The 54,446-nt window shown below is 69.0% G+C and carries 55 protein-coding genes and 6 pseudogenes (1 of these 61 cut by a window edge); 39 read left to right on the forward strand and 22 right to left on the reverse strand.

Going from position 1 to position 54,446, the window contains the following annotated elements:
- Both IG84_RS0120070 and IG84_RS38980 read right to left on the reverse strand, forming a co-directional pair.
- On the reverse strand, positions 1-782 hold the beginning of the coding sequence (locus IG84_RS0120070; protein ID WP_031059006.1) for an aconitate hydratase. Its footprint begins 1,270 nt before the window's first position; the window shows 782 of its 2,052 coding nt (coding positions 1-782); the start codon lies at positions 780-782; the stop codon falls past the left edge of the window.
- 156 nt (positions 783-938) lie between these two features.
- Positions 939-1,403, reverse strand: coding sequence for a hypothetical protein (locus IG84_RS38980; RefSeq protein WP_051862046.1), 465 nt, complete (start codon positions 1,401-1,403; stop codon positions 939-941).
- A 292-nt stretch (positions 1,404-1,695) separates the two neighbouring features.
- On the opposite strand from IG84_RS38980, the gene IG84_RS0120080 reads away from it, so the two are divergent.
- From IG84_RS0120080 to IG84_RS0120100, 5 genes are all read left to right on the forward strand, one after another.
- Positions 1,696-2,010 (forward strand): DMT family transporter, encoded by a 315-nt coding sequence (locus tag IG84_RS0120080; protein ID WP_031059009.1) that lies wholly within the window; start codon positions 1,696-1,698, stop codon positions 2,008-2,010.
- Between the two features lie 213 nt (positions 2,011-2,223).
- Positions 2,224-2,781 carry a DinB family protein gene (locus IG84_RS0120085; protein WP_031059011.1) on the forward strand — a complete coding sequence of 186 codons (558 nt, stop codon included), beginning with the start codon at positions 2,224-2,226 and terminating at the stop codon, positions 2,779-2,781.
- A 129-nt stretch (positions 2,782-2,910) separates the two neighbouring features.
- Positions 2,911-3,564 (forward strand): ATP-dependent endonuclease, encoded by a 654-nt coding sequence (locus IG84_RS0120090; protein WP_031059014.1) that lies wholly within the window; start codon positions 2,911-2,913, stop codon positions 3,562-3,564.
- Between the two features lie 226 nt (positions 3,565-3,790).
- Positions 3,791-5,143, forward strand: coding sequence for a hypothetical protein (locus IG84_RS38985; RefSeq protein WP_051862048.1), 1,353 nt, complete (start codon positions 3,791-3,793; stop codon positions 5,141-5,143).
- Positions 5,144-5,208: 65 nt separating this feature from the next.
- Positions 5,209-6,624, forward strand: coding sequence for an SUKH-3 domain-containing protein (locus tag IG84_RS0120100; RefSeq protein ID WP_078649080.1), 1,416 nt, complete (start codon positions 5,209-5,211; stop codon positions 6,622-6,624).
- A gap of 466 nt (positions 6,625-7,090) precedes the next feature.
- Here the strand turns inward: IG84_RS0120100 and IG84_RS0120105 are convergent, their stop codons facing one another.
- The 4 genes from IG84_RS0120105 to ggt all read right to left on the reverse strand — a co-directional run bounded on the left by IG84_RS0120105 (position 7,091) and on the right by ggt (position 13,138).
- A complete protein-coding gene (locus IG84_RS0120105; protein ID WP_037800625.1) occupies positions 7,091-8,077 on the reverse strand; it encodes a quinone oxidoreductase family protein in 987 nt (328 codons plus the stop codon).
- 44 nt (positions 8,078-8,121) lie between these two features.
- Positions 8,122-8,988 carry a helix-turn-helix transcriptional regulator gene (locus IG84_RS0120110; RefSeq protein WP_031059024.1) on the reverse strand — a complete coding sequence of 289 codons (867 nt, stop codon included), beginning with the start codon at positions 8,986-8,988 and terminating at the stop codon, positions 8,122-8,124.
- A gap of 199 nt (positions 8,989-9,187) precedes the next feature.
- Positions 9,188-10,843 carry an NAD-dependent malic enzyme gene (locus tag IG84_RS0120115; RefSeq protein ID WP_107053927.1) on the reverse strand — a complete coding sequence of 552 codons (1,656 nt, stop codon included), beginning with the start codon at positions 10,841-10,843 and terminating at the stop codon, positions 9,188-9,190.
- A 414-nt stretch (positions 10,844-11,257) separates the two neighbouring features.
- Complete coding sequence (ggt, locus tag IG84_RS0120120) at positions 11,258-13,138, reverse strand: gamma-glutamyltransferase (protein WP_031059028.1); 1,881 nt, start codon at positions 13,136-13,138, stop codon at positions 11,258-11,260.
- Between the two features lie 627 nt (positions 13,139-13,765).
- Here ggt and IG84_RS0120125 point away from each other — a divergent pair.
- The 4 genes from IG84_RS0120125 (at position 13,766) to IG84_RS42640 (ending at position 15,316) form a co-directional block, all read left to right on the forward strand.
- The gene (locus IG84_RS0120125; RefSeq protein ID WP_031059033.1) at positions 13,766-13,972 is read left to right on the forward strand and encodes a hypothetical protein; all 207 of its coding nucleotides are present in this window, start codon (positions 13,766-13,768) and stop codon (positions 13,970-13,972) included.
- Positions 13,973-14,103: 131 nt separating this feature from the next.
- Complete coding sequence (locus IG84_RS0120130; RefSeq protein ID WP_031059036.1) at positions 14,104-14,535, forward strand: hypothetical protein; 432 nt, start codon at positions 14,104-14,106, stop codon at positions 14,533-14,535.
- Positions 14,496-14,942 (forward strand): DUF6098 family protein, encoded by a 447-nt coding sequence (locus tag IG84_RS0120135; protein WP_031059039.1) that lies wholly within the window; start codon positions 14,496-14,498, stop codon positions 14,940-14,942. Before IG84_RS0120130 ends, IG84_RS0120135 begins: the two co-directional genes overlap by 40 nt.
- Positions 14,943-15,082: 140 nt before the next feature.
- Complete coding sequence (locus tag IG84_RS42640) at positions 15,083-15,316, forward strand: con-10 family general stress protein (RefSeq protein WP_078649082.1); 234 nt, start codon at positions 15,083-15,085, stop codon at positions 15,314-15,316.
- A gap of 423 nt (positions 15,317-15,739) precedes the next feature.
- Here IG84_RS42640 and IG84_RS0120145 read toward each other — a convergent pair whose 3' ends face one another.
- Together IG84_RS0120145 and IG84_RS0120150 are read right to left on the reverse strand one after the other, a co-directional pair.
- Positions 15,740-16,387, reverse strand: coding sequence for a response regulator transcription factor (locus tag IG84_RS0120145; RefSeq protein WP_031059044.1), 648 nt, complete (start codon positions 16,385-16,387; stop codon positions 15,740-15,742).
- The gene (locus IG84_RS0120150; RefSeq protein WP_031059047.1) at positions 16,372-17,631 is read right to left on the reverse strand and encodes a sensor histidine kinase; all 1,260 of its coding nucleotides are present in this window, start codon (positions 17,629-17,631) and stop codon (positions 16,372-16,374) included. The genes IG84_RS0120145 and IG84_RS0120150 overlap by 16 nt, the downstream gene beginning before the upstream one ends.
- Positions 17,632-17,781: 150 nt before the next feature.
- On the opposite strand from IG84_RS0120150, the gene IG84_RS0120155 reads away from it, so the two are divergent.
- From IG84_RS0120155 to IG84_RS0120165, 4 genes are read left to right on the forward strand one after another with little or no spacing between them, the layout of a single operon-like run.
- Positions 17,782-18,222, forward strand: coding sequence for a hypothetical protein (locus IG84_RS0120155; RefSeq protein ID WP_031059050.1), 441 nt, complete (start codon positions 17,782-17,784; stop codon positions 18,220-18,222).
- Positions 18,120-18,614: a TnsA-like heteromeric transposase endonuclease subunit gene (locus tag IG84_RS0120160; RefSeq protein WP_245659427.1), complete on the forward strand. Its 495-nt coding sequence runs from the start codon at positions 18,120-18,122 to the stop codon at positions 18,612-18,614. The genes IG84_RS0120155 and IG84_RS0120160 overlap by 103 nt, the downstream gene beginning before the upstream one ends.
- On the forward strand, positions 18,611-19,192 hold the full coding sequence (locus IG84_RS41215; RefSeq protein ID WP_157848917.1) for a hypothetical protein: 582 nt from the start codon (positions 18,611-18,613) through the stop codon (positions 19,190-19,192). The genes IG84_RS0120160 and IG84_RS41215 overlap by 4 nt, the downstream gene beginning before the upstream one ends.
- Positions 19,193-19,235: 43 nt before the next feature.
- Positions 19,236-19,787: an SMI1/KNR4 family protein gene (locus IG84_RS0120165; RefSeq protein ID WP_245659428.1), complete on the forward strand. Its 552-nt coding sequence runs from the start codon at positions 19,236-19,238 to the stop codon at positions 19,785-19,787.
- A 102-nt stretch (positions 19,788-19,889) separates the two neighbouring features.
- Here the strand turns inward: IG84_RS0120165 and IG84_RS41850 are convergent, their stop codons facing one another.
- Positions 19,890-20,063: a hypothetical protein gene (locus IG84_RS41850; RefSeq protein WP_211266491.1), complete on the reverse strand. Its 174-nt coding sequence runs from the start codon at positions 20,061-20,063 to the stop codon at positions 19,890-19,892.
- 493 nt (positions 20,064-20,556) lie between these two features.
- On the opposite strand from IG84_RS41850, the gene IG84_RS0120175 reads away from it, so the two are divergent.
- The 4 genes and pseudogenes from IG84_RS0120175 to IG84_RS0120195 all read left to right on the forward strand — a co-directional run bounded on the left by IG84_RS0120175 (position 20,557) and on the right by IG84_RS0120195 (position 23,578).
- On the forward strand, positions 20,557-21,312 hold the full coding sequence (locus IG84_RS0120175) for an SDR family NAD(P)-dependent oxidoreductase (protein ID WP_031059058.1): 756 nt from the start codon (positions 20,557-20,559) through the stop codon (positions 21,310-21,312).
- 69 nt (positions 21,313-21,381) lie between these two features.
- Positions 21,382-22,013: pseudogene (locus IG84_RS40750) on the forward strand (IS5 family transposase); the annotation flags it as partial.
- Positions 22,014-22,369: 356 nt separating this feature from the next.
- Positions 22,370-22,822: an Rrf2 family transcriptional regulator gene (locus IG84_RS0120190; RefSeq protein ID WP_031059061.1), complete on the forward strand. Its 453-nt coding sequence runs from the start codon at positions 22,370-22,372 to the stop codon at positions 22,820-22,822.
- A 6-nt stretch (positions 22,823-22,828) separates the two neighbouring features.
- Positions 22,829-23,578: an SDR family NAD(P)-dependent oxidoreductase gene (locus IG84_RS0120195; RefSeq protein ID WP_031059063.1), complete on the forward strand. Its 750-nt coding sequence runs from the start codon at positions 22,829-22,831 to the stop codon at positions 23,576-23,578.
- Positions 23,579-23,676: 98 nt separating this feature from the next.
- Here the strand turns inward: IG84_RS0120195 and IG84_RS0120200 are convergent.
- A pseudogene (locus IG84_RS0120200) lies at positions 23,677-23,982 on the reverse strand (helix-turn-helix domain-containing protein); the annotation flags it as partial.
- Here IG84_RS0120200 and IG84_RS40000 point away from each other — a divergent pair.
- Positions 23,956-24,114, forward strand: a pseudogene (locus IG84_RS40000) (transposase); the annotation flags it as partial. The pseudogenes IG84_RS0120200 and IG84_RS40000 sit on opposite strands and share 27 nt — an antisense overlap.
- Before the next feature lie 110 nt (positions 24,115-24,224).
- Here IG84_RS40000 and IG84_RS42315 read toward each other — a convergent pair.
- On the reverse strand, positions 24,225-24,356 hold the full coding sequence (locus IG84_RS42315) for a CbrC family protein (protein ID WP_245659429.1): 132 nt from the start codon (positions 24,354-24,356) through the stop codon (positions 24,225-24,227).
- Between the two features lie 128 nt (positions 24,357-24,484).
- Positions 24,485-25,198, reverse strand: a complete 714-nt coding sequence (locus tag IG84_RS0120210) for a hypothetical protein (protein WP_078649084.1) — start codon at positions 25,196-25,198, stop codon at positions 24,485-24,487.
- Positions 25,199-25,389: 191 nt separating this feature from the next.
- Here IG84_RS0120210 and IG84_RS42645 point away from each other — a divergent pair, with 191 nt between their 5' ends.
- Both IG84_RS42645 and IG84_RS0120220 read left to right on the forward strand, forming a co-directional pair.
- Positions 25,390-25,521 (forward strand): hypothetical protein, encoded by a 132-nt coding sequence (locus IG84_RS42645; protein ID WP_281179357.1) that lies wholly within the window; start codon positions 25,390-25,392, stop codon positions 25,519-25,521.
- On the forward strand, positions 25,511-25,708 hold the full coding sequence (locus IG84_RS0120220; RefSeq protein ID WP_031059069.1) for a hypothetical protein: 198 nt from the start codon (positions 25,511-25,513) through the stop codon (positions 25,706-25,708). The genes IG84_RS42645 and IG84_RS0120220 overlap by 11 nt, the downstream gene beginning before the upstream one ends.
- A gap of 427 nt (positions 25,709-26,135) precedes the next feature.
- On the opposite strand, the pseudogene IG84_RS38115 reads toward IG84_RS0120220, so the two are convergent.
- The 3 genes and pseudogenes from IG84_RS38115 to IG84_RS0120235 form a co-directional block, all read right to left on the reverse strand.
- Positions 26,136-26,519: pseudogene (locus IG84_RS38115) on the reverse strand (ACT domain-containing protein); the annotation flags it as partial.
- A gap of 83 nt (positions 26,520-26,602) precedes the next feature.
- Positions 26,603-27,958, reverse strand: coding sequence for a cation:dicarboxylate symporter family transporter (locus IG84_RS0120230; protein ID WP_078649087.1), 1,356 nt, complete (start codon positions 27,956-27,958; stop codon positions 26,603-26,605).
- Between the two features lie 153 nt (positions 27,959-28,111).
- Positions 28,112-29,278, reverse strand: coding sequence for a mandelate racemase/muconate lactonizing enzyme family protein (locus tag IG84_RS0120235; RefSeq protein ID WP_031059075.1), 1,167 nt, complete (start codon positions 29,276-29,278; stop codon positions 28,112-28,114).
- Positions 29,279-29,384: 106 nt separating this feature from the next.
- On the opposite strand from IG84_RS0120235, the gene IG84_RS0120240 reads away from it, so the two are divergent.
- The 10 genes and pseudogenes from IG84_RS0120240 (at position 29,385) to IG84_RS0120280 (ending at position 36,770) form a co-directional block, all read left to right on the forward strand.
- A complete protein-coding gene (locus IG84_RS0120240) occupies positions 29,385-30,068 on the forward strand; it encodes a GntR family transcriptional regulator (RefSeq protein ID WP_031059078.1) in 684 nt (227 codons plus the stop codon).
- A gap of 575 nt (positions 30,069-30,643) precedes the next feature.
- Complete coding sequence (locus IG84_RS0120245) at positions 30,644-31,237, forward strand: TetR/AcrR family transcriptional regulator (protein WP_031059080.1); 594 nt, start codon at positions 30,644-30,646, stop codon at positions 31,235-31,237.
- 136 nt (positions 31,238-31,373) lie between these two features.
- Positions 31,374-32,108, forward strand: a complete 735-nt coding sequence (locus tag IG84_RS0120250; RefSeq protein ID WP_031059083.1) for an NADPH-dependent F420 reductase — start codon at positions 31,374-31,376, stop codon at positions 32,106-32,108.
- Between the two features lie 83 nt (positions 32,109-32,191).
- The gene (locus tag IG84_RS0120255) at positions 32,192-32,899 is read left to right on the forward strand and encodes a nitroreductase (RefSeq protein WP_031059086.1); all 708 of its coding nucleotides are present in this window, start codon (positions 32,192-32,194) and stop codon (positions 32,897-32,899) included.
- Positions 32,900-33,057: 158 nt separating this feature from the next.
- Complete coding sequence (locus IG84_RS0120260) at positions 33,058-34,254, forward strand: Gfo/Idh/MocA family protein (RefSeq protein WP_078649089.1); 1,197 nt, start codon at positions 33,058-33,060, stop codon at positions 34,252-34,254.
- 151 nt (positions 34,255-34,405) lie between these two features.
- Positions 34,406-34,564 (forward strand): annotated as a pseudogene (locus IG84_RS42320) (DUF6192 family protein); the annotation flags it as partial.
- A gap of 6 nt (positions 34,565-34,570) precedes the next feature.
- On the forward strand, positions 34,571-34,837 hold the full coding sequence (locus IG84_RS0120265) for a hypothetical protein (RefSeq protein ID WP_078649091.1): 267 nt from the start codon (positions 34,571-34,573) through the stop codon (positions 34,835-34,837).
- Positions 34,838-35,040: 203 nt separating this feature from the next.
- Positions 35,041-35,556 (forward strand): GNAT family N-acetyltransferase, encoded by a 516-nt coding sequence (locus IG84_RS0120270; protein WP_037800654.1) that lies wholly within the window; start codon positions 35,041-35,043, stop codon positions 35,554-35,556.
- An 11-nt stretch (positions 35,557-35,567) separates the two neighbouring features.
- Positions 35,568-36,278, forward strand: coding sequence for a maleylpyruvate isomerase family mycothiol-dependent enzyme (locus tag IG84_RS0120275; RefSeq protein WP_037800627.1), 711 nt, complete (start codon positions 35,568-35,570; stop codon positions 36,276-36,278).
- A gap of 138 nt (positions 36,279-36,416) precedes the next feature.
- Positions 36,417-36,770: a hypothetical protein gene (locus tag IG84_RS0120280; RefSeq protein WP_031059099.1), complete on the forward strand. Its 354-nt coding sequence runs from the start codon at positions 36,417-36,419 to the stop codon at positions 36,768-36,770.
- A gap of 141 nt (positions 36,771-36,911) precedes the next feature.
- Here IG84_RS0120280 and IG84_RS42325 read toward each other — a convergent pair whose 3' ends face one another.
- The 3 genes from IG84_RS42325 to IG84_RS0120295 all read right to left on the reverse strand — a co-directional run bounded on the left by IG84_RS42325 (position 36,912) and on the right by IG84_RS0120295 (position 39,076).
- Positions 36,912-37,379 (reverse strand): type 1 glutamine amidotransferase family protein, encoded by a 468-nt coding sequence (locus tag IG84_RS42325; protein WP_169749887.1) that lies wholly within the window; start codon positions 37,377-37,379, stop codon positions 36,912-36,914.
- 48 nt (positions 37,380-37,427) lie between these two features.
- Positions 37,428-37,712 (reverse strand): hypothetical protein, encoded by a 285-nt coding sequence (locus tag IG84_RS0120290; RefSeq protein WP_031059103.1) that lies wholly within the window; start codon positions 37,710-37,712, stop codon positions 37,428-37,430.
- A gap of 392 nt (positions 37,713-38,104) precedes the next feature.
- Entirely contained in the window at positions 38,105-39,076 is a 972-nt protein-coding gene (locus IG84_RS0120295; RefSeq protein ID WP_051862057.1) for a GNAT family N-acetyltransferase, read from the reverse strand.
- Positions 39,077-39,445: 369 nt separating this feature from the next.
- On the opposite strand from IG84_RS0120295, the gene IG84_RS0120300 reads away from it, so the two are divergent.
- The 6 genes from IG84_RS0120300 (at position 39,446) to IG84_RS0120325 (ending at position 43,410) form a co-directional block, all read left to right on the forward strand.
- A complete protein-coding gene (locus IG84_RS0120300) occupies positions 39,446-39,979 on the forward strand; it encodes a hypothetical protein (RefSeq protein ID WP_031059108.1) in 534 nt (177 codons plus the stop codon).
- A gap of 31 nt (positions 39,980-40,010) precedes the next feature.
- The gene (locus IG84_RS0120305) at positions 40,011-40,529 is read left to right on the forward strand and encodes a hypothetical protein (RefSeq protein WP_031059110.1); all 519 of its coding nucleotides are present in this window, start codon (positions 40,011-40,013) and stop codon (positions 40,527-40,529) included.
- A 124-nt stretch (positions 40,530-40,653) separates the two neighbouring features.
- Positions 40,654-41,856, forward strand: coding sequence for a hypothetical protein (locus IG84_RS0120310; protein WP_031059113.1), 1,203 nt, complete (start codon positions 40,654-40,656; stop codon positions 41,854-41,856).
- Positions 41,857-41,949: 93 nt separating this feature from the next.
- Positions 41,950-42,474, forward strand: a complete 525-nt coding sequence (locus IG84_RS0120315; protein WP_078649107.1) for a hemerythrin domain-containing protein — start codon at positions 41,950-41,952, stop codon at positions 42,472-42,474.
- 290 nt (positions 42,475-42,764) lie between these two features.
- Entirely contained in the window at positions 42,765-42,977 is a 213-nt protein-coding gene (locus IG84_RS0120320; protein ID WP_031059118.1) for a hypothetical protein, read from the forward strand.
- Positions 42,958-43,410, forward strand: a complete 453-nt coding sequence (locus tag IG84_RS0120325) for an NUDIX domain-containing protein (protein ID WP_031059121.1) — start codon at positions 42,958-42,960, stop codon at positions 43,408-43,410. Before IG84_RS0120320 ends, IG84_RS0120325 begins: the two co-directional genes overlap by 20 nt.
- A 15-nt stretch (positions 43,411-43,425) precedes the next feature.
- On the opposite strand, the pseudogene IG84_RS0120330 reads toward IG84_RS0120325, so the two are convergent.
- Positions 43,426-43,842 (reverse strand): annotated as a pseudogene (locus tag IG84_RS0120330) (transposase); the annotation flags it as partial.
- A gap of 482 nt (positions 43,843-44,324) precedes the next feature.
- A complete protein-coding gene (locus tag IG84_RS0120335) occupies positions 44,325-44,924 on the reverse strand; it encodes a TetR/AcrR family transcriptional regulator (protein ID WP_031059126.1) in 600 nt (199 codons plus the stop codon).
- 112 nt (positions 44,925-45,036) lie between these two features.
- Here IG84_RS0120335 and IG84_RS0120340 point away from each other — a divergent pair, with 112 nt between their 5' ends.
- Positions 45,037-46,050 (forward strand): NADP-dependent oxidoreductase, encoded by a 1,014-nt coding sequence (locus IG84_RS0120340; protein WP_031059128.1) that lies wholly within the window; start codon positions 45,037-45,039, stop codon positions 46,048-46,050.
- 727 nt (positions 46,051-46,777) lie between these two features.
- Here the strand turns inward: IG84_RS0120340 and IG84_RS41630 are convergent.
- Together IG84_RS41630 and IG84_RS0120355 are read right to left on the reverse strand one after the other, a co-directional pair.
- Positions 46,778-48,895 (reverse strand): NB-ARC domain-containing protein, encoded by a 2,118-nt coding sequence (locus tag IG84_RS41630; protein ID WP_063761822.1) that lies wholly within the window; start codon positions 48,893-48,895, stop codon positions 46,778-46,780.
- 1,053 nt (positions 48,896-49,948) lie between these two features.
- On the reverse strand, positions 49,949-50,437 hold the full coding sequence (locus tag IG84_RS0120355; RefSeq protein WP_031059130.1) for a hypothetical protein: 489 nt from the start codon (positions 50,435-50,437) through the stop codon (positions 49,949-49,951).
- Positions 50,438-51,415: 978 nt separating this feature from the next.
- Here IG84_RS0120355 and tap point away from each other — a divergent pair.
- Both tap and tpg read left to right on the forward strand, forming a co-directional pair.
- Positions 51,416-53,578, forward strand: coding sequence for a telomere-associated protein Tap (tap, locus tag IG84_RS0120360; protein ID WP_031059132.1), 2,163 nt, complete (start codon positions 51,416-51,418; stop codon positions 53,576-53,578).
- 7 nt (positions 53,579-53,585) lie between these two features.
- Positions 53,586-54,143 carry a telomere-protecting terminal protein Tpg gene (gene tpg / locus IG84_RS0120365; protein ID WP_031059135.1) on the forward strand — a complete coding sequence of 186 codons (558 nt, stop codon included), beginning with the start codon at positions 53,586-53,588 and terminating at the stop codon, positions 54,141-54,143.
- The last annotated feature ends 303 nt before the right edge of the window (positions 54,144-54,446 follow it).

Below are 54,446 nucleotides of genomic sequence, written 5' to 3' on the forward strand. Positions count from 1 at the left end.
TCCGGCTCGGCGGCCAGCGGCCGGTAGTCGTCCTCGCGACCCTCGCTGCGCAGGAACTCCCGTACCGCCTCATCGGAGGGGAACACGGTCGCGGTCGCGCCCAGCTCCGCTCCCATGTTGGCGATGACATGGCGGTCCATGGCGCTCAGGCAGATCAGCCCCGGCCCGTGGTACTCGATCACCCGGTTCACCGCGCCTTTGACGCCGTGGCGCCGCAGCATCTCCAGGATCACGTCCTTGGCGCTGACCCACGGCGGCAGGGTGCCGGTCAGCCGTACGCCCCAGATCTCCGGCATGGTGAGGCGCAACGGCCGGCCGGCCATGGCGAGCGCGACCTCCAGCCCGCCGGTACCGATAGCGAGCATGCCCAGCGCGCCTGCGGCACAGGTGTGCGAATCGGACCCGGCCAGCGACTTGCCCGGAATCCCGAAGTGCTGCATGTGGACCGGGTGCGAGACGCCGTTACCGGGTTTGGAGTACCAGATCCCGAAGCGGCGGGCGGCCGAGCGGAGGAAGGCATGGTCCTCGGCGTTGCGGCCGTCGGTCTGCAGGATGTTGTGGTCGACATACTGCACACTGACCTCGGTGCGGACCCGGTCCAGGCCGATGGCCTCCAGCTCCTGCATCACCAGGGTGCCGGTGGCGTCCTGCGTCAGGGTCTGATCGATGCGCAGCCCGATCTCACTGCCCGGCTCCAGCACGCCCTCCACGAGGTGATCCCCGATGAGCCGGTGCGCGAGACTGCCGTTACCGTCCGTCCTCACCTGCGAGCTGGCCGCCATGCCCGCCTCCTGCCCTGCGCCGGTGGTGTACCGCGGCCTCGGGTACCCCGGCGCGGGGCGGGTGACTCTTGCTGCCGCGTCAACAGGTGCGCCGAAGCGGGTACCGGCTCCTGCGCCCGTCCTCGTTTCCCCAGGTCAGCGCCGTGTTGTGACGTGTCAGGTCGTCGAGTACTTCCACGACGAGCAGGACACGAGCGTACGGGTGTCACCGGAACCCTGCGCCTCGCAGGCGCGGAACTTGACGAAGGTGTCCCCGTTGGTGTCCGCCGCCTCGGGGAAGGACTTGTTCTTGTACTGCCAGCCGGCGCTCACCCCGGCGGTCGAGTAGATCACGCCTTGCCGCTCCGGGATCCCCCAGAGGTAGAACTCCCACTGAATCGCGACCGGCAGATTGTTGCTCGCCTTGTCCCGGATGGCGAACCATTCGCCGACGTCACCGAAGCAGGCCTCGGCTCTGGAGGAGTCGTACACACACTCCCAACTGCTTCCCCCGCTCGCGGACCCCGCGTAGTCCACCTCCCACTCCGCGGCCGAAGCGGGCCCGGCCGCGAGCGCCACCGCCCCCAGCGCGAAGGCCCCCACGGCGGCCAGCTTGGCCTTGATGCTTGTCATGTTCGTCATGTCCCACCCCACGGATTCGCTTCGCTCCGAGCCGATTGGGTTCGACTCGCTTCGCTTCGACTCGATTCGGTTCCACTCGATTCGACTGACCAGAGCGTGCCGCTGCGACCCGCCGGAGGAAACGCAAACCCCCTGTCCGGGACAGCCCGGCAACAGTCCTAGCTGGTCACAGCGTTGTCCGGCCCGTGTCCCGGACACAGACGGCGGCGCGTCCACCAGCGTGGTGCGGTGCGACCGCAGCCATGATCGACTGGACTCGGGCGGACAACCGATGACAAGGGAGGAGCAAGCGGTGGCGTGGGTGATTCTGATCCTTTCCGGCGTGCTGGAAACGGTGTGGGCCTCCGCGCTGGAAGCCTCGAGGAACTTTTCGCGGTGGCGGCCGTCGGTCCTGTTCCTCGTGGCGCTGGCGCTGAGCATGACCGGACTGTCGTACGGGGTCAGCAGCATCCCCCTGGGCACGGCCTATGGCGTATGGGTGGGCATCGGGGCGGTCGGCACAGCGGTGTACGGCATGCTCGTGCTCGGCGATCCGGTGACGGTTGCGCGCGTGGTGTGCCTGATGCTGATCATCGCAGGCGTGGTGGGTCTGAAGATCCTGTCCTGAGAACCGCTGCCAGGAGCATCCCTCGCACTGGGCTGGCCTGGGCGTCCTTACTTACGGAATAGCTGTGCAAGAGCCGCTGATCTGTCATTCAGAACAGGATTCAAAACAGGATTCAGGACAGAACCTGACCTCAATGGTCCTTAGCGTGGTCCTGACCGACGGAACAGGATCAGGAACAGGAACGCGGAACAGGAACGCTGAAAGGCGGCGACCATGACCGGCAACGAGCCGACCACCCCCGACCTGGCCGAGCATCCGGCCGTCACTGGTGAGCCCGCCGAGTGGCTTGAGGCGCTGGCCAAGCACCGGCACTTCCTGCGCTTCACCACCCGTGACCTCACCGATGAGCAGGCCGGGCTGCGAACCACCGCGAGCGAGTTGTGCCTGGGCGGCCTGATCAAGCACGTCACTGCGGTCGAGCGCAACTGGGTGGACTTCATTCTGAACGGCCCATCGGCGATGGGGGACTTCACGGCGATGACCGAGGCCGACTGGGCCCGCCGGGCGGACGAGTTCCGGTTGCTGCCCGGTGAGACGCTGGCCGGTGTACTCGCCGAGTACGCGGAAGTGGCCCGCCGGACCCACGACGTGGTGGCCACTCTGCCTCACCTGGACACCGCGTGGCCGCTGCCGAAGGCCCCGTGGTTCGAGGCCGGCGCGCAGTGGTCGGCCCGCAGGGTGCTGATGCACATCATCAGCGAGACCGCTCAGCACGCGGGCCACGCCGACATCATCCGCGAGTCCCTGGACGGCGCCAAGAGCATGGGCTAGGGCGTGACCGAGGGGTGGCCGCCGGAGTGGTCTGCGTCGGCGCGCGACCGCACGGCTTCGCGGCGCCGGAAAACGTGTATGCGTACGGGATCTCGGTCGTGCCAGCATGGCATCGGGAAGCGAGGTCTCGTGGACGAGTTGAGGCGATTCCGCCGGGCGGCCGTCGAGTGGGCGGCCGGCGGAGCGGGGGCGAGTGCGGCAGCCGCCGCGGCGAGGGAGCTGGCCGGCGGTGTGCGGACGGTCGTACTCGTCGAGGGGAGCAGTGACCAGGTCGCACTCGAAGCGCTGGCCACCCGCTACGGCCGCGACCTCGGTACGGAGGGCGTCGCGGTAGTACCACTGGGAGGCGCAACGAGCATCGGGCGCTTCCTGGACGTGTGCGGTCCTCCGGGGCTCGGCCTCCCGTTGGCCGGTCTCTGCGACATCGGCGAGGAGCGGCATTTCCGGCGCCATCTGGAACGGGTCGGGCTCGGGTCCGATCTCACGCACGCCGGACTGGAAACACTCGGCTTCCACGTGTGCGTCGCCGACCTGGAGGACGAGCTGATCCGCGCTCTCGGGGCCGAGGGCGTACAGCAAGTGATCGAGGCCCAGGGCGAGATGCGCCCTTTCCGCATCTTTCAGGGCCAGCCGGCACAGCGAGAACGGCCCGTGGAACACCAACTGCGGCGCTTCATGGGCACACACAGCGGCCGCAAGGCGCTCTACGCACAGGCACTGGTCACGCACCTGGACCTCGACCGCGTTCCCCGGCCGCTGGAGCGCCTTCTCACGCACGTCTGACGCCGAAGGTGAGATCTCCCAGCCGTCGCGGGTGCCGAGAGTGCACTTGTCGGTCATCCCCGTGCGCTGCACGGAACAAGGACGCGCCACTACGAGCGCGAAAGCCGATACAAGCAATGCCGCGGCCAGCGACGGGCGGTCGCGCACCCGCCGGTGGGGCCCGTCGGTCGAACCACACGGCGTAATGTCACCAGCGCGCCCGGCAGAACACGTCAAGGAGTAACTCATGACCATGACCACCGCGGACAGCGGCACAGGCGTCGCGGCGGCCCGGCGAAGGCGGGGTGAGCCGTATCCGGCGCCGGAACCCGTCGAGGCGTATCCGGACCGGGCTGCCCTGTTGCAAGAACGGGCGCAGGCTCTCAACTCGCTGGTGCGCGAGGACTTCTCCCGGCTGCGCGGGCTCTACTTTCTGGTCTGCGCAGGGCTGTTGGTGGCTGCCGTCGCGCTCGCCGCAGGCAGTGCGACGGACGCGGTGCAGGCGGGCGCCGACGGCCATGGCGGCGAACGAATGAGCCACGACCTGATCGGCTTCGCCGCAACCGTCGTGGCCGCAGCTGCCGCGCTGCTGGGGCTGCGGTCCATCCGGTCGCGGGACCGGCTGCGGTGGCAGCGCATCCAGGCTTGGTACGCGCTGGAGCGCACCCCCGCGGCCCGCGCTCTGCCGGCAGGCGACATCCCGGCCGAGCTTGAACCGGCGGATCAGCACCCCCGGGTACGCGACCGCTATATCCGCAACAACGGCCTGCACCTGCGTGGCAACCTCGGCGCCATCGTGGCCCTCGCCTGCGCCATCTCCCTCCTGATAGTCCTGACCAACGCAGACACGGCCGACCTCTCGCTCACGGTCACGGGTGCCGCCGCTCTGGTCACCACCGGGGTGCTGGCCTGGCGGGTCACGGCGAAGTACAGCCGGCGCTACCGCTGGGCCGGCCAGCGGCAGTCCGTAGAGGCCACAGAACGCAACCGCACAATCTTCCGCGAGCGCCTCACCGCGCCGGCAACCGACACGGGGGCTGTGACAAAGCCCTACCAAGTCCTCGCCGCGGCGTGCATGGCCGCCCCGACCGTCGTCATCCTCGGCGCGGTCTGCATCGCCCGCCCCCGCACCGCCGCCAATCTCGGCGTCATCGTCGCCGGGGCGCTGGGCGTCTTCCTCCTGCTGCTGCCCTTCTTCTTGGTGAGACGCCTGCGCGAACGCCGTGCCCTGCACGCTGCGTTCCCCACCGCAGCGGCCGCCCTCCCCACTGGATCCACCCCGTACGCGGTGCACTTCGGCCTCAACGAGGACGATGCCCATGACACGGAACCGGCCACCTGGGACCGCGGTCCCGCCCGCGCCGGCTCCGCAGCGCTCACCACCTCGGCCCTCCACCTCCGCGGCCCGGCTGGCGAGGCCCTGGACATCACCCTGACCGACATCCTCGGCGCGGTGCACTCCCCCCAGTGGCCCTGGCTGGCCGACGGCTCACTGGACCTGCATCTGCACACGGGGGAGGCCATTGAACTCCGCACACCCCAGCACCGGCATTTGGCCACTGAACTGGCGTCGGCGGGTGTACGAGTACTGCGTGCCTAGGTGTGTTGTCCCGGGACGCTGCCCGCAACATGGGGCGCCCGGTCCATATCCTGTAGGAACGAACCATGCGGTGGGCAGAGGTGAATGGCGAAGCTGGAACGCGTTGGTCGGCGTTGACTGCGAGGCGGTTGCGGGAGGCCGGGTGGTACCCGGGCCGTGCGATTCCCACCGAGGGATGGCTGCGGGCGATGCGCGGGCGAGGTGGCGTCGAGATGCATGAGGCGGCGCGCCGGTTCCTCGCCGAGTTCGGCGGTTTGGCGATCGACCGGGCCCTGGTGGACTGGGCGCTCGGTGGGGTGTCGTTCCGGGTCGATCCTTTCGCAGCCGAGTGGGATGACAAGGTCTTCGATGTGCCGGGCGAGGGCTTCCCGTCCTACCTCTACTCCATCGGCGCGACCGACGAGGGGGACGGCCTGGGAATGGCCCCGGACGGCGCGGTCTACATGGGCAAGGACAGCGTCAGGCTGTTGGCGGGTACCCCCGACGAGGCTCTGCAAAGGCTTATCGAGGGAGCCGGAGCCGCCGGTGAATACGAATTCCGGTCACGTTGGTCTCCGTTGACCAAGCGCGTGCTGCGGTCGGCCGGGTGGTATGCCGAACGTTCGGTGCCTGTCGAGCACTGGGAACATCTACTGCGCGGACAGGGCGACTTCGAGATCCACGATGCCGCACGCGATTTCCTCACCGAATTCGGCGGGTTGGCGACCGATGGATGGACCCCGGGACCGGTCATGCCCCAGTCTCCGTTCCGCTTCGACCCCAGCACCGCCACGGCGGACCGTGAGGCTTTCGACAGGCTCAGCAGGAAGGTCGGGACCTCCCTCTATCCCATCGGCCTGGCCGACAGCGGTAGGAGCTATCTGGCCATGGCTCCGAATGGCGCGGTCTACATCGGCGAGGACGCCGTCGAACTGCTGGCGGACAGCTGCTACGAGGCGGTGGAGAAGCTCGTCATGGAACGGCCTACCGAAGCTCCTCTGCCGTTCCTGTTGGTGGATGGCTACCTTGAGCTGCCGCACAGCCCCGGTCAAGACCTGAGTGCCGAAATCGGTACACGGTGGTCCGCAGAGACCGACCGAGTATTGCGGCTGGCCGGGTGGCATCCGGGCCGTTCGGTACCAACCGTTGAATCGGAACGCTCCCTCCATGAGACGGACGAGGACTTCGAGATCCACGAGGCCGCACGGTGGTTCCTCACCGAATTCGGCGGCCTGGATATCCATCAGGACGGACCGGGCAGGACGATGGCGCGGTCCCCGTTCCGGCTCGACCCCCTTGTGGCCAGATGGGATTACGAGATCTTCGAGGTCCTCAGTGAGAAAGCCGGGGCTGACCTCTATCCCATCGGTGGCATCATTCCCGGCGGCATCTACCTGGGGATGGCGCCGAACGGTGCGGTCTATGTGGGCCTGGACAGTGTCGAACTGCTGGCGGATACCGCTGACGAGGCTCTGGACAAGCTCATCAGGGGAATCCGCTGACCGAGCGCCGTTCTGGTGCCCAGGCACCGGCACTCGTATCTGGCAGCCCGAACCGGGAAGCGTCGGCGGCCGCGCGTACCGGGATCCGGACGACCCGGATGCCGACGCGGACATCAGTCGCGACCGGCCCGACGAGACCGAGGACTTCCCCCGTGATGTGGGTGGCGCCCGGCACTATCGCCCGCACCCTGCCCTGGCAGTTGGATCCCGGCCGGGTGGACAAGAAGAACTACACCACGCACGCCATCGTTATCGACCGCCGCCCGGTGTTCGTGGGACTGTCCCGCCACAAGGACACGAAGCGCATCGACGACGCCGCCGCCCGCCCGGCCGAGCAGCACCCGGCCCACGTCGTCTTCTCCATGGACTTCGGCGTGTTGAAACGAGGGTGCCTTTCGAGTCCTGTCCTTTCGGTGAGGCCGGGGCTGTCTTTCCCCGGCCTCAGCAACGTGTGGCCGGTCGCAGGTCACAACGCCGCGACATTGAGCACAAGCTTGCCCGTGGTCATGCCCGACTCGATGCGGCGGTGGGCCTCGACGGCCTGCTCCAGAGGCAGAGTTTCGGTCTGTATCTGCAGATCCCCCGTCGCCGCGGCCGCCACCGCGCGGCGCAGCGCCTGGGCTGTCTCCTTGGGGAAAGCGGCGGAGAAGGCGGCCAGGTTGAAGCCGGAGACGGTCTTGTTGGTGAACCACAGTTCGTTGGCGGGGATGCCGACGTCCTCGGCACCTGAGGCGTTGCCCATCACCACCAGGCGTCCCATCGGCCCCAGCCGGTCCAGACCGGCGCGGCGGGCCGGACCGCCGACCATGTCGACCACGATGTCGAACTCGCCGGCCTCGGCGGTCCGGTTCCGCAGGATCACCTCGTCGTAGCCGAAGCGCCTGGCGGCCTCGATCTTGGCTTCGCTGCCGACCGTGCCGACCACGCGGCCCGCGCCCAGGAGGTGGGCGATCTGGCCGAGTTGGCTTCCCACGCCGCCGGCCGCCGCATGGACCAGAACGCTCTCTCCGGGCTCGATCCGGGCCACCCGGTCAAGCACGAGGAACGCGGTGGTGCTGTTGGACGGCAGCGCCGCAGCGACGCCCATCCCGATACCCAAGCCGCCCAGGGGAGCGACCAGGTCGGCGGAGGTGACCACCACCTCGGCGTACCCGCCACTGTCGATGATCGTGAGCGCGGCCACCGGCTGCCCGACGCTCAGGCCCTCGACGCCCTCGCCGACGGCTCGGATCGTGCCCGCCACCTCGATGCCGGGCACGAAGGGGAGCGGTACGTCGACCACGCCGCGCCGGTAGAGGACCTCGGCGAAATTGGCGCCCGCGTACGCCACGTCGATGGCGACCTGGCCAGGGCCGGGCGCGGGGACCGGCACGGTGTCGACGCGGAGCACCTCGGCCTCGCCGAACTCAGGGATGGTCACTGCCTTCATCTGCGTGCTGCTGCTGTTGTTCATGTCGCCGATCCTGCGGCCACGGCAGCACAGCGGGCAGTGCCTCTTTATCCTGGGTGTGGCACCACCAGGCTGTGCTGTCGCATCAGCGCCTCCAGCCGCTGCTGGGTCTCTGTGCCGGGATGCGGGTTGTGCAGGACCAGGTGGTGCCCGGGGTGCTCGGGCAGTGGCAGCAGCGTGGCCTCGAAGACCATCGTCCCGGCCTCGGGGTGATCGACCGCCTTCACCGCGCTGGTGTGCTCGGCCACATCGTGGCGCGCCCACAGCTCGGCGAATTCCGGGCTGGCCGCAGCCAGATCAGCGGCGATGCGGCCGAACTCCGGATCGTCCGGGTAGCGTGCCGCGTCGGCCCGGAAGGCAGCGGCCACAGCGGGCGCGGTCGCAGCCCAGTGCCGGTGCAGCACCCGGTAGCGCACGTTGATGAAGAAGGAGACCAGGCAGTTGTGGTCGCTCTCGCGGTAGCCGAACACCACGCGCGCCGCGTCGTTGACGGCGGTGAAGTTCCAGTGCCGGTCGCGGATGTAGCCGGGCCGCGGCGACCAGGCACCCAGCAGCCGTTGCATCTCGGGCGAGGCCGCCACCGAGGGCGCGAAGGGGGCCTGCGGCGGATTGAGCCCGGCCAGGCGGTACAGATGGGCGCGCTCGGCGAAGTCCAGCAGCAGCACCCGGGCGACCGCGTCGAGGACCTGCTCGGACACCTTGATGTCCCGCCCCTGCTCCAGCCACGTGTACCAGGACACTCCGACGCCTGCCAGCACCGCGACCTCCTCGCGGCGTAGGCCCGGCGTGCGCCGGCGACCGCCGGCCGGCATGCCGACATCCGCCGGCGAGACCCGGGCCCGACGGCTACGCAAGAACTCCCGCAACTCGGAGCGGCGGTCGGCACAGGGCAGGGACGAATGAGCGCTAGCCATGGCAGCCAACCTTAAGGCAGCGCCCCGACGCGACCACGAAGGCGATCCGCTTCAACGCGCAGAACCCACAGGGAAGCCGTCGCCTTCGACCTTCTCCACCAGGCCGACGACGACCGCACCGCCCGCCCCTGCACCGAGCGCCACGTTCGGTCGCGGTGATGACATGACCGGCGTGCGGCCCCGCGAGGTCCCGGGTGGCTCAGGTGGGCGCGTCCGGCACGTGTGTGTACTCCGGCTGCCACATCGCGTCCTGTACCGCCTGTACCGGGTCCTCCGGTACGACCGTGGCCACGCCGTCCTCGGCGGCCGCCCGCACGACTGCCACCGCCACCGTCGCCGAGGAGGCGCGCAGGTTTTCCACCTCGGGGAGCAGCGGTGCGCCCGGCTCGCCCGTGTCCACCTGGCTCGCGACGGCTTCGGCGGCGGCCTGGAGCATGCGGGGCGTCACCCGTTCGGCGCGCGAGACGATGACGCCCAGGCCCACGCCGGGGTAGACGAGCGCGTTGTTGGCCTGGCCGATGACGTGGCGGACTCCGCCGATGTCCACCGGATCGACCGGGACGCCGACCGCGGTCAGCGCCTTGCCGTCGGTCCATTTCAGCACGTCGGCGGGGAGCGCCTCGATCTTCTCGGTGGGGTTGGAGAGGGGCAGGACGACCGGCCGGTCGATGTGTTCGGCCATGGCCTCCACCACTTCCCGGGTGAAGGCGCCGCCTACGGTCGAGGTGCCGACGAGGATCGTCGGGTGCACGTTTTGTACGGTCGTCAGCAGGTCGAGAGGACCTCCGTCGGACCAGTCCTTGACCTCGCCGGCGGGCCGGGCGTAGCCGCGCTGGTAGTCGCGCAGGTCCGGCATGTCGTCGAGCAGCAGCCCCGGTTTGTCGATCAGCCAGACCCGCCGGGTCGCCTCGTCCTCGTCCAGGCCGTCGCGGACCATGGCCGCGCGCAGCTGGTCGGCGATGCCGACGCCCGCCGTACCAGCACCGAACACCACGACGCGCTGCTCGCGGAACGGTACGCCGGTGACGTCCAGCGCGGACAGCACCGCGGCGAGCGTGATCGCGCCGGTGCCCTGCATGTCGTCGTTGAACATGCGGTGGCGATCGCCGTACTGCTCCAGGACGCGCCGGGCGTTGCCGGCGCCGAAGTCCTCGAAGTGCAGCAGCGCGTCCGGGTACAGCGAAGACACGGTCTCCAGGTAGTCGGCCACGAACCGGTCGTAGCGCTCGCCGCGGACCCGACTGTGCCGTGCGCCGAGGTAGAGCGGGTCGTTGAGCAGGGTCTCGTTGTCGGTACCGACGTCGAGGACGACCGGCAGGCAGCGGCCGGGGTCGATGCCCGCGGCCGCGGTGTAGACCGCGAGCTTGCCCACCGAGATCTGGATGCCGTGCACGCCCCAGTCGCCGATGCCCAGGATCTGCTCGGCATCGGTCACCACCAGCATGTCCACGTCGTCAGGGGAGAGTCGGCGTGCCTCGAACGAGCGGCGCAGGTCCTCGGGACGGTCGATGGACAGGAACACGCCCCGGGGGCGCCGGTATTCGTGGCTGTAGTCCTTGATCGCCTGGCCCACGGTCGGGTCGTAGACGATGGGCAGCAGTTCCACGAGGTGTTCCGTCAGCAGACGGTAGTAGAGCACCTCGTTGCGGTCGTGCAGCTGCTCCAGGTAGATGTTCGCGGCCAGATCGGTCGGCTGCCGCTTCAGCTGTCCGTACGCGCGCTGCGCCTGCTGGTCCAGGCTGAGTACGCCGTCGGGCAGCCACCCCACGAGGTCGTGACAGTCACGTTCCGCACGGGTGAAGGCCGTTCCGTGATTGGTCAACGGATCGCCCATCACCCAGGGCAGTCCGCCCACGCGTGCTCACCTCTCTCCTGGTACGGGTGCGTGCCCGGCCACCACCTGGCGGCACGCAGGCACGGCTTTCAGTATCACCGCGGGCGCAGCAGCCCGCATCCGCCCCGCCCCCGATGGTGGCAGACGTCGGCCCGGAGATGGCCGCCGCGGCGGCCGCGCTGCCGTACAACGTTGTCCTGGACGGTGAGCTGGCCATCCGGGCCGACGGCCGCCTGGCCTTCGCGCACCTGGCACGGCGGCTGAACCACCGCCCAGCGACCGCCGTGCGACTGGCGCAGCGACCGCCGCGCGACTCGCCCGGTGGCAGAACGAGGCGGCGACCAGGAACACGGTGCCGGCCAGACGGACGAACGGCCCGCCGAGCACTGTGCCGGCGGGCCGTTCGTTGGGTGTGCGGGTGCGTGTTCTCAGACGTCAGCGCGCCGGGTGCAGCACCATCGCGGAGCCGCCATCACGTCGCTTCGGTTCGGCGACCGCCTGTGTGCGGCCATCGGGCCGGAATTCCAGGGCCGCCACCGCCCCGATCTCCGGTGACGGGGTGAAGGTCGACGGGGCAAGGGTGAAGCGCTGGCCGAGATGTTCCAGGGCCGGGCGCTCCGGCGAGTCGAGGAAGGCCGGCTCGGCCTCGGTCTTGGCCGAGTTGCGTTGTGAGATGCGCGGCGCGGTCACCGCTTGCGGCAGCGTCATGCCCAGGTCGATCCGGTTGATGAGGGTCTGCAGCACCGTGGTGATGATGGTCGCGCCGCCGGGCGAGCCCACCGCGAGGAACGGCTTGCCGTCCTTGAGCACGATCGTCGGCGACATGCTGCTGCGCGGACGCTTGCCGGGGCCCGGCAGGTTCGGATCCGGCACACCCGGGGTGACCGGTGTGAAGTTGAAGTCCGTCAGCTCATTGTTGAGCAGGAATCCGCGGCCGGGCACGGTGATGGCCGAACCGCCGGTCTGTTCGATCGTCAGGGTGTAGGAGACCACGTTGCCCCAGCGGTCGGACGCCACGAGGTGGGTGGTCGACGGCCCCTCGTACGCCTCCTTGCTGCCGGTGCCCTTGACGCACCCGGAGCCGGGCTTGCGCGGATCGGCGGGAGCCACCGGGCTGGTGAGCGTGGCATCCGGCCGGATCAGGCAGGAGCGGTCCTTGGCGAAGTCCTTGGAGAGCAGCTCCTTCGTCGGTACGTCGGAGTACTTCGGGTCGCCCACCCAGCGGTTACGGTCGGCGAAGGCGATCCGGCCGGCCTCCAGGTAGTGGTGCAGCGCCTGGACCCGGTCATCCTTGGACAGGCGGTAGTTCTCCAGGATGTTCAGGGCCTCGCCGACGGTGGTGCCGCCGGAGGAGGACGGCGCCATGCTGTACACGTCGAGCCCGCGGTAGCCGGTACGGGTGGGCGCCTGCTGCAGTGCCGCGTAACGCGCGAGGTCACCCTTGTCCATGAGGCCGGGGCGGACGGGCTCGGCACCGTCGGCCATGGGCGGCTTCTGGACCGTACGCACTACCTCACGTCCGAGGTCGCCGTGGTAGAGCGCGCCGATGCCCTCGCGTGCGAGTTCCCGGTACGTACGGGCCAGGCCCGGGTTGCGGAACCGCGAGCCGACCTCGGGGAGCTTGCCGCCCGGCAGGAACAGGTCGCTGGTGGAGCGGAACTGCCGGAAGCGGTCCTCGTTCATCTCGGTCTGCGCACGGAACTGCTTGTCGACGACGAAGCCGTCGTCGGCGATCCGAGTGGCCGGCTTCAAGGCCCGCGCGAGCGAGACCGTGCCCCAGTCGTTCAGCGCCTTCTGCCAGGTCGCGGGGGTGCCCGGAATGCCCACGGACAGGCCCGAGTTGACGGCCTCCTTGAACGGGATGGGCTTCTTCGTCGACGGGTCGATGAAGGAATCCGAGCGCATACGGGCCGGGGCGGTCTCCCGGCCGTCGATGGTGCGCACCCGGTGGGCCGCCGCGTCGTAATAGACCATGTAGCCACCGCCGCCGACTCCCGCGGAGTACGGCTCGACGACACCGAGCGCGGCCGCGGTGGCCACGGCGGCGTCCACAGCGTTGCCCCCGTGCTTGAGGACGTCGATCCCGGCCTGTGACGCGTAGGGGTTGACGCTGGAGACCGCGCCGCCACTGCCTACGGCGACGGGCTGCTCCGCGGGTGGCTGCGGCCCTGAACGAGCGGGGGTGGCATCGGTAGCGGTGGCGTCGGAACGCGCGGCGGTAGTGGCAGAACCGAGAGCGCTGGACGGCAGGACGAAGGGGAGAGAAAACACTGTCGCCGCGGATACGGCAGCGACGACGGCACGGCGGACACCCATGGAGCCTCCGAGGAATTGTGCGAAAGGGTTTCCCAAAACCTTGGTGGACGGCAAATGCTTCGGCAATGATCATGGGCAAGATTTGCGCGAAACATGAGGTTCCTCACCGGTAACCAAAAAAGCGTCGGGAACCCTTCACCATTCCGCTCAAATCACCCTCTACGCTCCCCTTTGCGTGCCTCTTCGGATGCCCGGCCACTCGCCCCTCCGGCCTCGCGCTCCGTCGGCCTCCGACGGGGTCGCGGCACTCTGTTCGCTCGCCCACTCGGCGCGCTGGCCAGCGCCGATGTACGGAGCGTGATCCGCTACCGCGCCCCCGGCCCGGGGGAGGGAGGTGGCTCGGGGGCGCGATGCGGCCCGGCGTCATACGGACACCGGAGCGGGCGTCCCACAGCCACGGGGGAGTATGCGTGGGCGCCCAGGCCAGGAATTGCGCCTGACGGAAAAGACCCTAGACAGATCTGCCGGTACGTCACCACCGGCCTGATCAAAACTTGAGGGTTACTTCCCGGTCGCGTGGATATTTGAGCGGCAATTGAGAGTTACTGCCCGGTCGTCCGGAAAGGCCAAGCGCGCACGTTCAGCAATTGGTGGAACGCCGAACGCCGACAGGATCCGCTGTACGGCATGATCAGGCTCCTCCTCGCGGTCTCCGTCACCGGCCCCGCCCTCCACCAATGTGCGCATCACTTCCTGAAGGCCACCGACCAGGAAGCCTGTCATCGTCCGCGCGTCAGGCGCCGCGCCGTCGGCATGCTCGCCCAGGGCTCGGCGCGCCAGGGCGGCGCAGTGCGGTCGCAGCACTTCGCGGAAGGCCGCGGCGGTGCGTTGTGACGCCGCGCCGGGGGAGAGGTGGCCGTACTGCGCGCTGTGTTCCATCGCGAAGCGCGCCGGTCGATGCCCTGTTCCGGCCCGTCGTCAGCGGCTGAGCCCGGTGCGTCACCCCGCTCCGTGCCCTCTCCCTCATGCCCCAGCGGTTGCTGGGCGGCGTGGAGGCGTGGAAGGCGTCGATGACGGCCACCGCGACCGCGTCGTTGCGGTCGCGGAAGTGCTGGTACGACCTGCCTGCTGACGCCCGCGCGATCGGCGATGTCAGCCACGGAGATCTCCTCGATGCGCCGCTTCCTCGCCAGATTCGCGGCGACCTTCTGCGGCCGCCGTGCCGGTTGGTGCCGCGGTCGACGGAAGGGCCGGGCGCTGTGCTGATCGACTGGCTGTGGCCCCACCCGGCCGCGATCTCGGGGTGTCAGCAGGGTGCCTGCCGACTCCTGGGTACCCGTGTGGGCATCATCGAGCGCGCACTGCGGCAGGGCACGCCCGCCGGCGCCGCAAGGCACGACGAAAGGACGGAAGCGCTGTGGCGAGCACCGGTGGTCTGCCCACCCTCCATACGCTGACCGAGCTGGCCGGGCTCGTGGAGCACCGTGATCAGTTGTATGTGAGGTGGTCGCGCGGGCCCGAGACCGACCTCAGGGCAGTCTCCAGCACCGACGACCTCACCGGCATCTCCTTGCCTGGCCTGTCCGCCAACCCGCTCGACGTCGCACCGTGGTGGCAAAGCCGTTCCGTACGCGTTTGGGTCGCCCGACGCCTGTACGACTACTCCCACCTGCCGCGGGAGAAGGGGCCGGGCGTCCGGGCGTGGGTCTTGCGCGGCACCGAAGCCGACCGCGGTCCCGACAACGAACCACTGGTCACGGACGTCGAGCCCCTCGGCTGGGTCCACTCCCGCGTCCTGGAGGAAGCCGAGGAAGAAGTGAAACGGCACAAGGAACAGTGGGGCCCGCTGCGCCGCGAAGGCTGAGGAGCCGAGGATGGTTCGCGTGGACTGTGACGTGCCACGCATCACGTTCCCCAAGTTCTGTTTGTCCTGCATGCCCCCCGGTCGGCTTGGGCACTCGCGAGGTGCAAGGCACTCAGCAAGACGAGATGGAGGGAGCAGTGATGACTGCGTCCAACAACTCGGGCAATTTCGCTGACGACCCGCAGCGCGCCTCGCAGGCCGGCCAGAAGGGCGGTCAGGAGAGCGGCGGGAACTTTGCGAACGATCCGCAGCGTGCTTCCGAGGCCGGTCAGAAGGGTGGCCACGAGAGCGGCGGTAACTTCGCCAATGATCCGCAGCGTGCTTCCGAGGCGGGCCAGAAGGGTGGCCAGGAGAGCGGCGGCGGGCAGCGCTGAGCGCAAGGACGTGTGGGCCCGACGAGCAGTTGCTCGTCGGGCCCACACGTTTGTGGGTGACGGGGCAGGGCCGGCGAAGGCGCGCCTGCCCGGCCCGGTGGCGGAACGGGCTTACGCATCGCGTTCCCAGCTCAGGCCCCGCCCGCGCTCCCGCACCGTCAGCCGGGCTGCAGGAGGAGGCGTGGGTCGAGGAGGCCGCCCGGCGGCTGGGCGGGAAGATCTTCTCGGCCCTTGTCGTGCTGCTGTATGCCTGGGTGGTCCAAGTCGGCGGGTCGGTGCGGTCGCCAGGGTGGGGGAGGAGTTCGGCGGGTTCGCCAGGCAGCGCGAGTAGATGGAGGGGGTAAGGCGATGAGTGGGACGCCGGATGGGGCGCGGACGACGAGTACGAGTGAGTGTGATGAGCGTGCCAGCGGTTGGAGCAAGCTAAGACTTGTTCAGGTAGGTGAGGACGGCGCGGACACGACGGTTGGTGTCGTCATCATCGGAGATGCCGAGCTTGCCGAACATGGCGGTGGTGTACTTGCTGATGGCGCTATCGCTGAGGTAGAGGCGGCGGGCGATGGCGTGGTTGGACAGTCCCTCGGCCATGAGCGCCAGCACGGAGTACTCGCGTTCGGTGAGCCGCTCGAGTCCCCGGTTCGGGGAACTGGTGGACAGCAGTTTCGCGATGACGGCCGGGTCCATGGCGGTCCCGCCGCCCGCGACACGCTCCAGAGCGCCGATGAACTGGTCGGCGTCGAACACGCTCTCCTTGAGGAGGTAGCCGACGCCGCCGGAGCCGTCGGCAAGCAGCTCGCGGGCGTACAGCTGCTCGACGTGCTGGGAGAGGATGAGGACCGGCAGTCCGGGCATCTCGCTGCGGGCGGCGAGGGCCGCCCGCAGGCCCTCGTCCGACTGGTCCGGTGGCATGCGGACGTCGATGACGGACACATCCGGGCGCCACGTCCGCAGCGCGTCGAGCGTTTCAGGCCCGGTGGTCGCTGTGGCCACCACCTGGTGCCCGTACGCCTCGATCAGGCGGACCATTCCGTCGCGCAGGAGGTAGAGGTCTTCGGCTACAACGATTCGCATGGCAGCGCCATCCTGACACGGGTCGGGCCACCCGGTGGGCTGGTGATCTCCAGGGTGCCGTCGAAGACCGCGAGGCGGCGGCGCAGGCCCGCGAGCCCGCCGCCGGCCTGCTCCTCGGCCCCGCCCCGGCCGTCGTCCTCGACCTCGACAACGAGGTCGGTCTCGTCCCTGGCGAGGCACACGCGTGCCCGCGACGCGTGGGCATGCCGGACCGCGTTGGTCAGCAACTCGGCGATGCCGAAGTAGACGGCCGACTCGATCGGCGGGTCCAGGGTCAGCCGGCCGTCAGCGCTGACGGCCACGTCGAGCGCGATGTCCAGGGCGAGGGCGCGTACTGCGTCGACGAGCCCCCGCTCGTTCAGCACCGGTGGACTGATCCCCCGGATCAGCTCGCGGAGCTCGGCCAGCGAGGCGGTTGCGCCGACCCGCGCGTCCCGCATCAGTGCCTTGGCCCGCTCCGGATCGGTCTCCATCAGCTTCTCCGCGGTCGCCAGGGAGAGCCCGAGCGCAACCAGGCGGGCCTGCGCCCCGTCGTGCAGGTCCCTTTCGATCCGGCGGATCTCGGCAGCCTGCGCGACCGTCGCGTCCGCGCGCTGGCCGGTCAACTCCTCCACCCGGTCCGCCAACACCATCGCAGGCGACGGACGCAGGAAGCGGACGGCCACCGGCTCGACGAGCCGCCAGGCGTACGGGGCGGAGGCGACGGCCACGACCAGGCCGAGGGCCCCGACGAGGCGCGCGGCGACCCCCGGCCGGCCGAACCCGAGGACCGCCGCGGCCACCCCGACCGGCGGGACGGTGGCGACCACGCCAGCGGTGAGCGGCACGATCCCCGTGAACCGCACGTCACGCCAGTTGGCGGGGTCTGTCCACCGGACCCGCCACTTCTGATCCAGGAGGGCGTCCCGACGGGTGCGCTCGTAGGAGAAGCCGTTCCACCAGTACCCGGTGGACATCCGCGTCACCGGTCCGGCCTGCCGGTACCCGGCAGGGATGGCGGTGGCGGTCCACCTTGCGACGAGGAAGCGGACCATACGGCAGACCGGACGGGAGGCCGCGAGCGTGCCCACACACACCAGCACGAGCGGCGCTACCCACGACCACGGGTTTCCCGCCCCCCACCAGATCCCCAGCGCCACGGCGGCGGCCCACACGGCCGGGACCAGCATGCTGACGACCACCACGACGCACGCCCGCACGAACCCCACGCCGACGCGCGCCACCCACAAACCCAGCTGTCTCATGACTCTTCCTCCGCCTCCGTTCGGTGCCACCACTGTGCACCGCGCGGAGCCCGCTACTTCCCTGGCCGGCCAGGGAGTAGGGCTACCCCCACCCACCTGTGCGTCCAGACCGATACCGCGTCAGCCAAGCGCTCCATAGCGTCGGTGAGCATGGAAACCCACACCCGCACCACGCCCGAGGCGGCACTCCTCAACAACCCCCGCATCCAAAGGACCTTCGGCACAACGAAAAGCAGCATCAAGGTTTACGGCGCACTGAGCACCGTCGCTCTCCTGGCGGTCATCGCAGTATCGATCAGCGGTCACATGGTGAACACGTTCATGTGGGTCCGGGCAGTCCTGCTGCCCGTAGTCGCCGTGCTGATCTACCGGATGACCGGATCCGCTTCTCGGGGATCCCGACGTGCCCTTGAGCGCGTGAGGGCTCTCGCCGCCATCATGCCGATCGCGATCATCGGCGTCGACCTGATCCCGGGTATCTGCCCGCCGTGGTACGCCGTGCTGCAGACCGTCTGCATGCTGCCCATCATCCGAGTCGCGTTCCTCACCCGCGGCTCCGCACTGCGCGCCGCCTTCCCCCAAGGGCGCTGATCGGGCGTCGGGCGCCGTTCTGTTCGCACTCCTCGCTGCGGGTCGAGCCCCGGGATGCGGCAGCCTTCGAAGTAACTCGCCGGGCCTGCGGCCAGGCCGGCTGGGAGTTCGAACGGGTCGGGGTCCCGGCACCGGTGCTGATGGCCAATGCCCGTTGGCTGTCCCGTTACCGCTACCCGCGGTGTTTCCGCGAGGACGTCGCCGCCGCACTGCGGAATGCGTTCGCCTCGCCCTGCCCGCTCTGGGAGGGAGCTCGGCTCGCCGGTGAGACCTTGGCGATGCTTCCGGTCTTGTTCCACCTGGTCTGGCAGCACGAACTGACCGCTGATCTCTCGGGCCAGCTCATGGAACCAGCCACCTTGGTCCGGTCCGGATCGGCGGTCGGCCGATGAGTGGAACACGTCGGGTCCCGCCGACAGCGCGGCTGGAGGAGTTTCCGCCAGAGGCAGTCGCGCGGGCCCAGTGGTGGGAGAAGCACATCCTTGAAGTACTCAACGGGCTGCCTCCGGATGCCCCGAAAAATTCGGCACCCCGACCCGAGTCCGATCCGCGACAACACAGCCTGACTCAGCGCGAGACCGCGAAGGCGGCCCAGCTGAGTGCCGCCGGGCATCCGGTGGCGGCGAGCACGGTCAAGCACTTGCGTCAGCGTTATCAGTATGACGGCCTAGTCGGTCTGGTCGATGGCCGCTCGGCGAAGCAGATGCCGCAGTTCGGACGGGTAGAGCCAGCGGTGGTTGATGTGATGCGGCAGGCAATTGCCGAAGCGGTGGATGCCTCGTCCCGCACGATCGGTTCCATCGTCTGGAGGACCGAACAGATCCTCACCACCGGTGACACCCCTGTCGAGCTGCCCTCCCGGCGGACGCTGCGCGCCCACCGGGCACCTGACATACGCAGCTCCCGGTGTGACGAGGCACCTGCCCGAGCGAGCCCGGGTTCCACTACGGACCTCCGCCCGGCCTGCTGACCCGCCCATGGGTACCGGCGGGTGTGCCGGTAGCGTCCGTTCCGTGATCGCCCTCGACGCGCTCGTCCGCCTGTGCCCGCCGCCCGCCGAGCCGCCACCCGCGGTGGACTGGCCGCAAGCCGAGCGCGCCCTCGGTACGGCTCTGCCCGCCGACTACAAGCAACTTGTCGAGACTTACGGCGACGGCATCTTTGACGAGACGATCTGGCTGCTCGTCCCCGACTCCGCCTACGACGACTGCAACCTGCACACGCAGACAACGGAACGGGACGAGATCCTGGCCGACCTGTGGGAGTACGAGGACAAGCCAGCCGGCCTGCAGGAGGCGGGAGCGAAGGTCCTGCCGTGGGCATTCGAGGAGGGCACGGGAGCGTTCCTGTATTGGTTGGCGCGGCCCGGTCAGCACCCCGACGACTGGAGCGTGCTCTATAACGAGGGGCGCGGCCCACTGTGGGAGCACCACGACATGGGGTGCCTCGCCTTCCTGCTGGCGGTGCTCACCGGAGCGGCGGAAACGGAGTACTTCGGCTACCTCTACGAAGTGCTGAAGCCGACGGAGCACCGCTTCGCGACGGCCGACCAGACCCTTGGTTGACCGGGCAGTGATGCCGTATGCCGCTCTCGATGACCTGGCCTCGCCACTGACGCATCCAACTGAGCTTCGTATTTGGCCAGACCGGCCAAGTACGGCGCTCAGTCACAGCACCGCGCCGGATTCCTCGTCGTCCTCGGCGACGGCGCGGAATTCCACCGTATTCCCGGCAGCCTGCGGAGTGCGGGCGCCCTTCTGGGTCCTTTGAGCGGACGCCACGGGAAGTGTTCCGGCGGCGAGCACCGCGCGGACTTGGTCGAAAATGAGCATGTCCTCCATGGCGACCGAGGTCGCCGGCAGCCGTTTGGAGCAGCGGACGTACGCACAGCGGCACACTTCGCCCTCTCCCTGATGACGCGTGCGCGTGCGAGCGCGCGGCTCCCGATCCTCGCCGGTGGTACCCAGCTCATCAATCAAGATCCTGGGCGGGCAGTTGGGGCAGGAGTTCGTCTCAGTGAGCGTTGGGCCCGCCTGCAAACTCACGTCGTCCGGCCGGGACCTGCCCGCGGACGCCGAGCCGGCCGGTGTTGACCAGGTCGGCGCGCGGTGCTGGACAGCGGCGGTCAGCCGGTCGAGCTGTCCTTCGTCCACGCGGCTGCCGACCCGGCGGGCGTACCGAACTGCACCGGGCAGCCGCGGTCGGTCCGTACTGCCGGGGTGTACGGAGTCATCGTTGAAGATTGAACGCTACGTCTGAATACCGCCAGAACCGCTGGGCGTTCCGGTCGACGATTAGGTCATGTCCAAGACCGGAACAAGGAGCTCTACGGAGATGACGATGAATGGCGCGACGGCGCTCGACGGCAAGGTGGCGCTGGTGACCGGCGGCAGCCGGGGGATCGGGGCAGCGGTCGCGCTGCGGCTGGCCGAGGACGGCGCAGACGTGGCGCTGACCTACCAGGGCTCGACCGAGTTGGCCGAAGAGGTGGTCGCCAAGATCACCGCGATGGGGCGGACCGGCTGGGCCGTCCGGGCGGACAGTGCCGACCCGGGGGCGGTGCGCGGTGCGGTGGCGGCGGTCGTCGAGCGGTTCGGGCGGCTGGACATCCTGGTGAACAACGCGGGTGTTGGTGCCGTCGGGCCGATCGAGGCGGTGGGCCTCGACGAGATCGACCGGGTGCTTACGGTGAATGTTCGCGCGCCCTACCTCTATGCCCAGGCGGCGGTGGAGCACCTGGCCGAGGGCGGGCGGATCGTGAGCATCGGCAGCTGCATCGCCCAGCGCGTGGCCTTCGGCGGAAGCACGCTCTACGCGACCAGCAAGGCCGCGCTGATCGGCTTCACCAAGGGCATGGCCCGGGAGCTCGGCCCGCGCGGAGTCACCGTCAACCTGGTCCACCCGGGCCCGATCGACACTGACATGAATCCGGGCGACGGCGATTCCGCCGACTTCCAGCGCGGCTTCACCGCGCTCGGCCGCTACGGCACGGCGGCGGAGGTCGCGGACGCCGTTTCGTACCTGGTTGGCGAGAGCGCCCGGTACGTCACGGGCGCGGAGCTGGCGGTGGACGGTGGCTTTGCGGTCTGAGACCTCGCGAGTCCAGCTCCTATGCCCAGTCCAGTCCGAGTTCGCCGAGTTCAGGAGGGTGCGCAGGCCGTGGGTGGGCCGGCGGATGCGCGGGGTGCGGGCGCGGAATTGTTCCAGAGGGTGGTGCCGGAGGCGCCGACCCGACCGCAAGGCGGAGGCCGGCGTCGGCATGGTGACCGAGAGGTGCTGGTTGCGATCGTGTTCGTGGCCACGTCAGGCTGCACCTGGCAGCAGCTGCCGTCCGACTCGTTCGGGCCGTCGGGAGCGACAGCTCACCGGCGCTTCACGGAGTGGTCGAAGGCCAGGGTGTGGGCAAAGCTCCACCGCCCGGTCCTCGACGAGCTTGGCTCTCGCGGCGAGCTGGACTGGTCTCGCTGCGCAATCGACTCCGTGAACATGCGAGCCCTGAAAAGGGGGACCTGACAGGCCCGAATCCTGTGGACCGAGGCAAGTACGGCTCGAAGATCCACTTGATCACTGAGCGGACCGGTCTGCCCCTGTCTGATGGCATCTCCGGCGCGAACACGCACGACAGTCAGACCCTCATCCCGCTGGTGCAGGGAATGCCGCCGATCAGGTCCCGCCGTGGCCGACGGCGACGCCGGCCCGGCAAGCTCTATGGCGACAAGGGCTACGACTAAAACCACTTGCGACGATGGTTACGCAGCCGCGGGATCACGCCTCGGATCGCACGTAAGGGCACTGAGTCCTTTCCAACCTGCTGCAGGAGTCTGGCGGTTGGGCTGACAACGTGGTGAAGCCGCGCGGCGTCCTCGCAGTCGAGCGCCCGGCGCAGCACCCGCCGCCGTACGGTCAGGCGTCCCATGCCGCGCTCCGCTCCCGGGCTCCGCCGAGCTGACGGCGCCCGGGCCCTACTCGACTCTCCTTCGTCTCTCTTCTGCGGCCTGCTCCTGACCGCCCATCGGCCGGGCGACCTGCTCTTACGGCGGTTGCCCTTGCTGCCCGGGCCCTCGAAGTCCCCGCTCGCGTCTCCTGTCGGTGACCCTTTGACGGCATCCGATGTAACTATTATGGTTACTTTGAAGGAGGTGATCTCGTGGCGGGCAACAGTCAGCTCACCGTGGCAGCGCACGCTCTGACGTGGATCGAACTGCACCATCGACGCGAAGGGGGAGTCGCAACATCCGAGAGGATCGCGGGTAGCGTCAATACCAACCCCGTCGTGATCCGGCGACTGCTCGGCCGGATGCGCGATGCCGGACTGGTGCGCTCTCGACGGGGCGCTGAGGCGGGGTGGGTACTCGCCAGACCGCTGGAAGACATGACCCTGCGGGACGTGTACGAGTCGATCGAGCCGGCGCCGCTGTTCGCCGTGCACCGCTCTGACCCCAATCTCGACTGTCCGATCGGTTTCGGTATCCGGCCCGTGATGCGTCTCGCGTACGCGCGCGTCGAGGAAGCCGTTCGCGCCGAGTTGGAGAACATAACGCTGGCCGATGTGCTGAGGGATGTCTTGGCCAGCTCTCATCCCACAGAACTGGAGCATTGATCTGTCATGGGGCAACTTGACGGAAAGACTGCCGTTGTCACCGGTGGCAACAGTGGAATCGGATTGGCCAGTGCCAAGCGATTCGCCGCCGAGGGTGCGCATGTGTTCATTACTGGGCGACGGCAGGAGGCACTTGATACTGCACTTTCCGAGATCGGTTCGAACGCCACCGGCGTCCGGGGCGACGTGTCCGATCTCGCCGATATCGACCGGCTTTACGCTGCCGTCGCCGACCAGGGACGGCGCGTGGATGTGCTCTTCGCCAACGCCGGCGGTGGCGAATTCTCCACCCTGGAGCATGTCACCGAAGAGCACTTCGACACCATCTTCGGCACCAACGTGAGGGGCATGCTCTTCACCGTCCAGAAGGCGCTTCCTCTGCTGAATGACGGAGCCTCAGTGATCCTCACCGGCTCCACCGCGGCGAGTTCCGGTGGCGAAGCGTTCGGCGTCTATGCCGCGTCCAAGGCAGCCATCCGTTCTTTTTCCCGAACCTGGGCCAATGAGCTCAAGCATCGCAAGATCCGTGTCAACACCCTCGTCCCCGGGCCCATCGCAACACCCGGCAACGCCGGCCTCGCCCCCAATCCGGATGAGGCAGCCAAGCTTTGGGGCTTCTTCGCGAGCCAGATTCCCCTGGGCCGCATGGGCCGCCCAGATGAGGCAGCCGCCGCGGCGCTTTTCCTCGCCAGCGACCAAAGCAGTTTCGTCACCGGTACGGAACTCTTCATCGACGGCGGCCTCAACCAGATCTGACCGCCCGCAGCCTCACTTTTCCCTCCTCACTCTGAGCTGACCAGGTGCAGGGCGAGGCGGAGGAGTCTGCAGGTTTTGAGGGTGGCCATGGCCTGCTCGATGCGGTCGATCGGCAGGAGGGTGCCGCCGAGGATCACGAACGCCTTCGTCGACGCGGTCTGTATCGCGTCGGCCAGGGTGGGCGCGAGGCCGGCCAGGGGTTCGACAGCCTCGGTGACATACCGGTAGGCGGTCGTGGTTCCGATGCCGAATCCGGCTGCGAGCTGGGCATACGTGTGTCCCGCCCGCAGGTGGGCGAGTGTGAGCAGGGCCTGGCGGCGGGCGCTCAGGCGCCGCCAGCGGGAGCCGATCGCGCGACGGTGCGGGAAGAGCTCACTGACTCCAGCCAGCAGCTGGGACGGCACCGCTGGACCGTCGAACGCACCATGGCCTGGCTCGCCGGACGCCGACGTCTGCACCGGCGCTACGAACGCAAGGCGAGCCGCTTTCTGGCCTTCACCAGCATCGCCTGCACTCTCATCTCTACCGACGACTAGCCCGAGCAGACGACTTCTAGGATGCGTCAGTGTAGGCGAGATGGGCGCCGCAGACGGTGCAGCGGAAGAGCATGGCGGTCGTCCCGTCGCCCAGGTGGGTCAGGAAGTGCTCAAGCTGGTTTTCGTCGTGCCAGCCGTCCCTTGTTGCGCTTACAGCAGGCGCACGTCTCGGCGGCCGCGCGGATGGACCCACTTGCTAGGGGGTCTGGGTGATAACGGAAGAAGGGCAGGCCGGCACTCATCACCGGTTCCCGATCTGCGCCCTGGTGGCCATGCCTACTGATCCCATGGAGAGCAGTCTGTCCGCGAGCGATTCCCTGATCAAACGCGGCGAAGGATTCTTCATGGCCCAGCCAATTGAGACGGCTTGTTACTTGCTGTTCCGCCGATTCAGCCGTACGCAGCCCCACGTGCCGGCCGCGACGGCCAGCGTTGCCAGGCCGCCGATTGGCCCTATGTGTGAGCTGGAATCCAGCTCCGCTTCCCTTTTCTCCGTCGGAGCGGCTGCGCCCTGGGGGTCGTACAGCACGCGCATTTTGTCGCCTGGCTTCACCGATTCCGCTTCGCAGCCCTCCTCCTCCGACAGCCGAGGTGAGATCTCCCAGCCGTCGGGGGTACGGAGCGTGCACTTGTCGGTCTTGCGATCGTCGACGTCGAGCACCACGGCCTCGGCCCACCGGCCCCGCTTCTCCAGTGCCCGCTCGCTGCCGGCCGTTTGAGTGGTCAGCGCCAGCACGGCTGCGGCAACGAGGGCAACGGCGAGCGCGACGAGGCCGAGCTTCGGCGTCTTCAGACCACGGCGGTGGCGGAGCCAGAGGATCGGCAGCAGGACAAGCACCAGGAGGAACGCCACGACGATCAGCAGCGCGGAGATGAGGGAGGCCGCGCCGCGCAGCAGGGCCGGCAGTGGCACCACCGGCGAGAACCACAGCAGGCCCGTCAAGGCCGTCACGCACGCGGCGTTGACCAGGAGCCACATCGGGCCCGCATGGCGTCGGGGAGGGGTGTTCTCGGCCGGCTGAGCTGCCCGGTCGGCTCCTGCCGCGAGTTCGTGTATGTCCTTGTTCCCCGTCACGCGTTCCATACCTCTCTCCGTCTGCGTCGACCTGTGGCCGGACGAGCGTACGGGGCACGGAATCCAGACCCATCGGCGAGGTCTTGTGCGACTGTCCAGCCGTCCGATGCTTCCTCGACGGACAGGCCCCGGCACGGGCCATAGCGCGCGCCGGTGGCGGCGCTACGGTAAGAGCACAGCATCCCGGCTAAGGGGGCGTCATGGCCCACCGCAACGGCGACGACGACGCGATCTACGACGTGGACGGCTACCCGCTGCTGGACGCCGAGACGGTCGACGAGTCGAAACCCGACCCGGACGAGAATGAGGGGGAGGACGACGGTGGAACGTGACGACCGTGGTCGCCGCTGGGCCGAGCCGTACCTGCTGCGCCTGCCTCCCGCCCGGCTTCAGGGCGACTCGAACGACCTGCGCTGCCCGGAGCACCCCGACGTCGCGTATGCGCGGCTCCTGGGCCGGGTCTGGGTGTGCCCGAGCTGTGTGCGATCCGCCGTCCAGCGCCGCGGCCGCGACCACTGACCTCCTATACGGCCTTGGGGCACAGCGGTACAGCGGTTAACGCTGAGCCGGTGGAGGATGTCCCGGTCTGGGTAGGGTCCGGGCTGTGAATGAGGATCAGGAAATCCGTGCCCGAGCCGTGGACCTGGCCGCCCGCAGGAGCGTCGTTTCCTGCCCGGGTAGGCCGGCCGCTGACAGTGCCCGGCGGTGGCAGCATCGGCCGGACACAGGGCGCACCGCCGGGCCGGTCCAGTCCCGCTCACGTTGTCCTCGGCTTGGCGGGAGATGTTCGGTTCGAGTGTGACGGGCTGGAGGTCGCCGAGGTGATCCGCGAGCGGACCGAAGCCGGGCAGCGGTAGCCGCCGCACCGCTTCGTACGGGCCCCGGAGACCGCTTAGGTCTCCGGGCCTCAGGCGTTTTCGCGGCTTGAGGCGGGGTGGTGTCGCGGCGGTTGTCGGGCGATGGCCTGGCAGACGCGGGCGGCGCCGGGCGTGTAGACCATCGAGAGGTCGTCACGGTCGCGGATGGGGTGCTTCGACGACATCTCGATCTTGCCGCCGAGGTGCATCAGGAACCTACGGTCGGAGACCTTGGCGAGCGAGGCGCCCTCGAACTCGCGCAGCTTCTGGACGATTTCGTCGGCGTGGGTCGTGGACGTGGCCGAGATGGTGACGTCGATGCCGAGGCGGTCGGCGTCGGAGGAGGTGACGTCAAGGGCGGTCACCGAGCCGCCCAGCGTCTCCATGGAGGCGGCCAGCTGAGAGACGGCGCCACCTCCCGCGGGGACTTCGAGCCGGATGGTCATCGAGTAGGAGACGCTGGGCGCGCTCATGCGGGCTGTCCTCTTCTGCTGTTGCTTCGGTGGTGCGGGGCGGTGGGTGGTGTCCGCCGCCCGATGTGGGTGCGGTGGAAGGATCAGGTGTCGGCGCTGACCTTGGCGGCGTCGGCTTCGGCCGACGGTGGGGGCGGCGGGGGCGCCTTGCCGGACTTCAGGACCTTGCGGGCCTGGTCGGTGTCGAAGTCGTTCTCCCACTTGCCGATCACGATGGTGGCGACGGCATTACCGAGGACGTTGATGAAGACCCGGCCTTCGTTGAGGATGCGGTCGATGCCGACGATCAGCGACAGCGCGGCCAGGGGGATGTGTCCGACCGCGGTGACGGTGCTGGCGAGGACGATGAACGCGCCGCCCGCGATGCCGGCGGTGCCCTTGCTGGTGAGCATCATGACGCCGACCATCACGAGCTGCTGCTGCCAGGAGAGGTCGATGCCCATGGCCTGGGCCAGGAAGAGGGAGGCCATCGTGAGGTAGACCGCGGAGCCGTCCAGGTTGAAGGAGAACCCGGAGGGGATGACGATGCCGACCACGGGACGGCCGATGCCGAGGGTCTCCAGTTTGCGCACCAGTTGCGGCAGTACCGCCTCGCTGGAACAGGTGCTCAGGGCCACCAGCAGCTCGGCCTTGAGGAAACGCATCAAGCCGAACAGGCTCAGCCGGCAGCTCCGCATGATGGCCCCGAGCACGACCAGGACGTAGACGATGCAGGTCGCGGTGAACAGGATGATCAGGTAGCCGAGCTGCTTGAGGCTCTCGGCCCCGTAGGTGGCCACCACGGTCGCCAAGGCGCCGAAGGTGCCCAGCGGCGCCAGCCGCATCACCCAGCCCACGATCCGGAACACGACGTCCGACAGCGCCCGGATACCCCGAGTGAGCGGTGCGCCGTCCTCGCCGGCCATGTTCAGGGCCACACCGAAGACGATCGAGACCATCAGGGCGGACAGGATGGCGTCGCCGGTGATCGCGCCCAGCAGGGAGGTGGGGATGAGGGAGGAGATCAAGCCGGTGAAGGTGGCGTGCTCGGTGGCGGTCTCGGGCACGTCGTCCGCGTTCAGCGAGGAGGGGTCGACGTCCAGACCGGAGCCGGGCTGGAAGAGGTTGGCGACCACCAGCCCGATCAGCATGGACACCAGGGACAGCACCAGGAAGTAGCCGATCGCCTTGACCCCGATCCGGCCGGCCTTGCGCAGGTTGTCCATGGAGGCGATGCCGGTGGACACCACGCAGAAGACGACCGGGATCACGATCATCTTGACCAGCGCGATGAACCAGTCGTTGAGGGGCTTCAGATCCTCGCCGAACCCGGGGGCGAGGATGCCGACGGCGATGCCGAGGACCGCGGCCAGCACGACCTGGAACCACAGCTCACGTATCAGACGGTTCAGCCGTGACCGCTGTGAGCGGCCGGCGGCGGTGGGGGTGGTGCTTGTCATCGTTGGTGCTCCCTTGCACGACGATCGTGTAGCCCTGTCCCGTGGGGGTGCGGGGACGCGATGCGGCTCGCGTCCCCGGGGTCGTACGTGAGGCCCGGATGGAGCTGCGGCGACGGCCCGCGGCGTGAGCGAGCCGTGCTGCCGCGGGGCCGGTCAGCTGTGCAGGGCGCGCAGCACCTTGTAGAAGGCGGCCTTGCCCTCGAAGCCGATGCCGGGGATGTCGGTCAGGCCGACGCGGCTCTTCTCGACGACGGCGTCGTCGGCGAAGCCACCGGTGGGCTGGAACTCGCCCGGGTAGGACTCGTTGCCGCCGAGCTTGAGGGCGGCGGCGATGTGCAGGGAGAACTGGTGCCCGCCGTGCGGAATGCAGCGCCGTGAGGACCAGCCGTGCTGGCGCAGCATGTCCTGGATGCGCAGGTACTCCACCAGGCCGTAGGAGAGTGCGGGGTCGACCTGGATGGTGTCGCGGTCGGGGCGCAGCCCGCCGTAGCGGATCAGGTTGCGGGCGTCCTGGAGGGAGAAGAGGTTCTCGCCGGTGGCGATGGGTCCGCTGTAGTGCTCGGCGACCGTGGCGTTGAGGTGGTAGTCCAGCGGGTCGCCGATCTCCTCGTACCAGAACAGCCCGTACGGCTCGATGGCCCGGCCGTACTCCAGTGCCGTGTTGAGGTCGAAGCGGCCGTTGACGTCGACGGCCAGCCGCGAGCCGTCACCCCCCAGGACGTCGATGACGGCTTCGATACGGTGCAGGTCCTCGGCCAGGTCGGCGCCGCCGATCTTCATCTTGACGACGTCGTAGCCCAGGTCGAGGAAGCCGCGCATCTCGTCCTGGAGGTCGGTGAGGGTCTTGCCGGGGGCGTAGTAGCCGCCGGCGGCGTAGACGAAGACGGAGTCGTCAGGGTGCCCGTCGCCGTAGCGCTCGGAGAGGTACTGGTACAGCGGCTTGCCCTCGATCTTGGAGGCGAGGTCGAACAGGGCCATGTCCACCACACCGACCGCGACCGACCGCTCGCCGTGGCCGCCGGGCTTCTCGTTGCACATCATCACCTCCCACGCCTTGGCGTGGTCGAAGCGCCCCTGCTCGTCCAGGAGGCTGCCGGGCTCGGCGGCGGTCAGACGGGGCAGGATGCGGCGGCGCAGGATCTCGCCGGCGCTGTAGCGGCCGTTGGAGTTGAAGCCGTAGCCGACGACGGGCTTGCCGTCGCGGACGACGTCGCTCTCGATCGCCACGATCGAGCAGTCCATGGAGCTGAAGTCGATCCAGGCGTTGCGAATCGAGGAGCTGATCGGGACGACGCCCTCGTACACGTTGGTGATCTTCACAGCGGCGCCTTTCTCATATCTTATAAGATGTGTCGGTGTTAGGCTGAGGCGACATGACGAGGCTGTCAAGAGGGTGCGCACACCCGGGAAGGACTCACAGGGGGCGATGGCCGGCACGAACCTCTTCGTCAGCAAAAGTGATCTCGCCTACGCGGAACTGCGCGGCCAGATCCTCTCCGGCACCCTTCCCGCCGGGGCCCGGCTTGCGCAGTACGATCTCGCCGACTCGCTCAACATGAGCATCACACCGCTGCGCGAGGCGATCCGCCGCCTCAGCAGCGAGGGCCTGGTCACCGTCGAGACCCACCGCGACGTCCGCGTCTCCACCATGAGCTCCGACGAGGCCCGCCAGCTGTTCGAGGTCCGCCTCTCCCTCGACCCGACCGCCGCCGAACTTGCCGCGCAACGCCGCACCGACGACGACATTGCCACTCTGCGGAACGCGGTCGACAAGCTGCTCCCCGTCACCCGCCAGTGGGGCGAGGAGGCACTCGCGGCCCACCGTGCCTTCCATCAGGCGCTTTACCGGGCCTCGCACAACGACGTCCTCATCCGCCTGCTGGACGACCTGTGGGACAAGTCCGACCGCTACCGGCGCCTCGGCCTCGAACTCCCACCCGGCGACGAACCCCGCACCCGCGACCTCCAGGAGCACCACCAGCTCGTCGACCTCATCGAGAACAGCCAGGCCACCAAGGCCGCCCAGCTGATGCACAATCACATCACCCACAGTCTCACCGCCACCGCCATCAGCGCCCTGGAGGACCGCGAAAGCGCCCACACCGCGTGACGCGCTGATGGACATCCGGCAGCTTGCGTACTTCTTGAGTACTTCCTGGCGATCGTCTACTCCGATGGCTTCAACCGGGCCGCCCCCGCCCTGTAGGCAGCAGCGCCACCACCGCGGAGTTCACCGACAAGCTCCTTGAGCTTCGCTGACCGGGGCCCCGTACCTCACCGTCGAGCAGGCTGCGCGCGAAGTCCTCGACGAGCAGCCCGCAGAGCCCGCGCGCACACCAAGGTCGAGGCGGTATGGACGATCCCGCCCCGACGCACCGCACAGGCCGCCTTCAGCCTTTCCCTTTCTCCCGAGCCGCGCGCCCCACCGGTCTTTCGGTCTTCCTTCCCCACAAGGGCCGAACCGCGTCTTCGGCTGCACCCCGTTCCGCAGCGAGGAGAAACGACAAGGCGGCATCGACAGCCTCGGCCGCGTCGGCGCGGCTCATGTCGATTAAACGCGCCGCCCGTGTGGCAGTAGCCCGGCGGTGCCGGGTTGACCGGATGCCGCCTCCGTTTTACGCTCGACCTTGTGCGGAGACAGCCTCCGCTTTTTTGGAAGTGGCGTCACGTGAAGCAGGAGGACGTATGAGCGGCAAGCAGCAGGGGCGTAAGCCCCGTGCGGATGTCCAGCGCAATCGTGCGGCCCTCCTTGCGGCGGCGCAGCGTCATTTCCTGCGGGACGGTGTCGGTGCCTCCCTGGAGGCGGTGGCCAAGGAGGCGGGGGTGGGCCCCGGCACGCTGTACCGGCACTTTCCGACCCGGGAGGCGCTGCTGGCAGCCGTGCTGCAGACGCGTTCGGAGGAGCTGGTGGCCCGCCGGGCGGACATCGCGCAGCTCGGTGACGCCTCCGAGAGGCTGCGCCAGTGGTTGCGGGCGATGGAGGAGTACTTCAGCGCCTTCAGCGGGCTGCCGGAACCGCTCATGGCCGCGGCCAGAGCGCAGGACCCGGACAACCCGCTCACCCTGCCCTGTGATGACCTCATCACCACCACCGACGAGTACCTGCGCGCCGCTCAACTCGCGGGCCACGCGCGGCCGTCGGTGAAGGGCTACGACCTGTTCCTCGCAGCGATTTCCACTGCCTGGATCAGCGGCACCGGCGCCACTGACGAAGAATCGCTCGGCCGCCTGCGCGCTCTCATCGAGAGCGGATACCGCGAACAGGACGACGAGGAGTAGGCCACCGGCCGCTCTCCTTACAGCCGGACGCCGGCGCCGTCGGTCATTCCTGCGGTGTCGCATGCCCGCGCGCAGTCACCCATCACACCCTGGCCACTCCTTCAAGGGGGTGGCGCAACCTCGAGAGGGACAAATCATGAGAATTGGCGTTATCGGCACAGGGCCGATCGGGACGACGCTGGCGCGCAGGCTCAGCGCCGGCGGACACGACGTTGCGGTGGCCAACTCCCGGGGCCCCGAGACGATCGATGCCGAGGCGCTGGAATTCGGGGCGCACGCGGTGACCGCGGCCGACGCCGTCCAGGGCAAGGACGTCATCGTTCTGTCCATCCCGTTCGGGCGGATCCCGGCGGTGGCGCCGCTGTTCGCCTCCGTACCCGGCGAGACCGTGGTCATCGACACCTTCAACTACATGCCCCACCGGGACGGCGCCATCGAGGCGGTGGACAACGGCCAGGTGGAAAGCCTGTGGGTCACCGAGCAGCTGGGGCGGCCCGTGGTCAAGGCGTGGAACGCCGTGCTGTCACAAACGCTCCAGGCCGGGGACGCTCCGGCGGGCACCCCGGACCGCATCGCTCTGCCGGTCGCGGCCGACTCCGAGGAGGCGCGACGCGTGGGCATGCGCTTGGTGGACGAAACGGGCTTCGACCCCTTCGACGCCGGGGTGCTGGCCGACTCCTGGCGCCAGCAGCCGATGATGCCCGCCTACTGCACCGAACTGGGCCTGCAGGACCTGGAGAGGGCCCTCAACTCGGCCGACCGGGACGAGGCCCCGCGCAACCGGGATCGCATGATGGAGCGCTACTTCGAGTACACCTCCACGCCCACGCGGGAGCAGCTCGTCGAGCTCAACCGCTCCCTCCACCGCTGACGCACCTGGCGCTGCCGCCGCGTTCAACCCCGTGAGACGCAACCGTGGTCTCCGCCACGGATCCACCCTTGAAAGGAATTGTTTTGCCCGCCACAGCTTCGCCCATCACCGACATCGTGCGCTCCCGGTACTCCGTCCGGAAATTCCACCCCACCCCGCTGTCCCCGTCGGACATCCGCGGCGTGCTGGAAGACGCGCAAGCTGCCCCGTCGAACTGCAACACCCAGCCCTGGACGGTGCATGTCGTCTCGGGCGCGGCGCGCGACGCCCTGAGCAAGGAACTGCTCAAGGCCGATGAGGAGGAGCGGTTCTCCTACGACTTCACCTTCGACTACGCCGACTTCGGCGAGGGAACCTACCTCGACCGGGCGCACGACCACGCCGCGACCGTGTACGGAGCTCTGGGGATACCCCGCTCGGACCGGGCAGCAAGGAACGCGCATGCCCGGGAGAACCTGAACTTCCACGGAGCCCCCCACGCCGCGTTTCTCTTCATGCCGAAGTTCGGCGACGGGGTGCGGGCGGCCGGTGACATCGGCATGTACGCACAGAACTTCCTGCTCTCGCTGACGGCCCGGGGACTCGGGGGCATTCCGCAAACCATGCTCGGGATGTATGCGGACACCGTCCGCGAGTTCCTGGGCGTTCCCGAGGAGCTCAAGCTGCTGTTCGGCATCTCCTTCGGCGCCGCTGACCTGGCCGCACCGGCGAACAGCTTCCACGTGGGACGCGTCCCGCTGGAGCAGAGCGTCGTCCTGCACGACACCCCCGGAGTCCTCGACGAGCGGTAGCCCCCGCCGGCAACGGACAGGGGCAAGAGGGCTGCTCCTCCGGGAGACGCAGCCCCGCTGACGGGGCCTGAGGGGCATCAGCCCTGCCTCTGCCCGCATGCTCCCCGCCCCGCCTATGGCTGCGGCGTGAGCACCAACATCCGATAGGCGACCGCCATATGCCCCTTCCGGGCAAGAAGAGAGGAACCAGTACCTTGTCAACTGCCTCGGCCACGCCGACCGCCTCCGCCGCCGATCCGCTGAGGCTTCCTGTAGGGGTAGGCATCATCGGCTTGAGCGCGCGTGGCGGCTGGGCCGCGCGCGCCCACGTGCCGGCCCTGGAAGCGCTCAACGACAGGTTCGAACTTCGCGCCCTGAGTACCAGCAGCGCCGAGTCCGCCAGGGCCGCCGGAGAAAAGTACGGCGTTCCGCTGACATTCGGCAGCGCCGATGAGCTGGTGCACCGCGACGAAGTCGACCTGGTGGTAGTAACGGTGAAGGTTCCCCACCACCGGGAGCTCGTCGAGGCGGCCTTGCGCGCGGGCAAGAACGTGCTGTGCGAGTGGCCGTTGGCGAACGGCCTCGCAGAGGCTGAGCGCCTGTCCGGCCTTGCCACCAGCGCGGGCGTTCGTGCTTTCGTGGGGCTTCAGGCCCGAGCCAACCCCGCCCTGCGGTACCTGCGCGATCTGATCGCCGAGGGGTACGTCGGGGAGGTGCTGTCCACCAGCATGATCGCCTCGGGTGCGGCCTGGGGAGCCACCTTCTCCTCCGGCGACGAGTACCTGCTCGATCGGGACAACGGCGCCACCCTGCTCACCATCCCCTTCGGGCACACCATCGACGCACTGTCGATGGTGCTGGGTGAGTTCACCGAAGCCACCGCCATCACGGCGGTCCGGCGCCCCCGCGTCGCCAACCCTGCGACCGGCGAGAGCGCGGCCATGACCGCCGCTGACCAGGTCGCGGTCACAGGCGTTCTGGAGAGCGGGGCCGTCGCCTCCGTCCACTACCGCGGGGGATCCTCCCGCAGCACGAACTTCCACTGGGAGATCAACGGAACCGACGGCGACCTCGTCGTCACGGCGCCCAGCGGGCACCTGCAGCTGGCACCCGCCACCCTGCACGGCGCCCGCGGCACCGACGCCCAGCTCACCGAAGTCCCTGTCCCTACCGATTACGAGAAGGTTCCCGCCCTCAGCGGCCGCTCCGAGGAGCCCTCTTACGCCCTCGCCCATGCCTACACCGCTCTGCACAAAGACCTGACCGAGGACACACACACCGTTCCTGATTTCCCCCACGCGGTCCGTCGCCACCGCCTTCTCGACAGCATCGAACGCGCCGCAGCCACGGGTAGGCGCGTCCACATCGGACGCTGAAGCGCTCCGGCTCGTACTCGCGGGCTCCGCATCTCTTGACGACACGCATGACTGGGCTCGATAACCCGCATGACCGGACTCGACAAGGGGCCGGACCCGCGATGCGCGGGGGAGAGGAAGATGCCGCGGCGCGTGAGCGCGCGTCGTCCCCGGCAGCCTGCGTGACCGGAGGCTCGGCGAGGACGAACGCACCATCGTTCACGACAACGTTGCGAAAATCCGCGCCACCTGCGACTGCATCGAACATGTCATCGAAACCAGCGAGGTGGACATGGACGTTGAGCTGGCTCGCCTTGTGAAAGGGGGGTAGCTGTGCGTGCCACCGCGCCGCTGCGAGGGCGGGCGGCGCAGAGGAGAAGCCGCCCGCCGGCATGCCGAGTGCATCTGCCGGATTCTGCTGGCCGACTCTGATCAACTGGAGTCGTACGAGGTCGCGTCCGCGCGGGAGAAGCTGACCGAGGTCCGCCGGTTCATCACCGGCACCCTCGCCCCGCACGCGGCCCTGGACCCGGACGACAAGCGGGTCCAACACATCCTCACCCATCTCGACTCCGTCGAGGCGCCCCTCGACCTCATCGCCTGACCCGGCCGACCCCGGCCCACCGTGAAGGAGGTGGCGCATGCGGCGGCGCCCTCACCCCTCGGACCGCAGTAACGCGAAGTGGGCCGTGATCGAGGGGGTGTTGCCGCCGCCCGCGTGCATCACACCAACCGACGGGCGGCCGGAGAAGTGGTGGTGCAGAATTGGATGGACACGGCTCGGTGCGGTGGCCGATGCTTTCGGACATGATCCGGGCCGTCACTGTGGACGACATCGCGGAGATCCGCGCGATGATCCGCGAACTCGCTGAGTACGAACGGGCTGCTGAACAGGCCCGAGCGACCGAGGAGCAGCTCCGCGACGTGCTGTTCGGAGACCATCCCGCTGCGTTCGCACTGATCGCTGAGGACGACGAGACGGGGCAGGCCGTGGGCTATGCCCTGTGGTTCCCCCGTTTCTCGACCTGGACCGGCACGCGCGGGATGCACCTGGAGGACCTCTACGTACGGCCGCACGCGCGAGGTGGAGGACACGGCAAGGCTCTGCTCGCCGCTCTGGCCGCGGTCTGTCAACAAAACGGCTACGAGCGCTTCGAGTGGTGGGTGCTGGCCTGGAACGAACCGACGATCGACTTCTACACGTCGCTCGGCGTGGAGCTGCTGAACGAGTGGACGGTATGCCGGCTGAGCGGTGAACCACTCAAGGAACTCGCTGCACAGGCCCCGGCCCCGGCAGTCCTCGACCAGACTCCCGCCCAGTAGGAAAGAGGGGCATGCAACCTCCTGTCGCAGCCGTGATCGAAGCCCACCGGACACTGGAGAGGGTCGTGGCCAAGCTGAGCGACCAGCAGGTCGCCGAGGCATCCGCCCTTCCGGGCTGGTCACGCGGCCACGTTCTCGCGCATCTCACCGACAACGCGAGAATGTTCGCCCGTCTCGCGGAACATGCCCTGCGTGGTGAACTCGTAGCGGGCTACAACGGCGGGGTCGACGAGCGCAACGCGATCATCGAGGCGACGGCCGGCCGCAGCGCAGCCGAGCACTGCGCGCAACTCGCCCTGCACACGGCCGGGTTGGAGGCATCCTGGGCACGCGCCACAGACGTGGACTGGAGCCGTCCGGTAACGTTCCGCAACGCGAACCTCGCCGCAACCGTCTTCGCACGCTGGCGCGAGGCATGGATCCACATGGTCGATCTGGAACTCGGCGTACGGCCGGAGGACTGGCCCGAGGACCTGGCCGCACACGCCATCGACTTCCTCCTCGGCCGCCTTCCGGCCGGCACACGCGTCCGTGCGAAGGACGTGGACCGCCAGTGGTCCGTCGGCGACGGGCCGCCGGGCACGGTGGTTACCGGAGGCGTGCGCGACCTGGCGGCCTGGCTGGCCGGACGTACGCCCGTTGTGTCACCAGTGGCCGCGGGGGAGCTGCCTGCTCTGGGGCCCTGGCCGCCCCACCCTCCACAGCGCCTGGACCGCCTGTGACCTCGTCACCGGGCAGGGCGTGGGGCACGCCGATCTCGGCCCGATCGGCGGAAAGAATTGCCTGCATCGCCCCGTAACCGCGTGCCCGTGGCCGGCCGACAGCACAGCCGGATTCCGTTCTCGAAAGGAAGGAGCGCCATGCGTGCCGACATCGTGTGGTGGGACCTGTCCGCCTCCGGACAGACCATCGAGTCCATGCGTGAGTACCTGCGTGAGGAATCCGTCGCCGCGTTCTCTGAGGTGCCCGGGCTTCGCTTGAAGATGTGGCTCTCCGATCCGGACACCAACCGGTGGGGAGCCGTCTTGTTGTGGGAGTCGGAAGAGGCGTCCCAGCAGGCGCTGCCCAGCCGGGCGCTCGAACTCATCGGCTACCCACCGCAGGTCGCGCACGGGTTCGAAGTGGAGGCCACGGCCGAAGGGTCATACGAAACGGAACGACTCGCCCTGCAAGGGCTGGCCTTCGCCGAAACCACGCAGGGGAAGTCAAGCTGACGGGCAACCAGAGGGGACAGCAGGTCCTGACCCTCCGCTTGTTTCGCCACGTCCACGGCTCACGCGTACCTCAGACAACGCGTTGCGCTCAGAGGTCGTCGTCGTGAGGGCAAGCGGGCCCGAAATGCTGACTCCGAGGCGTCAGCGCAGTGCAACCACGCCCGCGTGGACGGCATGCAAGGCGCGCTCGACAGTCTCCTGATTTTCGCCGACCGGAGCCACGTAGTCGATGACGGCGCGTGCGGCGTCCTCCCCGAGTATCCGGGTGATCACCCAGGTGGCGAGATACTGAGAGGCCAGGCAGCCGCCTGCCGTAGCGATGTTCCCCTCGGCATGGAACGGCGCGTCCAGCACGGTGACGTCACATGCCTCGACGTACGGCCGGCTCTTCATATCTGTGCAAGCCGGCATGCCATTCAGCAACCCGAGCCGGGCCAACGCGCGCTCAAGCTCATCACGCGGTCGAGGGCCGCCTATGTAGGTGCCCACCTCCGGTGAGGTGAACAACTCGATGAACGCCGCACGGTCCCGGCTCTCGGACTCGCGGAGCACGAGCCGCTCGGTCCTTATCGGCGCAGGCGGCCAGGCGACGGATCCCAGTTCGGCCATGGCGAGCAACCTACCGCACCACCATGAGCGTGATCCGAAAGAGAAGCCCTAGCGCCGCCGGAAGACGAGAACCGCGCTGTAATCACCGACTCCGACCCGGGTGTCCTTGGCCGACGAGATGGCAGACATACGGTCCAAAATCCAACCGCCTGTCTCAACACGCTCGATGGTGTCGGCCAGTTCTTCCTCGATCTGGCTGTCGACGCTCCCCCGAGCGGTGCGGGACATGCCGCCTTTCAGCCACACACTCACCGCGAACACGCGCCGGCCCTGCCGGATATACGCACGCGCCTGCGCTGCGACCTCGCTCGGTCGGTTGTCATTCAGCGTCATGGCTCCCCCGCGGCTCCACCCCGTCACAACCCGTCACATGCGTTCGCAGTCCTACCCGGTCACGGACGCACTCACGCCCAGCGAAGCATCGGTCGCCGTCAGATGCACTGCGAGGCCAGCAGGGACGGGCCGACCGGCCAGGGGCCAGGTCCGGACGACGGCGTACGCCTCGGTGACCTGCTCCACTACGGGCACGGCGGGCCCGTCCCCGACCGGCATAGCGGTGAGGACGGGCGCCGCCGTGTACAGGCTGGGTGGTTTTGCATTCGGGGCGGGAGTGGACAGGACCTCGACAGTGGTCCAGGAGGTGTCTTGCCGTCGGCACTGGTTCGGAATATTCACGGGTTCTGACAGCACCGGGCCTTCCTGGCGGGCCGAGCGCGGCGGTGGTCTCAGCGCCAGTCGTCGATCACATACGCGTCGGGGTGGCTGTACCCGGGTTCGTTGGGCCTGTGCATGGTCACGCCCTGCAACCAGGTGCGGAAACCGCGGTCGATCATGCGCCGGTAGGCATCCGGGCGACCCAGGTTCATGCCGGCGTCCAGTTGCCCCAGCCCGCGCTCGGCGGCGAGCCGCTCGCATGCGTCGAGCAGTCGCTCGAACCGGTCGGCGGCCTCCGGACCAGGACGTACGGCGCCGAATTTGACGAAGCACACGTCCTCGCCGGCCTCCGACCCGGCTCCGCAGTGGCAGACGGCCAGGCCGTCGAGCTCGGAGCCGGCGCCAGGGAGCAGGATGGTGTCACCGAGTCCCTGCGCATGGGCGGCCACGATCTCGCGTTCCAGGTTCAGGCCCTCGTACACGGCTCCGGTCAGTGCGCGACAGCGGCTCAGTGCATCGGGCCGCTCGGCGGCGGGCAGGTCGCCGTAGAGCATCCGGCCGGGGACTGCGGCACCGTCTGTGACCTGCTTCTTCATGATGGCTGTGAGGAATCGAGGCCAGAAACCGTACCGGCGGTAGAGCTCAAGATGCTTGGGACTGTGCGAGAAGGTGAACAGGCCGACGTGGCGGTTCCCCCAGGCGTCGAAGCAGTCGATGACCGGCTCCATCAGACGCCTGCCGATGCCCTGGTCCCACAGATCCGGACGTACGGTCAGCGGTCCGAAAAACCCGACGCTGCCCCAGTCAGTGGCGAAGTTCGATCCGACTACTTCGCCCTCGACCGTCGCCGCGAACGCCGCCTGTGGATCGGCCGCCCAGCGGGTGCGGACGTAGTCGACGGTCCCGAACGGATCAGGTGCCCCCAGGAAGGTCCCGAAGGCGCCCCTGCAGATCTCATCGGCCCGATCCAGGTCCGCCTCACCCAGCGGGCGGACTGATACCGGGGCCGCGCCACTCTTGCGCTCCGCTACTGGTGGGACCATCACTCTCTCCCTCCGACACCCTTTTCCATCGCACCACGGAGGTGCGCCGCAGGCGAGGCGAACGGTCCGGCGACACCCCCGAGGATCGAGGACCAAGCCGGTCTAACCTGCCTCTTCGCGGGAACCGCAGCAGGTAGCCGGCGCCAGCGACCACCGTGGCCGCCTGGATCGTCCTCTCCGACTCCACACGGTGCAGCCGTCACACAAGGTGATGATCTATAAGCGGCGCGGATCGGCTACTGCGGGTGCCGAGGCTCAGAAAAGTCACCCCTGCCCGGCGGGAGGGGCGCTCGGGTGACGCCGTCGTCCGAAGGAGGCGTTCGGCGCCGGGGCCGAGATATGCGCGGGCCCACGGGTACTCGTGGCCGCATGATGAAGCGCGCACTGTACCAAGGCGTGATCGCCGGTGCCGCCGGAGTGGCGGTGATGACGCTGGGCGAGAAGGCGGAGCAGCGCCTGACCGGGCGGCCGGACTCGTATGTTCCGGCCCGCACCCTGGCGCGCCTGACCGGCATGGCCGACCGGCCCGGGGAGGAGCGGGTGCCGACGAACCGGGTCATGCACGTGGGCCAGGGCGTCCTGCTGGGCGTCCTCCGCTCGGTCATGGCGCACGTCGGGCTGCGCGGCCCGTGGTCCTCGGCCAAGTTCGCGGTGGTCCGGCTGACCAACGACCAGATCCTGGAGAACGCGACCGGGGTCGGCGCGCCGCCGCAGACGTGGCCGCGCGCGGAACTGGCGGTGGACCTGCTGCACAAGACGGTCTACGCCTTCGCCACCGGCGCGGTCGCCGATGCCCTGGCCGCCCGTTCCGGGCCCGGTCCGGGACAGCGGCACGCCATGCTGCGGCCCGGCCGCCGCCCCGATGCGGGGCCGGTGGCCCGGGAGAACGCCCAGGGCCGATGAGCGGGACGGCACCGGAGGAGAGGAAGCGATCGTGACCCGTACTGACCCGCGCGGCCCGCAAGGCGACCGGCTCGCGCTGCTCGGTGTGTACCTGAACGACCATCTGGCCGGGGCGACGTTCGGTACGGAGCTGGCGCGCCGGCTGGCCAGGAGTCCCGTGGACGCCGCGGCCGGTGAGACGCTCAAGGCGCTGTCGGCCGACATCATGGCGGACCGGGCGGCCCTGCTGCGCATCATGAAGGACCTCGGCATCCGGGCCCGGGGCTACAAGGCCGGCGCGGGCTGGGCCGCCGAGAAGATCGGCCGGCTCAAGAACAACCGCCGTCTGCTGTCCCGCTCACCGCTCAGCCCGCTGCTCGAACTGGAGGTGCTCAGGTTGGGCGTGGAGGGCAAGGCCGCGGGCTGGCGGACGCTGCGCGAGCTGGCCGAGGCCGATGACCGCCTGGACGCGCCCAGGCTCGACAGCCTCCTGAAACGCGCCGTCCACCAGGTCGAGATCCTCGAGGACCTGCGCGTCCAGCAGGCCGCCAAGAGCTTCCGCACGGCCTGACGGCTCCTGCCTGGCCCATGTGTGCCGCGTCGCCGGGTGGAATCGGCCCGTTCGCCGATTCGGCGTCCCGCGGCGGGGTACCCCGGCCATCCTCGGACCCACCCCCTTTGCCAGGGAGGCCCCCATGGCGTTCAGTCCTCTGGAGCAGCGGGGCATCCCGCTGGACCGTCAACTGCGCAACTGGCGTGAGCTGAACGTGACGCCGATCGATCCCGACCACTGCGACCCGTACACGCGGTGCCGGATCATCACGATGAACGGCATCGAGGTCGAGGCGATCCTCTTCAGCCACCAGTTCGCCCGGCACTGTCCGGACCCGGAGGTCAAGCGGCAGCTGGCGCGGACGCGCTACATCGAGGCGCAGCAGCAGAAGGCGGTGAACTGGCTGCTGCCGGGCGTCTCGTCGGTCCTGGAGACCACCATCGCGTACGAGCAGGTCGCGGTGGACCTGACCGCCTGGGTGGCGCGCAGCGAGCCGGACCCGTATCTCCAGCAGGCGTACCAGTTCGGCGTCCTGGAGGACTTCGACCACCTGTACCGGTACGCCAACCTCTACGAGATGATCGAGCACCGCAAGGCGGAGTCGGTCGTGGACGGGCTGACCGAGGTGATGCCGGGCCGCCCGACCCGTATGCACCACCGCCATCCGGTGGACAACGTGCGCGAGCCGTACGACAAGGCCCGTACCGATCCGCTGTCGAAGCTGCACGCGCTGACGGTCATGTCGGCCGAGCAGCAGACGATGAACTTCTACATGAATGTCGGGCCGACCTACATGGAGCCGATCGCCCGGCAGCTGTACCAGGAGATCGGGCTGATCGAGGAGGAGCACGTCACGCACTACGAGTCCCTGGTGGACCCGGGGGAGACGTGGTGGGAGCAGCTGGTCAACCACGAATACAACGAGTGCTACCTCTACCACTCCTTCATGGAGACCGAGAGCGACCCGAAGGTGAAGGCCATCTGGGAGCTGCACCTGAACCAAGAGCTGGAACACCTCCATCTCGCCTGTGACCTGATGCACCGTCACGATGGACGGGACCCGGCCGAGATCCTGGCACCCGAACTGCCCAACGTGCTGACGTTCGAGCCCAACAAGGGGTACCTGCGCGAGCTGATCGCCGAGCAGCTGGACCTCACCACGCTGGGCACCGGCTACGTCCGCGAGGCCCACGAGCGCTTCGAGGCCATGCAGGAAGCGCTGAACGGCGGCGAGGCACCGCCCAGCGACCGCGTCATGGAGGAGCACCACCAGACCTTCGGCCGCGAGTACCGGATGCAGTCCGGGGGCGACCACCCCGTGCCCGAGCTGCGCGAGAAGAGCTGAGACGACCGCATCGACGCCTTGGAGGACAAGGTGAGTCCAGCGACGGCACCCACCCCTGCACCCGCACCCGAGCAGGACGTGGTCGCCCTGCTCATGGGCCAGCACGGGGAGATCCGCAACCTCTTCGACGAGGTGGAGCAGAGCACCGGCGACATCCGCCGGGACGCCTTCCGGCGCTTGGTGCGGATGCTCGCTGTGCACGAGACGGCCGAGGAGGAGGTCGTCCATCCGTATGTGAAGCGCGCCGTGGACGGGGGTGCGGACATCGTGGCGGACCGGCTGGCCGAGGAGAACGCGGCCAAGGAGGTGCTGAGCGAGCTCGACGGGATGGATCCCGAGGACTCCGCCTTCATGCCGCGGCTGCTGGAGCTGCGTTCCGCGGTGATGGGCCACGCCCGCGCGGAGGAGCGGTACGAGTTCGCCCAGCTGCGGCGGCTGAACGACGCCGGCCGGCTGGCCACGATGGCCAAGGCCGTCAAGGCAGCCGAGGCGACGGCGCCCACCCATCCGCATCCCGGCACAGAGACCGCCGCGAGGAACCTCGCCGTGGGCCCCGTGGCAGCGGTGATGGACCGGGCCCGGGACGCCATCCGCAAGGTCATGGGCAAGGACGGCTGACCGCGACGCCGGCCCCGGGCCTCACTGAGGCGTCAGTGAGGCCCGGGAGTTGAGTACGGCCACGCCGGTGGCGTGGCGGTGGGTGCCGGTGATGCGGGCCAGGCCCTGTCGTTCGGATCTTGCCCGTCCCGCTGTGCCCCCGACTCGCTGGCGTCGCGTGCTGCTGCGACTGAGAGGGGCGCCCACCTCGGGAAATCGTTGGCGGGAGGACGATCGAGGCGGCTAGAGTCCGAATTTCTGCCCGATTCGCAGGAGGTTCGGCTTGCGGCGCGACAGCCAGGTGCTCCCCGATGCTGCTGCGCAGGCTTACCGACTGCGTCGAGCGACTGCGGCACCGGCCGGCGACGGCGGCGGAGGGCGAGGAGATCCGGCAGCTCACGGCGGTGGTCACCGGCCACCAGGTGGAGCTGATACCCGGGGTCGCGCAGACCCTCAAGACGCTCGGCTGCCAACCGCCCCGAACAGCTCCGAGGAGAGCAGGACATGATCTGCACACCGCCTGAACGCCCCAAGGACCGGGCGCTGCGGGCCCCTACCGTCTCCTGCGTTTTCGTTTGTCATGACGGAGCGGACCGGATCCTGCTGGCCCGCCGCAGCACGGGCGCGCGGGACGAGCCGGGCACGTGGGACACCGGGGCCGGCGCTCTCGAACACGGTGAGACGTTCGAGGACGCCGTGCGGCGTGAGGTACGCGAGGAGTACGCCGCCGAGGCTCTCGCCGTCGAGACTCTCGGCGTGCGCAACATCCTGCGAGGTGATCCCGTCTCCCACTGGGTCGCGGTGATCTTCGCTGTCCGGGTGGACCCCGCGCACGTCGCCCTCGGCGAACCCCACAAGTTCGACGCCATCGACTGGTTCTCCCTGCACCGGCTTCCCGAACCCCAGCACTCCCAGCTTGCCGAGACACTCACCCTGTTCTCAGCCCACCGGCCCTAGGCAGTTTCGATTGGATCACCGAGCGGACCAGAGGAAAATGCCCGCGATGTGGAGTCCGGCCAGGTAGACGGTCGCGGTCTTCTCGCAGCGGGTGGCGATGCCTCGCCACTGTTTCAGGCGATTGATGCACCGCTCAACCGTGTTGCGCTGCTTGTACGCGTCCCGCTCGAAGGCCGGTGGCCTGCCGGCCCGTCTGCCCCGACGCAGTCGGTGGCCTTGCTGGTCGGCGGGGAAGGGGATCACCGCGCGGGTGCCGCGCCTACGCGGGTAGTCACGGATCGCGCGGGAGGAGTACGCCTTGTCGGCAAGGATCACCTCCGGCTTGGTGCGCGGTCTTCCACGGCGCCGTGGAAGACGCAGCCGGTCCAGCACGTCCGTGAAGGCGGGCGCGTCCCCGGCCTGCCCGGCGGTAAGAACGAAGGCCACCTCACGGTGGTCCCTCCAGCGGCCACCCCGCTTCGGCATCCGATCCGGAAGCAATGGCTTGATCCGCACCCACTGCGCGTCAGTCAACGACACAACCAGATCACGACCGACTGATCCAAACAAGACTGCCTAGTCGGGCATACGCACTCCTTGATCTCCGCCATGGTCGCCGCAATCGACGCGAGCGTCTGCGAGGTCTACATGTGACTGGCCGGTGGTTCATCCTGAGCCCACGGGCCCAAGCGGCGGGGGAAAGACCGTGCCGCAGGCGCTGAACGAGGTGCTGTGGATGCCCCCACCGAGCCGGTGCCCATCAGCACCCGCATCGGCCCGAAGTTGAGCGCGACACCGAGGAGAAAGGCGCCCGCACGAAGTGCCGAGCACCCCGCCAGGCAGGCTACTGCCAGCCGCGGCCTGACGGGCCGAGGTGCGCAAGGCAGCGACCGTACGAGCAGTGCGGAGAGCGCGATCGACACCGTGGGGCCATGTCAGCCACGGGTCCGAGTACGAGGACGATGTTCGTCCTCGGCATCGCTGCCCCCCGCACTCGTCAGAATCGCGCTCGCGACGACCTCGAAGAGACGATCGGCGCGTGGCGCGAGCGCGGGTTGATCGCCGAGCCATGCCAGTGCCGCTACCAGTGCGAACAGATCGGTGCCGTCAATGTCGCTTCGGGCCTTGCCCGCGGCCTGGGCGCGGGTGAGGAGTCGCGTGCCGGCTGCGCGCAGGGTGACGCACGAAGCGTGGAGTGCGGATTCGGTGTCCTCGATCGCCGCTGCCATCAGCTCGGTGACGCCTTGGTACTCGGTTGTCCACGCGACGCAGTCGCGCAGCCATGAAACGAGAGCGTCTTCGGGCGAGCTCGACGTCTCGAGTTCGCCTGCCTTTGCCGTCAGTTCGTCGAAGCTCGTGCGGAGCAGGGCATCGAGCAGTGCCTCGCGTGTCGGGAAGTGCCGTAGCAGCGTTGCGAGTCCGACACCGGCCCTGCGCGCGATGTCGCGCAGGGACACGTCGACGCCCTGCTCGGTGATGGCGGCGCCCGCAACGACGAGCAGGTGGTCGTGGTTCTTCCTGGCGTCGGCCCTCATCATGCCCCTCTTGACTATCCGGATCAGTGGTCCATATATTCGGATCAGTGGTCCGGATACCTGGATCACTGATCCGAATAAGTTTATCCCGCGGCGCGGGCAGGAGAGATAGATGTCCACACACACAATGAGGGCGATCCGGCTGCACGGCTTCGGCGGCCCGGAGGTGCTGCGTCATGAGGAGGCGCCGGTTCCCGAGCCGGGGCCGGGCGAGGTGCTCGTCCGCGTGCACGCGGTCGGCCTCAATCCTCCTGACTGGTACGCACGTGAGGGAATGCCTGACGTACCTCCCGAGGTCAAGCCCACGTTCGATCTCCCCCTGATTCCGGGGACCGACGTCTCAGGCGTCGTGGCAGACGTCGCAGCCGATGTCAACGGCTTCGCGGCCGGAGACGAGGTGGTCGGCCTTCTGCGCTTCCCCACCGCTCTCCAAGCCGGCGCGTACGCCGAGTACGTCACCGCGCCGGCATCGGACTTCGCACTCAAGCCGGCCTCCATCGATCACGTGCAGGCCGCCGGCCTGGCCATGTCGGGGTTGACGGCATGGCAGTTCCTGATCGAGCTCGGGCACGACCACCCCTCACCGTTCCAGGAGGCCCAGCACCGCCCGACGGCACTCGACAGCGAGACCACGGTGCTCATCAACGGCGCTGCAGGTGGCGTGGGGCACCTCGCACTTCAGCTGGCCAAGTGGAAGGGAGCCCACGTCATCGCCGTGGCCTCCGGCGCTCACGAGACGTTCCTCCGCGAGCTCGGCGCCGACGAATTCATCGACTACACCAAGGACCGGCCCGAGGAAGCCGCCCGTGACGTCGATCTCGTCCTGGACACGGTCGGGGGTCCCGACACCAGGCGCTTCCTGCCTACCCTCAAGCACGGCGGCGCGCTGTTTCCGGTGTTTCCTGGCGGTTTCGACGAAGAAGAGATCGCAAAGCTGGGGGTCACGGTCTCGAGCGCGCAGGTCCGCTCGAGCGGCGCGCAGCTCACCGAACTGCTACGCCTGCTCGCCGCGGGCACGCTGCGCGTCGCGATCGACAGCACGTTTGCGCTCGCGGATGCCCAAGCGGCGCACGAGCGCGCCGCCCGGGGGCACATCCAGGGCAAGATCGTGCTCACGGTCGCTTAGCAACGAGCCGTCTCACCGATGCGTCCGGCGGTGGTCCTCAAGCATTGGACGGCGTCGGGACGCCGCCCCCGAGACCATGGGACGCGTCCGACCAGGTCGTCGCGGTGCTCGCTGCGGCGAACCGAGCGGACCCATTCGGTCTCGGCTCGTTTCGCCGCAGGAGATCGCCGAGACGATCACATTTCTGGTGCCCGACGGCGCCGCATACAGCACCGGGAGGCACCACACCGTCGTCGACGCAGTGTGGCGGTCGGTCGCGGGTCGCGCTTGCCGCTCAGATCACGCGCTCCGCCCTCCCATCGCACACCGCGCGGCTGCTTTCGCTGACCGCGCCCCGTCTTTCACCCGACAACCGAGCACGAGCGAGGTTTGGCATGACGACAACTGCGGTTTTCGGCTGGGGAACCCGCTACCTCGGCACAATGCCGACGACAGAGACGGATCTCGCCCTCGCAGAGCGGCTCGCCGTCCAGCAGACGCTGGCCCTACGCCTTCTGCCTGGTGCAGCCCGGCAGAAGGCTGGCCAGTGACAGCGATCCCTGAGTGCCTGTGTCCGAACTCCCGAGGTGTATCTTTCCGGCACTGGCGGGCAGCCGCGATCCGGCTGGGGACACGTCAGTGATTCCCGGGCAGTCCTCGCAGGGGACTGCCCGGTGCTGTACGGGCGGGCGGTCGGGGCGAATAGCCGGTGGGGAGGCCGCCTGCTTCCGGGTTCCGTTGGCCTGTGTCAGTCGGCCTCGGCGTGCGGTGGGGCGGCCTCGGACGTGTTGAGGGCGCAGGCGATGCCGGTGTCGAGATCGGTGTCGTAGCCGGCGCGGAACGCGGTCTGGTAGGCGGCGTCGCCGATGAGGCGGCGGGCCTGTTCCTCGCACGCCTGGCGGGCGGCGACGAGTTCGGGTGCCCCCATCTGGGGGGAACCGAGTGCCTGCCATGCCCGGTCGGCGATACCGAGGAGCTGGGCGCCTCGCTCGGCGTGTCCGGACGCGACCGTCGCGGAGGCGAGTACGTCGAGGGCCGTGGCGATGCCGACGCTGTCGTGGACGCGGCGTTTGCCCTCGAGGGCAACGCGGGCATGAGCCGCGGCCTCCTCCGCCTGCCCCAGCCCCAACGCGGCGAGGGCGCGGACGTAGTCGCCCCAGGCGCGGGCATGAGTCTCGCCGTGCCGGTCGCATACGGCGCAAAGGCCATCGGCGACGAGTGCGGCCTCGGCGATCTGCCCAAGCTGGATGTGGACGAAGGCCCGGGCGATTTGGAGGAGGGGCCACGCCGCGTCATACCGCCCCGGGGGCGGTGGAGTACGCGGCGCCGTGTCGAGCACCTTGGCCGCCTGCGTCTGCCGACCGCTCAGCGCGAGACTGGCGCCCTCGAGAAAGACAGCGGCGACCGGGGCGGTCTCATCCGCCTCCTCGGCCGTGGCCTCCCGGAAGATGCCGACAAAGCGAAGGCCGGTCTCCATGTCACCCAAGGTATGGCTGAGGACACCGCGGGCCCACAGGGCCTTGGCACGATCCGGCCCGGGGGTGGCGTCCAGCTCCAGGGCCCGGTCCAGGTAGTGCTCGCCCTCTTTGGCGAAGCCGCAGGCGTACCAGAGGAACCATAGTGCCCCGCCCATCTGCAGTGCGCTGTGGCCGTCCTGTTCGGCGAGGCAGAAGTCCAGCGCGGCGCGGAGATTGGCGAACTCGGCAACCATCCGGTCGCGCCAGGCGATCTGGTCCGGCCCGATCCAGGCACCATCCGCAGAGTGGGCCAGCTCCTGGAAGTATTGCCGGTGCCGGCAGCGGAGCTGGTGTTCCTCGCCGAGGCGGCGCAGCCAGTCGGCGCCGAACTCGCGGAGGGTGTCCAGCATCCGGTAGCGCTCCCCGCCCCCGGTCGGGTTCCAGGTCACGATCGACTTGTCCACCAGCGCGGCCAGCAGCCCGGGGATGCGCTCCTCCGGCAGGAGCGCATCGGCGCACACCCGCCGGGTGGCCTCGGCGTCGAAGCTGCCGGCGAAGACGGACAGCCGGGCCCATACAAGCCGCTCGGCCGGGCTGCAGAGCTGGTGGCTCCAGCCGATCGCGGTCCGCAGCGCCTGGTGCCAGGGGGGCTCCACCACCGCATCGGTCTCGCCGAGGACCGCGAACCGGTCTCCCAGCCGCCTGGCCAGTTCGGCCACCGGCCACTCCCGTAGCCGGGCCGCGGCCAGTTCCAGGGCCAGCGGCAGACCCTCCAGCCGCCGGCACATCCCCACCAGCTCGGCCCGGTTGGCATCGGTGACCGAGAATCCGGGCACCGCCTCGGCGGCCCGCGCGGCCAGGAGCGCCACCGCATCCACCGTCTCCACCCCGGCGGCCGGCGCTGCGCCGATTGTTGGCACCGGCAGCGGCTCGACGGTGAACACCTCCTCGGCCGCCACTCCCAGCACTCGGCGGCTGGTGGCAAGGATCCGCACTCCCGGCGCGGTCCGCAGCAATGCCTCGGCGACCATGGCGCAGGCGTCGGCCAGGTGTTCGCATGTGTCCAGGACCAGCAGCAGCTTCCGGTCGGCGAGGTAGTCGACCAGCACGTCGATCATCGGCCGGGTCGTCTGATCAGCCAGCGGCAGCGCTTCGGCGATGGTGTGCGCCAGCAGCGCGCCCTGACGCAGCCCCGACAGTTCCACCCACCAGACACCATTCTGGAACGACGGCTGCGCCTCGCATGCGACCCGCAGCGCCAGCCGTGTCTTGCCCACCCCGCCGACCCCGGTCAGCGTCACCAGCCGGGAGGCCCCCGACAGCCGTTGGATCTGCGCCAGCTCGGCCCGTCGTCCGACTAATTCCCCTACCTCCGCCGGCAGGTTCCCCGCCCGCCTCCGCCTGGTCACGTCGCCTCTCCACGTCTCCGGGATGGGGCAGTCTGCCGACTCTCACCACGTTGGGTGACGGTTGAGAGAACATGATCGACTGCGACCACAGCGGACCGCGACCGTTCGGGAGGAGCGCGGTTGCTGAACAGCAGCGCACGCCCCATGGGCAGATCGGCCCGACCGTCCGGCAACTCGCTGCTCGACTTGAGACGGCCAGTTGGCGGGTTGCTCGTCTGGGAGGTGGGCGTCGGCGAACGTTCCCGGCGGGGCCACGGCCTTGATGCCCTGGCCCTTTCGAAGCCGAGCACGTCCTACGCGCGGGTGGTTTCGATGACGCTCGCCGCGGGCGTGGAGGCGCTGCCGCTGGCCGCGGAGAACCGCGCCGGCTACCAGCGCACCAGCTTCAAGCACTGGATCGATGAGGACTGCGATGGCTGCTCCGCTCGCAACGAGGTGTTGATCACCGTGTCGCGGACCCGCGTGGTCAAGGGGGATGGTTGCAAGATCTTGTCGGGGGAGTGGTTCTCCTATGACGACCAGCAGACCGTCACCGACCCAAGGGTCTGGACATTGATCACATGGCCCTCTCACGGTGGTCTGGGTCTCCGGCGTCTCCCGGTGGAACAAGGAGCGTTGCCAGGCATACGCGAACGACGTCGGCGCGTCACGCTTCCTGGTTGTCGTCACCGCCCGGGCGAACCGCTCCGAGGACGGCCAGGTCTGCGCCCGGTGGATGCCGCCCTCGGCCGGCGCCCGCTGCCTCGGAACGTCCTTGACTATGGATTAGCTGCGCTGGGTGCTGGCTGCCGACCGGGATGGGGTGTGGGCGCTGCGCGGGCTGGCGGCCGGCTGCGGACAGCAGCGCATCGTGTACGAGCGCGCCGACGGCTGACCTTCCCGCGCAAAGGTTGGTGGTCCTTGAGTAGACCGAGTGGAAGGTGTCCGTCAGCCGCTCGCGCTGCTGACTTCCCCACTCGCCGTCCAGCAGGGGGGCTGGCGTCGGTGGTGGGGTGGTCGGGTTGTGGCTGGGCGGTGTCCCCAGCCGTGGGGCTGGGGAGACCGTCCGGTGGGTCAGGAGGCGGGGAGGATGGGCCACACCGCGCCGGTGGACGGGCAGGTCCAGCTAGCGAGGCCGTTCGCGGTTCGGGCCACTGCCGAGTGGCCATGGCTGGGGCAGGGCGGGTTGGGGGCGCCGCCGGTCTCTTCCAGTACCGCGTCCTGGAGCTGGTCGGCCAGCAGGGTGAGGGCTTCGGCATCAGGCATCGGCTCCTCGAAGTGGACGAAGGCCGAGGAGCCGTCGGCGAAGGTGAGGGTGACCAGCAATCCGGCGACATGGTCGCCGAAGCCGGTGCCGTCCTGGCCGCCGTCCAGGGCGGTGGACAGCGAAGAGCGGAACTCCTCCGCTGTCGCGGCATCGTCTGCTGCGCCGGTGCACGTCCCTGCGTCGGCATCGGCGGTGAACCCCGGGCCAGTGACGGTGAGGGTGTGCCCGGCCGGTGCCCGGAGCTGGGCAAGGATCGCGTCGGCCCAGTCTTGGATCAGATGGTGTGAGAGAGGCATGGTTGGTTACTTCTTCGTCTCGACGTTGCTGGTCCAGGTCAGGGTGCCGGTACCGGTTCGGCCTCCGGCATGGGCGCGGAACTTCGAGTAGTTCTGGGACTGGGCAGGGTCGCCGTGCTTGACCGGCTTGAAGTGCCATGGAAGTGATAGCTCTTACCCGCCGTGCGCGGCGCATCCTTCGGCATGTGCTTGCCGTTCTTCCACCACGATGCACCCGTTCGGCCACCGACCCGGTGATGACGGACCGCGGCTTGGTGGAGATCCGGTAGCCCCAGTTGATGGGCCGGCGAGCCTGACGTTGGGTTTTGGTCGCTCCTTCGGGCAGAAAGGCGCTGGTGGTAAGCCTGCCGGGTGCGCCGGTGGCCGTGACCGTGTCAGTGAAGGCGAGCTGTTTGAGGTGGCCGTTCATGGCCGGCTGTCCGCCGGGGTGGGGGAGTGGCCGAGTCGATGGAAATGCCAGGCGTCGAGCTGGTTCGTTTGGCTTGCCGTCAGCGGTCTGTGTTCGCTGGCGCGGCGGCGTTGGGTGGCGACCGGCGCCGGGGCGCGGCCGTCGTGGTCAACGCCGCGCACGTGGACTCGAGCATGGTGAACCATGTTCCCCGCCACTACCGCGATGCTGTCCTGCCGTATCTTCGCCCTTTCTTGCGCATCTACGTCGATGAGATCGTCGAACGGCGGGGTTGCACGGACGTGTCGTTCCCGCTGCAGGGTGCGTTTCGCGCGCCATGCTGGACCCGGTCCGGATCTCCTTCCGGGCTGCCCGGCCTCTGGGGTTGGCTGCGTACGTTTGCCGGGCTATTGGGTCACGCGGCCGCACATGGCCTGAGTGGCAGGAGTGAGCAGGACGGGCTCGGTGCAGCGGCATCCGCTCTCGGGGGGAGCCGTCGGCGGTGGTCAGGTGCTGTCCTGAGGCAAGGGGATCGACCAAGGGTAAATCCAGGGGTAAATTGAGGGGTGTTTTCTGCTAGGGTTTGCGTTATGCCCAGTGAAGAAGAGCTGTTTGAGGCGGTCGATGCACTCCTGGAGGGGGATCCGCAGTTGCCGCTCCCGGCGGAGCGGGCCCGACTGCGGGAGGCGGCCGGTGTCACCCAGGCTCGGCTCGCCCAGGCGCTGAAATCGACGACGCAGACGGTGAAGAACTGGGAGAACGGCCGGTCCGAACCGCGGCCGCCGCGTTTGCAGGCGTACCTGCGGCTGCTGGAGGGGTGGGCGGCGAAGTACCCGCCCGAGCCACGGGCGTTCACTACCGCCCCGCAGGAGCCGGCAGTCCCGTCCGTCCCCGCGCCGGCTGCTGCTCCCGCGTCCGCAGCGGCGCCCGTCGGGCAGTCCAGGGCGAAGCCGGCCGCATCGTCGCGGCGTCCGGCGGCGAAGGAGCCAGCGGTAAAGGAGCCCGCTCCAGCCACGGCCGTCGATGCGCGGTTCGAGAACGGGCCGCTCGCGGTCATCGACGTCGAGGACGGGCAGGTGCTGGCGTACTGCGTCGGCGGCCTGGTCCAAACCGTGCCCGCCAAGTCCCTTCCGGCCTTGGTCGACTGGACGCTCATGGAGGCGAAGCTGGGGCAGCCGAAGCTGTCCGGCCCGGGTAAGGACGCCGATCCGCTGCTGGTGCTCACCGAGGCCGCGCTGGAGCGCTACGGTCTGCCCGTCGCCCTCACCGAGGAGGAGCGGCTTGCCGGGCGGCTCCCGGAGGGTCACAAGGTCCTCAATCAACTGGCGCGTGCGGAGTGGAAGCTGACCAAGCGCGGGTTCGGGCCGTGGGCGCGGATCTACCGCCCGGCCCGGGGCGCGGAGCGGGCCTGCGTGCAGCTGTGCATCCCGTCCTGGCACGCGCTGGACTCCCGCCACTGGGGCGAGGCCGCCCAGCTGCCGCCGACGGAACTCGCCCGCCTCCTGGGCGTGTACGCGTCCCGGGTGATGACACCGCGCGGTTCCACCGCGGTGACCGGCCTGGAGCTGATGACCGCGCTGCACCCGCCGACCCGCGCCTCCGAGCCCGACACCGAGGGCCGCCGGCACTCCGAGCACAACCCCGGCTCGCTGGGGAAGGACCCGGTGGACTGCGCGCCGTGCGAGGCCCCGGACGGGCACCCGCTGCTGGCGGACCTGCCGCGCTTCCACGTCCGCGGCCCGGCGGAGAAGCTGTTCGAGGAGGCGTACGACTGGGCACGCCCCCTCACCGACGCCGAATGCATGCACCGCCACCTGGTGGGCATCGACGTGAACATGGCCTTCGCCGCCGGAGCCAACGGTCTGATCGTCGGCCTCGGCGCGCCCACGCACGTCAAAAACCCGGTGTTCGATGCGAAGCTGCCCGGCTCCTGGCTGGTCGACCTCTCCCACGTCGACCTCTCCCGCGTGAAGGTCGCCAAGGACAAATGGGCGCAGCTGGACGGCGACCTGCTGCCCAGCCCGTTCACGCCCAAGGGCGAACACCCCCAGGGCCCGGCCTGGTACGCCACACCGACCGTCGCCTACGCCGTGGAGCTCGGCTACGAGGTGCGCCCGATCGAGGCGTACGTCCGGTACGACAACGGCCGTTACCTGGACGGCTGGTACACCCGGCTGCGCGACGCCTATCTCGCTACGATGGCCGACCTCGGCGTGCATGCGGACATGGCGCCGGCGGACTTCCTGGCCGCGATGGACGGCTACCGGCAGCGCGACCCGCAGCTGGCGCTCGTCGCCTCGGCGATCAAGGCGACGGTCAAGGGTGGCCTGGGCAAGCTGCGCGAGCGGCCCCGGGGCGAGGGCTGGCGGCCGGGCCAGCCGTGGCGGGCGCTTGCCCGGCCCACCTGGCGCCCCGACATCCGCGCGGCCGTCATCTCCCGTACCCGCATCAATCTGCACCGCAAGATCGTCAAGCATGCGGCGTTCACCGGCCAGTACCCGGTCGCGGTCCTCTCCGACTGCGTCGTGTACGCGACGGACGGGACGACGCCGCTGGACTTCCTGCCCTACCGGGACGGCAAGCCGCTGCCCGGCGGCTTCAAGCTCGGCGTCAACCCGGGGCTGGTGAAGTGGGAAGGCACCCAGACCGTGCTGTGGGGTGAGGGCGTACGGGAGCAGTTCCACGCCCCCGAGCTCAACCTCGCCCGGTACATCAAGGACGGCACCGTCACCGACGTCGACAACGGGGAGTAGGTAGACGATGAGCACGTTCGGGGACGGCCTGGAGGCTGCGGTGCAGAAGGCGTTCACCCGCCCGGCGCCCAAGAGCGCGGGCGCGCAGATGCGGTACCTGGTCAAGCAGCTCAAGGGCACCCGCGCGGTCGCCCAGATGCTGCGGATCTCCCAACGCACCGTGGAGCGGTACGTGAAGGACCAGATCAAGAAGCCGAGGGCGGACCTCGCCGCGCGCCTGGAGCGCGAGGTGAAGAAGCGGTGGCAGCCGCAGATCCGCGCCAAGGCCCGGCAGAAGGCGGCGACCACCGGCGGCATCGTCATCGACACCCGCGCCCGCATGGGCTACACCGCGCCGATCGGGTCGACGGACCAGGACCGCATCCGGCACCTGACCGTCGCCCTGCCTCCGCAGTACGCCGCCCGCCTCTTCGATGCCCAGCAGGCGGGCGCCAGTGACCAGCAGCTCCAGGAGATCGCCGCTGAAGGGCTCAAGGAGGTGTACTTCCAGGACGGCGGCCGCCGCGCCGGGAGCCTGGAGGAGGTCCGGTTCACGGACATCGAGCACCTGGAGTTCGACCTGTAGCAGCCGCGCCCCGGACAGCCCGCGAGCCCCGGAGGTGCCGGATCGTTGGAGTCGGCTGGCGAGCGTTGCACTTGACCAGCTGAGCGCGCACGGCCCTGCCAGGCCGGTGGTGGACAAGGGCCAGGTGAGACCGTTCGAGGCCGCGTGCGGGCGCAAGGTCCGGTGAGGAACTCCAGGCCGCCCGCGGCTCGGCCTCATCCGCTGGCGCATGGTGTGTTTGTGGGGCGTGAGTGAGGCGTTTCCGAAACGTCAGTGGCTCCGGGAAAAGTGGTGTCCACACCGCGGGAGCGGCCGAAGAACACT

The sequence above is a fragment of the Streptomyces ochraceiscleroticus genome (genome assembly GCF_000720485.1).
Taxonomy (GTDB): domain Bacteria; phylum Actinomycetota; class Actinomycetes; order Streptomycetales; family Streptomycetaceae; genus Streptomyces; species Streptomyces ochraceiscleroticus.

Bases quoted from the DNA above. Each gene is read 5' to 3' on its own strand.
- IG84_RS38980 (WP_051862046.1), bottom strand. From the start codon at position 1,403: ATGACGAACATGACAAGCATCAAGGCCAAGCTGGCCGCCGTGGGGGCC.
- IG84_RS0120085 (WP_031059011.1), top strand. From the start codon at position 2,224: ATGACCGGCAACGAGCCGACCACCCCCGACCTGGCCGAGCATCCGGCC.
- IG84_RS38985 (WP_051862048.1), top strand. From the start codon at position 3,791: ATGACCATGACCACCGCGGACAGCGGCACAGGCGTCGCGGCGGCCCGG.
- IG84_RS0120100 (WP_078649080.1), top strand. From the start codon at position 5,209: ATGCGGTGGGCAGAGGTGAATGGCGAAGCTGGAACGCGTTGGTCGGCG.
- IG84_RS0120105 (WP_037800625.1), bottom strand. From the start codon at position 8,077: ATGAACAACAGCAGCAGCACGCAGATGAAGGCAGTGACCATCCCTGAG.
- IG84_RS0120110 (WP_031059024.1), bottom strand. From the start codon at position 8,988: ATGGCTAGCGCTCATTCGTCCCTGCCCTGTGCCGACCGCCGCTCCGAG.
- ggt (WP_031059028.1), bottom strand. From the start codon at position 13,138: ATGGGTGTCCGCCGTGCCGTCGTCGCTGCCGTATCCGCGGCGACAGTG.
- IG84_RS0120125 (WP_031059033.1), top strand. From the start codon at position 13,766: ATGATCAGGCTCCTCCTCGCGGTCTCCGTCACCGGCCCCGCCCTCCAC.
- IG84_RS0120130 (WP_031059036.1), top strand. From the start codon at position 14,104: ATGCCCCAGCGGTTGCTGGGCGGCGTGGAGGCGTGGAAGGCGTCGATG.
- IG84_RS42640 (WP_078649082.1), top strand. From the start codon at position 15,083: ATGACTGCGTCCAACAACTCGGGCAATTTCGCTGACGACCCGCAGCGC.
- IG84_RS0120145 (WP_031059044.1), bottom strand. From the start codon at position 16,387: ATGCGAATCGTTGTAGCCGAAGACCTCTACCTCCTGCGCGACGGAATG.
- IG84_RS0120150 (WP_031059047.1), bottom strand. From the start codon at position 17,631: ATGAGACAGCTGGGTTTGTGGGTGGCGCGCGTCGGCGTGGGGTTCGTG.
- IG84_RS0120155 (WP_031059050.1), top strand. From the start codon at position 17,782: ATGGAAACCCACACCCGCACCACGCCCGAGGCGGCACTCCTCAACAAC.
- IG84_RS41215 (WP_157848917.1), top strand. From the start codon at position 18,611: ATGAGTGGAACACGTCGGGTCCCGCCGACAGCGCGGCTGGAGGAGTTT.
- IG84_RS41850 (WP_211266491.1), bottom strand. From the start codon at position 20,063: ATGGAGGACATGCTCATTTTCGACCAAGTCCGCGCGGTGCTCGCCGCC.
- IG84_RS0120175 (WP_031059058.1), top strand. From the start codon at position 20,557: ATGACGATGAATGGCGCGACGGCGCTCGACGGCAAGGTGGCGCTGGTG.
- IG84_RS0120195 (WP_031059063.1), top strand. From the start codon at position 22,829: ATGGGGCAACTTGACGGAAAGACTGCCGTTGTCACCGGTGGCAACAGT.
- IG84_RS42315 (WP_245659429.1), bottom strand. From the start codon at position 24,356: ATGAGTGCCGGCCTGCCCTTCTTCCGTTATCACCCAGACCCCCTAGCA.
- IG84_RS0120210 (WP_078649084.1), bottom strand. From the start codon at position 25,198: ATGGAACGCGTGACGGGGAACAAGGACATACACGAACTCGCGGCAGGA.
- IG84_RS42645 (WP_281179357.1), top strand. From the start codon at position 25,390: ATGGCCCACCGCAACGGCGACGACGACGCGATCTACGACGTGGACGGC.
- IG84_RS0120230 (WP_078649087.1), bottom strand. From the start codon at position 27,958: ATGACAAGCACCACCCCCACCGCCGCCGGCCGCTCACAGCGGTCACGG.
- IG84_RS0120240 (WP_031059078.1), top strand. From the start codon at position 29,385: ATGGCCGGCACGAACCTCTTCGTCAGCAAAAGTGATCTCGCCTACGCG.
- IG84_RS0120245 (WP_031059080.1), top strand. From the start codon at position 30,644: ATGAGCGGCAAGCAGCAGGGGCGTAAGCCCCGTGCGGATGTCCAGCGC.
- IG84_RS0120250 (WP_031059083.1), top strand. From the start codon at position 31,374: ATGAGAATTGGCGTTATCGGCACAGGGCCGATCGGGACGACGCTGGCG.
- IG84_RS0120260 (WP_078649089.1), top strand. From the start codon at position 33,058: ATGCCCCTTCCGGGCAAGAAGAGAGGAACCAGTACCTTGTCAACTGCC.
- IG84_RS0120270 (WP_037800654.1), top strand. From the start codon at position 35,041: ATGATCCGGGCCGTCACTGTGGACGACATCGCGGAGATCCGCGCGATG.
- IG84_RS0120275 (WP_037800627.1), top strand. From the start codon at position 35,568: ATGCAACCTCCTGTCGCAGCCGTGATCGAAGCCCACCGGACACTGGAG.
- IG84_RS0120280 (WP_031059099.1), top strand. From the start codon at position 36,417: ATGCGTGCCGACATCGTGTGGTGGGACCTGTCCGCCTCCGGACAGACC.
- IG84_RS42325 (WP_169749887.1), bottom strand. From the start codon at position 37,379: ATGGCCGAACTGGGATCCGTCGCCTGGCCGCCTGCGCCGATAAGGACC.
- IG84_RS0120290 (WP_031059103.1), bottom strand. From the start codon at position 37,712: ATGACGCTGAATGACAACCGACCGAGCGAGGTCGCAGCGCAGGCGCGT.
- IG84_RS0120295 (WP_051862057.1), bottom strand. From the start codon at position 39,076: ATGGTCCCACCAGTAGCGGAGCGCAAGAGTGGCGCGGCCCCGGTATCA.
- IG84_RS0120300 (WP_031059108.1), top strand. From the start codon at position 39,446: ATGATGAAGCGCGCACTGTACCAAGGCGTGATCGCCGGTGCCGCCGGA.
- IG84_RS0120310 (WP_031059113.1), top strand. From the start codon at position 40,654: ATGGCGTTCAGTCCTCTGGAGCAGCGGGGCATCCCGCTGGACCGTCAA.
- IG84_RS0120315 (WP_078649107.1), top strand. From the start codon at position 41,950: ATGGGCCAGCACGGGGAGATCCGCAACCTCTTCGACGAGGTGGAGCAG.
- IG84_RS0120320 (WP_031059118.1), top strand. From the start codon at position 42,765: ATGCTGCTGCGCAGGCTTACCGACTGCGTCGAGCGACTGCGGCACCGG.
- IG84_RS0120325 (WP_031059121.1), top strand. From the start codon at position 42,958: ATGATCTGCACACCGCCTGAACGCCCCAAGGACCGGGCGCTGCGGGCC.
- IG84_RS0120335 (WP_031059126.1), bottom strand. From the start codon at position 44,924: ATGAGGGCCGACGCCAGGAAGAACCACGACCACCTGCTCGTCGTTGCG.
- IG84_RS0120340 (WP_031059128.1), top strand. From the start codon at position 45,037: ATGTCCACACACACAATGAGGGCGATCCGGCTGCACGGCTTCGGCGGC.
- IG84_RS0120355 (WP_031059130.1), bottom strand. From the start codon at position 50,437: ATGCCTCTCTCACACCATCTGATCCAAGACTGGGCCGACGCGATCCTT.
- tap (WP_031059132.1), top strand. From the start codon at position 51,416: ATGCCCAGTGAAGAAGAGCTGTTTGAGGCGGTCGATGCACTCCTGGAG.
- tpg (WP_031059135.1), top strand. From the start codon at position 53,586: ATGAGCACGTTCGGGGACGGCCTGGAGGCTGCGGTGCAGAAGGCGTTC.